Here is a 57671-nt window from a genome sequence, read left to right on the forward strand (position 1 = left end):
TCGTCGTGCCGCTTCAGATCGGCGACGCCGAGATTCACGTCGACGCGTTGCGCGAGGGCGTCTCCGTGACGACGCTCCGAGCCACCATCCAGCAGGGAGGCCGCGCGGTGGCGCACGGCATCGGCGTCTTCGGCGCGCCGAGGCCTGTGTCCGCGCCGCCCACGAGCCCGCCGGCACCGCCGCTGGGGCCGTGGACCGAAGTGACCCCAATGCCGCTCCTCGGACCCCCAGCCCCGCGCTTCACGCAACACTTCGAATATCGGCCTACGGGGTATCTCCCCTATGCCGGGGTTTCGGGCGTGTGTGAGACCTCCGGTTGGATAAGACCGCGCGGCGCCTCGCCCTGGACCGACTCGCTCATCGCCGCGGTGGCCGACGCCTGGTGGCCTGCTGCGAGCGTGGCGATTCAGCCGCCCACGAACTTTGTCACGCTCGCGTACACGCTCGAGCTCGTCGCCGGCGCCGAGGGGCTTGACCCGACGGAGCCCTTGTTTCATCGCGGACGCAGCGATGCGAGCGCCAACGGTTACGCCGTCGACTTCCGCGAGTTGTGGGGCAAAGACGGCCGCCTCGTGGCCATGAACCAGCAAACCCTCGCGCGCCTCGACTGAGCCACGCTGGCCTCGTGGCGGCCCGTCGGAACTTGGGTTTCAACTTTGGCGGAACTTCGACGGCGGCACGCTGTCGGGCCTTCGGGTGAGCGATACACGACCTGGCGGCGGGCACCTTCCGGGGCGCGGGCGCGGCCCTTTTGCCCCGGACGCGCGAAGGAGCGCCTTGCGCGCGACCCCTCTGGACCTCCTCCACGACGAACCGCTGCCCCGCGCCGACTTCACCTTCCTCCGCGAGGCCGTGGCCTTCGCCTTCGAGACCGGGACCGGCGGCGACGTCTTCGAACGCCTCGCGACGGAGATGCCGCTCTTGCCGAGCGCCTTCGACGACGAACAGTTCGCCAAGGACGTCTTCCTCGACGAGTTGGTCACGCAGTGCATGCCCGTCGTCGCCGAGGGGCGCCCCGTCGCATCGACAAGCCGCCTGCTCCGGAGGCTCGTGGGCCGACCGCCGCGCGACCACGCGACGGTCCGCTTTCGCCAGGCGATTCTGCGTGAGCTCGCGTCGGCGCCCGAGCTAGCCACGGCCCTCGAGTCCGTCGGAGCGAGACTTCACGAGCTCGCCGACGGCCTGACGACGTCGCCGTCGCTGCGGCTCGACCCCAACCGTCGTCGCCTCGACGCGCTCCGCTCCTTCGTCGACGTAGTGCGCGCGTCTTGCTCGTTTCTGCGGGCGACGAGCGGCCTTCGTCGTCTTGGCACATGGGCTACGCGCGTTCACGGGAGCGAGGCGTTCTCCCGCGTCGTCGAGCTCTTGGCCTACGAAGAGGGCGCTGCCGAGCTCGACCTCCGCGTCCGCGTCGGCTTCGACGGGCGCATCCGCGCCTTGGCCGTCGTTGGCGTTCACGAGCGGACGCAAAGCCCCTTCCATGTGCCCTGGTACAAGCGCTGGGCTGAGCGGCTAGGCCTTGTGGCACGGGGGTACCGCTTCACCGACCAAGAGATCCTGGCGCGCCTCATCGACGAGGTCTACACGGGCATCGAGTCCGAGCTGCTTTGGCTCTTGCTTGTCGTGGGCGATATCGATGTTTACCTGGGGATGCTCGCGCTCAAACGGGGCGCCGAGCGCACGGGACTCTCGGTGTGCCTGGCGGAGCTCGGCGACGGAGGCGAGCGAACGCTCGAGGGCCTCTTCAATCCGTTGCTCGTGGCCGATGGCGTCTCGGTAGTTCCGTGCGATATGCACGCAAATGCACCAGACGCGCTCACCATCGTGACGGGGCCCAACTCGGGTGGAAAGACGCGGCTGCTGCAGTCACTCGTCTTCGCGCAGCTCTTGGGGCAGGCGGGCTTCTTCGTCCCCGCGCGCCGCGCGCGCCTGCCCCGCGCCGACGGGCTCTTCGTCTCGCTCCTCGAGCAATCGCGCGCCGATCAGCGCGAAGGCCGCCTTGGCACCGAGCTTCTGCGCATCCGACGCCTCTTCGAGCGCGTGGGGCCAGGCACGCTCGTCGTCTTGGATGAGCTGTGCGCCGGCACGAATCCGTCGGAGGGCGAAGAGATCTTCCGGCTCGTCGTGCGCCTCCTCGGCGAGCTTCGGCCCGCGGCGTTCATCACCACGCACCTGCTCGCCTTCGCCGCGCGCATGGCCGAAGAAGAGCGCGCGACGTCGCTCTCGTTCCTCCAGGTGGAGCTCGACGTTCGCGAGCGGCCGACGTTCCAGTTCGTCCCCGGCGTGGCGACGACGTCGCTCGCGCACCGCACCGCTGCGCGACTCGGCGTGACCGAGGAGTCGTTGCGGCGCCTGCTTCAGCAACGCACCGACGAGGAGACGCCGGCCCTCCCTTCGTGAGCGCGTCCTCTGCAAGGCTACGGAGTCATGACGTGGGTGGCGACGAGGATGCCCCAGAGCGCGAACCAGCCGAAGAACTGCGCCACCAAGATCAGCGTGAGCGGCGCGAGCTCTCGCGCGGCGTGGGCTCCGCCTTCCAGCGGAGTCTTCCGAACGAGCAGGGCCACAAGCGCGAGCGACGTCCACGTCCACACGTGATTCCAAGGGCAGAAGGGGCACAGCGCCGGCAGTCGTACGAGCAATTGGAAGAAGCGGAAGGTGAAGAGCGTGCCCAGGAAGAGCGCCACCGCGAGCAGCCGCACGAGCAGCCCCTTCGCCGCGGGATAGCGGCGACGCCCCACCGCGAAGAACGCGAGGCACCCGACAAAGAAGCCGAGCCCGAGCAGCGCGTTCGGGACAAAGAAGGCGCGCGCTTCGGGCGTCCGTAGCACCACGTCACAGTCGATGGCTTGGGTCCACGAGCAGAGGCCCGTGTGCGGCGTCACCCAGCCGGCGCGCAGCGCGACGTAGCGCCACGAGAGGTAGGCGCAGTCGAACACGGTGATCGCCAACACCGCCTCGAGCGCGCGGGTCGTACGACACGGTCTTTGGCTCGCGTTTTGGAGCACAAGACCCCGAAGAGTGGAGCCGAGGGGGATCGAACCCCTGACCTCATCCATGCCATGGATGCGCTCTCCCAGCTGAGCTACGGCCCCGGGAAGGGGATTCTCTTACTGCGAGATCGCCCTCGTGTCTCGAAATTTCGGCGCGCGCGACGCTCCTCCGTGATCGGTGCTCCTGGCGGCGGGTCCTGACGGGCGCGCGGCCTCTACTTCTTCTTGGGATCGGCCGGCGGGACGATCTCGATGGGCCAATCGAGGGTCATGTCGGAGCCGGCCCAGGGCGGGTAGGTGAGCCGTGAGAACGCTTGGAGGGCGCACTTTCCCGTGGGCTTGCCTTCGAAAGGAGGGCCGAGCGTTGCTTCCTTGAGGCGTCCGTTGTGGCCGAGCACGAGGTGCATCTGGCCCGAACCCCAAGGGCCCCCGACTTTGCCGTCTTCGTCGGTGGCGGCGCCGCAGTTCTGCTTCACCTGCCGCGCTGCGCGCTTCAGGACGACCTCGGTGCCTTCCTTGTCGTATTCGTCGGAGCGCCGCTGCTTTGGCGGGCCGGAGACGGGCTCTGTCGTCGCCGCCGTCGAGTCGTCTTCTTTCGGGGTCTTCTTGGCGGTGGACGCGAGGTCCTTCGAGCGCCGCGTCGTGTCGGCGGTTTCGGAGGTTGAGTCCCACTTCGGCGTCTCGTCGGCCGTTGTGGTCGCGGCCGGATCTTCAGCCGGCTTCTTGGAGCCCCCGCAACCGACAGCCAACGCGAGGCAGATCGACGTGCAGATCAGCGTTCGCATGGAAACGCATGTACCACAGGTTTGGCGGGGCGGCCTTTGCTGCCGCTCACTTGACGCCCTCCGTCGGGCCTCCTTCGCCGCCGTGACACCGGGCGCAGAGCCACTCCCCGCCGCCATGTTGCTCGAGCCAGGTCGCGATGTGCGGCGGCTCGGTTTTCGGGACCTCATGGCGCCAACCACGCGACTCGAAATGAACCCTCGCTTCGCCCCGCGCTTGGGCCACCCCTTCGGAACAATGAAGGTCGGAGGTGAGGCCGCATCGATCGCAGCGGGCCCGGTGGTGCAGTGCGTGAACGGCGAAAAGCGGCATTCTCAACGACTGGACAAATGTTTCAGTCGTCGGCAAGAGACGAGGCCCAACTCGGACGCGACTTGGCGGCGAACGCTAAGTCGCCGGTTCGGTCTTCTTCGCCGGCTTCGCGATGACGTCGAGCAGGGCGCGATCGCCCTGGAGCGCCGTGCGTTGCATGTAGAACGCAAGTCCGCGGGCGCCGCCGAGCTCTTCGCCGCCGCCGGCACGTCCGGGGCCGCCGTGCACGAGCGTCGCCATGACGGTGCCCGGTGGGATCGCTTGGCCGGCGATCTTGGAGGAGCCGAGGGTGACGCGGCCATGAAACGGCGCGACGCCGAGGACCGCGCCGCGGACGAACTCCTTGTCGTCCGAGTAGACGCTCGAGACGAGGCCACCACCGCCCGCCGCCACGAGGCGCGCGGCGTCGTCGGCGGAGCCGCCGTAGGGCATCAGCGTCACCGACGGCCCGAAGACCTCGTGGTTGTGGATCGCGTCGCCGGCATCGGGCGCGTCGCAGACGAGGAGCGATGGCGCCACGAAGAAGCCCTTGCCGTCAGGGCCGAGGACCGTCCCGCGCTCTCCGCCGCCGAGGGCGAAGCGACCGTGCTTGCCGAGCGCATCGAGCCCCGCGCGCACGTCGCGTAGCTGCGTCGCCGTCGCGACCGGGCCCATGGTCACGTCGTCGCGCGACGGGTCGCCGACCTTCGCCGCCAAGAGGCGCTCCTTCAATTGTTCCACGACCGACGCATGGCGGTCCTTCGGCACATAAACGCGCCGGATGGCTGTGCACTTCTGGCCGGCCTTCTGCGTCACGTCGCGCGCGACGTCGGCGAGAAACAAGTTCATGACGTCGGAGCCGTCTTCGACATCGGGTCCTAGGACGGCCGCGTTCAGGCTGTCGGCCTCGACGTTGATGCGAACCGACTTGGCAACGACAGCGCTGCCGCCGCGGAGCGTCACCGCCGTGGCACTCCCGCCCGTGAAGGCGAGCACGTCTTGCCCCGTGAGGTGGTCCAAGAGGTTTCCGGCGCTGCCGGTCACGAGCTGGAACGCTCCCTCTGGGAGGGCGCCCGTGGCGACGAGGATTTGCGTCAGTCGCCACGCGACGACGGCGGTGCTCGTGGCCGGCTTGGAGACGACGGGCATCCCCGCCAGGAGCGCGACGGCAGCCTTTTCGGCCGTGCCCCACGCGGGGAAGTTGAAGGCGTTGATGTGCACGGCGACGCCGTGGCGCGGAACGAACACATGCCGACCGGCGAGCCGCGCGCTACGACCGAGGAGCACGTCGTCGCCGTCGACCAACGCGGGGCCCTCGCCGAGCGTTGGCGCGAGGTCCGCGTAGGCTGCCAGCGTGAGCGAGGCCCCGTCGATGTCGAACTTGGCGTCGCCTCGCGTGTTGCCGCCGTTTTGAACCGCGAGGCCGATGAGCTCGTCGCGGTGCGCGTGAATGGCGCGTGACATCGCGCGGAGCATCTCGCCGCGGGCCGCGAAGCTCATGGCGCGGAGCTGAGGGCCGCCCACCTTGCGAGCGAAGCCGAGCGCTCCTTCGAAGTCGAGGCCTTCCGTCGACGTCCGTGCGACGGCCTCTTCGGTGGCGGGATTGACGAGCGTCGCGGCCTTGCCGGCGCCGCGAACCCACTTGCCTTGCAGATAGCTCTCAAGCTCGATCATGGCCGCGCTTATAGCGCCATTTTCGGGGCCAAGCCACGCGCGCCGGGCGCCGGCGGTTCGGCGCGCCTTTTCAATACGAGCAGGTCTTCACGGTAAACATCGAGCCCTCGGCGATGCCTCCACCCTCCGTGGTGAGGCACGGCGCCTGCGCGCCCGGGTCGGTGCAGCCGACGGCTTTGAGCGTGCCGGTGCAGGCCGTCACCTCGTACATGCTCGCCTCGTGTTGCTTGAGCGGCACGTCGGCGCGCGGACCTTCGGCGTCGACGGGTCGACCGGGCTTGCCGCAGGCCTCGATGCGACACAGGGGGAAGCGTGACGCATTGGTCACGTGGACCTTGATGATCTTCGGCGCTGTCGCCTTGGGGGGCGGGGGAGGGGCCTCGCCGCAAGCGGCGATAGAGACAACGCACGCCGCCAGCGCGAGCGGGCCTGCCCACTCGATGCCAGCGCGACGCGCACCAGAGGTCAGCGATGCCCGCGGAGACTCGGTCGACATGCGCGTGGATCTACCCGCGCCTCGCGTGCGTGTCCATCCGTTGGTCGCGGAGAACGCATCAGCGCCGTCGTCGCGTCACAGCGGCCGTGATCGCGAGGACGAGGAGCACGAGCGCGCCGGCGTCGCGCGTCGGCGCGCGGCGCGTGATGGCGCATCCGCCGACGTCGTCGGCGAGCGGGGGAACGCCGCCGACGTCGTTAGCGCCGGCACGATTTTGCGTTCCGCCGCTTTTGCCGCTCTCGGTCGCGCCCGCGGCGCCGGTCGAACCGCCGCTTGCCGCAGCGCCGCTGCCGGCGGATTCACCGGTGCCGGGCGCACCGGCGTCAGAGCCCGAGGTCGGCGGCAGTGGTGGTGGCGTTCCTGGCGTCGTTCCCGGGGGTGCCGGCGCCGCACCGCCGAGTTCGTAGGCGCCAATGTCGATGACCCCTACGAGCGTGCGTCCCGTCGTCGTCGCCGGCGGCGCGCCGAGCGGCGGATGAAGGTTCGGCACCGCGAGCGGGCCTGGGAACGGCTTGCCCGAAGGTCCCGCGAGCGATGCGCCGCCGACATCGACCAGCGGGGACCCCGACGCGGGCCGCAGATCGCCGTTTGCCAGGGAGGCGAAGAGGTTGCCGTTCGAGCCCATCACCGTGTTCGCGAGGCCCGCGGGAACTTTGGTTGCGCCCGTCTGCAGCCAGTTGTGGCTCCCGACGACAACGCTCGTGCCGCCGACCCACGCTGCGCTGCTCTCATCGACGAGGGCGACGTTTCCGCTCTTCGCCACGAAGGCGTTGTTGTGGAACTCCAAGCTCTCGATGCCATCCATGAGTCGAAACACCGCGGAGCCGCCGTTGGTCACGACCGTGTTGTTCACGAAGCGGTAGCGCCCGTTGGTTTGGCCGGTGCCGTCGCCACCAAAGCGTGTCACGAAGAACGCGTTCTTCTTCACGAGAACGTTGCCGACGACGTCCGAGTCTTCGCGCACGGCACCCTCCGGCGAGGTCTCCGAGCCGATGAGCTCGACCTCGTGGTAGAGCGCGCCTTCGATCCAGTTTCCGTAGAGCTCGTTCCGGCCGGCGCGCGACTTGACGTTGTTGCCGCCGTTGCCGTCATGCACGTACGAGCTCTGCATCCGAAACACGGCCGCGGGGTAAACGACCTCGTCGCTCGACATGTAGATCTGGTGGTTCTGCGTGCCCGAGCCGCAATGGTGCACCTCGCTTCGTTCGAGGAGAAACGAGCCTGCGTCGGTGTCGGCTCCGAGGATGCCGTGCTGCGCGCAGTCGTGAACGACCGAGTCTCGGAGCGTGATGCCATCGGCGTGCACGAAAAAGCAGCGGAAGGACCCTGCCGTGATGTCGAGGTTCTCGAAGACGTAGTGGTTGGCACGCGCTTCGACGGTGTTGGTTCCTCCGCTCACGACGGGCCGCTTGCCACCGACGGCGATGCCCACGATGGTGATGGGAGAGGCCGGCGTCCCCGCCTTGTCGAAGACGACGCCGCCCTGGTAGGTGGCTCCGCCGTCGACCTCCACGCGGTCCCCCGGCTTCAAGAGCGGAGCCACGGTCATGAGCTGCTTGTGCGCCCGCGCGGGGCCAACCTGGTAAGTGGTTGCGGAAGCGACGGCGGGCGACGACATGACGAAGATCGCGGTGGCAACGAAGGTTCGATGACGCGTCATGACCGCGGTTGGTGCAAGCGCCGAACCGAGCCTGCGTGATGACCTTTCCCGCAGTTAGCCCGCGCTCCCGGGGGGGGCATGTCACCTGACGTTCGTGACACGTCAGTCGGCGTCTGTGGGACAAGGCACTTGCGCCAGGGACCGCCGCGCTCAGGGGCGAGGCTTTCGCACGGCTTCCACGACCGCCTCCACGACCGCGTCGACCGACAACGCCGAGGTGTCGACCACGGCGTCGGCGCGCTCGTAGAGGGGCTTCCGCTTACGGAGCAACTCCTCGAGCTCGACCTTCGCGTTGGCGCGCCCGCGCATGGGGCGCCCGTCGCCTTGTGCGACCACGCGATCCCAGTGATCTTTCGCGCGCGCCTTGAGCCAGACCGTGCGCGTCTTATCCGCGAGCAAGCGGAACGTGCCGACGTCTTCGACGAGCGAGCCGCTCGTGGCGAGGATGGCGGGCCCGCCTCCCTTCACGAACTGCGCCAGCGCCTCCTCCTCGAGCCGTCGGAAATGCGCTTCGCCGTGCAGCTCGAAGATCGTCGCCAAGCTCATGCCCGCCATGTTGGCGACGAGCTGATCGAGCTCCACGAAGGGGACGCCGAGGCGCCGGGCGACGGCTTGGCCGATGGTCGTCTTGCCGGCGCCGCGCAGGCCGAGGAGCGACACGATGCCCAAGCGCTCCCGCGGCGCCGCGTCTTCCGCCTCGCGCAAGAGATCGGCGGCTCGGCATCCGAGCGCGACGGCCACGTCTTCAAGGCGCAAGACCGAGATGTTCCCGTCGCCTGCCTCGAGCTGCGCCAGGAACCGCTCGCTCACGCGGGCGGACTTCGCCAGCTCCCGCCTCGTGAGGCCGCGCTCGCTCCGGACATTCCGGACGATCTCGCCGAGGCGCGCCAGGAGCCCGTCGCGGTGCCGTGTGGACGGTGCAGTATAGTGCATGCTTTTGAGGCCAAACGCACTATACTGCTTGAACCTCGCCTTGTCCTGTCCTAAACCCCACGGATGGCTGAGAACCGCGAAGACACCGCGCCCGTTCGCTTCGAGACGCACCCCGATCGCTACCGTCACTGGCAGCTCGACTTCCCCGCCGAGTTCGGCGGCAAGGTCGCGCGCCTCGCGATGAACGTGAAGGAGGACGGCGGCCTCCGGCCCGGCTACCCGCTCAAGCTCAACTCCTACGATCTCGGCGTCGACGTCGAGCTTGCCGACGCCATTTCACGTGTGCGCTTCGAGCATCCTGACGTGCGCGCCCTCGTGGTGACGAGCGGCAAGGACCGCATCTTCTGCTCCGGCGCCAACATCTACATGCTCGGCAGCTCGACCCACGCCTTCAAGGTGAACTTCTGCAAGTACACCAACGAGACGCGGCTCGGCCTCGAAGAGCTGAGCGAAGAGGGTGGCGTCCCCACGCTCGCGGCGGTGACCGGCCCCGCCTCCGGCGGCGGCTACGAGCTGGCCATCTCGTGCGACGAGATCGTGCTGCAAGACGACGGCAACTCGGCCGTGAGCTACCCCGAGACGCCGCTGCTCGGCGTGCTCCCCGGCACCGGCGGCCTCACGCGCCTCACCGACAAGCGCAAGGTGCGCCGCGATCTGTGCGACGTGTTCTCGTCGCTCGCCGAAGGCGTCCGCGGCAAGCGCGCGGTCGAGTGGGGCCTCGTCGACGAGTCGCCCGGAAAGTCGGCCTTCGACGCGGCCGTGAAGAAGCGCCTCGACGCGATGGTCGCTCGCTCGAAGCGCAAGAGCTTCCCGAAGGTCGCCTTCGGGCCCCTCGAGGCGAAGCGCGAAGCGAACGGCACCGAGTACCGCTACGTCACGCTCGCCATCGACGAGAAGTCGCGCACGGCGACGCTCACCGTCAAGGCGCCCGACAAGGCGCAGCCGACGACGCCCGCGGAGCTCGCCAAGGCCGGCGACAGCGCCTGGTGCATCCGCGCCTTCCGCGAGCTCGACGACGCGCTCCTCGACCTGCGCTTCAACCGGCCCAACATCGGCGTCGTCTCGGTGAAGACGTCGGGCGACGCGAAGCTCGTCCTCGCCGTGGACGCGATGCTCGACGCGCACAAGGACGACGGCCTCGTGGGCGAGGTGCGGCGCCTCATCAAGCGCACCCTGAAGCGCCTCGACCTCACGGCCAAGAGCCTCTTCTCCTTCGTCGAGAAGGACAGCTGCTTCGCCGGCACGCTCCTCGAGCTCGCGCTCGCGTCGGACCGCGTCTACATGCTCGCCGAAGACGGCGTTTGGGTGCAGCCGTCGGTCATGAACGGCGGCGCCTACCGCATGTCCAACGGCCTCTCGCGCCTCGAGTCACGCTTCTTGAAAGATCCCTCACGCGCCTCTCGTGTCCTCGAGCACACGGCGCCGATGGACACGGCCACCGCGAGCGAGATGGGCATCGTGACCTTCGGCCCCGACGAGATCGATTGGGACGACGAGGTGCGCATCGCCATCGAGGAGCGCGCGAGCCTCTCCCCCGACGCCCTCACGGGCATGGAGGCGAACCTCCGCTTCGGCGGCCCCGAGACGATGGAGACGAAGATCTTCGCGCGCCTCTCGGCGTGGCAAAACTGGATCTTCCAGCGCCCCAACGCCGTCGGTGAGCGCGGCGCGCTCACGCTCTACGGGCGCCCCGAGCGGCCCGAGTTCGACTTCCGCCGCACCTGAATCGTCCAGCCGCTAGCCCATCCCGACGCAAGCCCTAGGAACCGAGAACGCCCATGAGCAACGTGCTGAACGACGAGCGCATCCCGAACAACGTCAACCTCGGGAGCGACAAGAAGCTCCAGCGCGCCCTCGAGGCGTGGCAGCCGAACTACATCAAGTGGTGGAAGGAGATGGGGCCGTCGGGCTTTCAGGCCGACGACGTCTTTCTGCGCACCGCCATCAGCGTCGACCACGAGGGCTGGGCCAACTTCGACTACGTGAAAATGCCCGACTACCGCTGGGGCATCTTCCTCGCCGACCCGAAGCCCGATCGCCGCATCGGCTTCGGCGACAACATGGGGCAGCCCGTGTGGCAGCAGGTCCCGGGCGAGCACCGCAACACGCTGCGCCGCCTCATCGTCACGCAGGGCGACACGGAGCCGGCGAGCGTCGAGCAGCAGCGCATGCTCGGCCACTCCTGCCCGAGCGTGTACGACCTTCGGAACCTCTTTCAGGTGAACGTCGAAGAAGGCCGGCACCTCTGGGCCATGGTCTACCTGCTTCAGTCGTATTTCGGTCGCGATGGCCGCGAAGAGGCCGAGGCCCTCTTGGAGCGTCGCAGCGGCGACTCCGACAAGCCGCGCATCTTGGGCGCCTTCAACGAGCCGTGCACCGACTGGCTCTCGTTCTTCATGTTCACGTTCTTCACGGACCGCGACGGCAAGTACCAGCTCTTGGCGCTCGCCGAGAGCGCCTTCGATCCGCTCTCGCGCACGACGCGCTTCATGCTGACGGAAGAGGCGCACCACATGTTCGTCGGCGAGACGGGCGTCCTTCGCGTCGTCGAGCGCACGGCGCAGATGATGAAGGAGAGCGGCATCACCGACGCCGCCAACATCGACGCCGTCCGCAAGCTCGGCCTCATCGACCTGCCGACGATGCAGAAGTACCTGAACCTCTGGTACACGCTCTCGCTCGATCTCTTCGGCGGCGAGGTGTCATCGAACGCCGCGTCGTTCTTCGCGTCGGGCTTGAAGGGCCGCGCGAAGGAAGACAGCCACGAAGATCACGTGTGCCTCGAGGCCACCTACGCGATGGACCTCCCGAAGAACGACGGTGGCACGTTCCGCCTGTCGCGCGAGGAGGTGCCGCTGCGCAACGCCATGAACGAGGTCCTGCGCGACGAATACGTCGAGGATTGCCAGCGCGGCGTCGACAAGTGGAACCGCGCCATCGCGGCCCACGGCATTGACTTCAAGCTCACGCTGCCGAGCCGCCGCTTCCATCGGCACATCGGCCTCTTCGCCGACATCGCCGCGAGCCCCGACGGCGAGCTCATGTCGAAGGACGCCTTCGAGTCAAAGAAGGCGGCGTGGCTCCCCACGGAGGCAGACAAGACCTACGTGAAGAGCTTGATGCAGAAGCCCGTGTGGGAGCCCACCAAGATGGCCAACTGGATCGCGCCGCCGAAGCAGGGCATCAAGGGGCGCCCGGTGGACTTCGAATACGTTCGCCACGAGGCGTGAGCTTCGCTGGGGCGGGGATCCTCCGTTTAGGCACGAGCCGACCCGCCCGCGCCCGCCCCGACTCGCCCCGGGAGTCGCCGTCGGTCGCGAATGAAGCCCAATTCGCGAGATGCATCTGCGATCGCGGCAGCTCGCAGGGTCACTCCTTGGGCGGAACCCGCGGTGACTCCGCGAGGAGCGCGGCGAGCTTTCCCTCCAAGTCCTGACCGCGCGCGAACCCGCGCGCCGTAATGAGCCCAAGGACACGCCGAACCTCTACCAAATCGAGTGTCCCCGACGCGAGCAGCCCTCGAGCATCGATGCGATCTTGAAGGCGCGCGTCGCGCATCGAAAGGACCTTCATGGCGAGCAGGTGCTCAGCGGTCGCTACGGGAACGCCGGCAAACTCGGCCGTGGGCTTTGCGGCGTCGACGATCTCGCGTTCGATCCCGCTGGACGCAGCGAGGAGATCCACGACAACGCCGGAGGGCGAGCGCATTCGAACGATGGCCAACCGGCCGCGCTCCTTGTGTTCGACGACGGCGACAGGACTGAAGCCCTCGGCGGTCATGGCTCGGGCTAGGCGCTCGACTTCCTCATCCGTGTCGAAGGCGACGGCAATGTCCACATCACGCGTGAACCGCACCTCGGCCCGAATCGAGACCGCAAGGCCTCCCACCAGGGCGAACCCCACGCCGTGGTGGCGAAGGCGCGCTGCGATGTCGACCAGCGCCTCGGCAGGCGTCATCGGGGGGCGCTCAGCCACGCGAGCAGGCGCGCGTCGATCTCTGCGTCGCTCGCGGTGGGGGCCGCGCCGCGTAGCTTCCGGTATTGCATCGCGATACCGAGCTCCATGAGCTCGAGCGCTTGCCTCAGCTTCTCCCCGGGCGGAGTGCGTCGGGCCTCTTCTAGGTCGTCCGAGCGGAGGGCGTCCACGGCGACAAATGTATCACGGCAACCGTTACGGTGCCGCCACGGCGCCACGGCGGGCAAGGCGCCCACGCCGCCGATGAGCCTGCGCCGACCCGGTGTACGGCACGGGTCAAACCGACTCTACCCCGCAGCCTTCTCCGCGCGGAGGAGCGCCACTTCGCGCTCGAAGATGCGCCTCACGATGGCGATGGCGCACGCGTAGGTGGCGTCGACGCCGAAATACGAGAGGCTCTTCGAGAGCAGCGACTGACGCCGCGAATACGGCGTATCGGACGCGTAATGCACCACGCCGACGTCGAAGCCGGCGCGTGACGTGAGGTTGACGATCTCGTCTTGCGGAATGCGCGTCGGGTGGACCAGCTCGTAGGCGGCGCTCATGAACGGCCCAGCTTCCATCTCGAGGACCGTGTAGCCCTCACGGTAGAACGCGTTCATGTAGTGCTTGTTCTGCAAGAACGCGCTCCGCACCGTGACGGCCGACTGGTTGTCGAAGACGCTGCCATAGCGAAGGTAGGGGCTCACGTCTTTGGCCGTGAAGCCGTTGCGAAACAAGAACGTGTTTCGCGAGTGCTCGTCGTAGACCACACTGCTGAGCGACACGTCGCCGACGCGCCCGTTGAGCGTCGCCGCTTTGCCCATGACGTACACGCCGCGCAGCTCGCCGACGCCTTGGCCTAGCCGCGAGAGGATGTGGTACGCCGCCATGCCGAGCGGGTAGTCGATGTTGAGGATGACGGCCTCGCTCGCCTTCAAGAGGTCGATGCCATCGAGCTCGAGGCGCGGGTCGAGGAGGGCCGGGTTGAGCTTCGACAGCTCGATGATCTGCGCGTCGATGTCGATGTGGCCCGGCTCCGACAGGTGCGTGAGACCGATGCTCGCCTCGAAGGCGCGGACCTCACGCATTCGTGACGTGTCGGCGGAGTCGTGGATGTAACCGCGGAGCAAGTAGTAGGCGAGGGGGAGCACCTCCTCGAGCTTGCCGCTCTTGAGCGCCTCTTCGACGACGGGGTACAGGCCCTCCGGGTTTCGTCGCTTGGCGTAAGCCTCGATGCCCGTGATGTGCGTCTTCGCGTAGCCGCCCAGGAGGTTCGCGACGGCGTGCGTGTTCGACGAGACGAAATACACGGGCGGTCGACGCGGCTTCTCGACGCGCAGGTAGGTGGGCTCGATGCCGCTCCACCAGCGCTGCGCGGCCCTTTGGTACTGGGAGAACGACGCCGACAGGAGGCGCATCTTGAGATCGATGGGCTCACGGGCGACGGCTCGCATGCCGCGCTCGAAGTCGGCGGCCGTGAAGGCGGCGCGCAAGACATCCACGTTGGGGATCGTGATGCCGAGGATCTCGCCGAGCGTCCGATCGTCCGGGAGCTCCGCGCCATCGACGATGGCCGTCTTGAGGCGCTCGTGGAGCTTGTTCCACTCCATCTGGTAGGCCGTGACGATGGGCACGAGATCGTCGATGTCGCTCTCGCTGGCGATGAACACGGCCAGCGTCTTCGACGCCGCGTCGTGGCGGAGCGGGCGGCGGCGACCGCGCGTGCGGACCGGAGCCCACTCGCGGACGCCGAGTCCGTTCGCTTCGAACAGCTCGTGCGACTGGCCGAGGACGATGAGCTCGGTGGCCAACATCTCGCGCGGAAGGCGCGCCGCCGCGTACGCGAAGGCCGAGGCATCGGGCGACGGCGCGAGGGCGCCGGGATGCAGCGTCGACTCGGAGAACGCGTGGGACTCCTCGAAGGCGCGCACGCGGACATCGCCCGACGAACGCAGGAGCGAGTAGTAGGTCCGAATGTAGAGGTCGATTTCGTCGGACGGGGGAACCGGCGCCTGCCGCTGCATGGGCCTCTACTTTACTTGGTTCTACCCTTTGCCGAGGGCTTCTTCGACGAGCGCCCGGGACTCGCGAATGCGCCGCTCTTCCTCGGCGCTTCTTTGGCGCCTCGGCGCGGCCGCCACGGGAGGCGGTGCTTCGGCGCTCTTCTTGCCGAAGAGCCGGCCCAAGAAGCTCTTGGTGGGCCCCACCGTGAAGAGGCCATGGGCCAACGACTCGGGGCTGGTCTGGAGCGCGGCGACGAGGTCGGTGTTCGAGTCGACCCACGCGAGCGCCGTGTCGAAGGCCTCCTTCGTGGTGACCTCGAGCTGCCCGCGCGCGCGGCCAGGCTTGATGCCGTGGGCGCGGACGAAGAGCGCCAAGAGGACCCCGAGCTCGGCCGGCGCGAGCGTCGTCGATTGGTGGACACGGACGCCGCCGCAGCCCTTGGCGTAGACGTAGCTGCCGCTCAGGAGGAGGACACCGTAGCCGCATGCGACGGCCGCGATCTCGCTCGCCACGTCGGCGTCGTCGGCGTCGCCTTCGCCAGCCTCGAGGAGGACCAACGCCCCGGCCGCGCGGGCGAGCGTCGCTGCGAGCCGAATCGAGTGGCCGACGTCCGGGATGGAGAGATCGACGACGTATCCCTCGCCGGCGTCGTGAACGGCCAGCCCGCGCGGCGTCTCGTCTTTGGACTCGCCGGGCCCGCAGGAGGCCTTCTTGCTCGGGCTGCACGCGCCGGACCCGCAACCGCCGCCGGACTCGCCGTCTTCCGGCTCCACGAAGCGAAGCCCTACCGGTAGCTCGGCCGAGAGCGGCGCGTACGAGAGCATACGCTTCAGGAACGCGGCCACGCCGTCGGCGTCGCCCTTGAACTCGTCAGGGAAAAACTCCCCCGTCGGCAGAAGCAGCGCCGGTTTTCCGATGGCCGCGCCATGGGCGGCCACGAAGGCGCCGTAACGAGAGACCAGGTGCTTGAGCGTGTCGTCGCTCGGAAGATCCATCCCGACAGAATACGCGGAGATCGGAGCGGCGCCAGTCTGGCAACGCGCTTATGCTCGCGCGCCATGGCGACCACGGCGTTCACCGTTGCGACGTACAACGTACTGGACCTGTTCCCGCCGGGGCCCGAGGGCGGGGCCGCGGCGCACCACGAGAAGAAGCTCGAGACGCTCGCGGCGAAGATTGCGTCGCTCGGCGCCGACGTCCTCGGTCTCGAGGAGGTCGGCTCGAACGCCGTCCTCGAAGAGCTCGTGCGGCGTATTCCCGGTCCGCCCTATCGCATCGTCTTCGGCACCCCCGACGCGCGCGGCATCGGCTGCGCGTTGCTCTCCCGCCTTCCCCTTGTCGCGAGCGCGGTGCACACCACCGACGAGTTGCCGTTCCCAGTCTTCGTGGAGGGCGATCCCCACCCGTTCCACGGGCGCATGCCGCTCCGGCGCGGCGTCGTTCAAGGCACCGTCGACGTGCCCGGCGTTGGCCCCGTCGATGTCTTCGTCGTTCACTTCAAGTCAGGAAGACCGGCGCCGAAGAAGACCGCCGCCGGCGAACTCTTGGACTCCAGCGATGCCCAATCGTTCGAGGCGATGGAGAGCGCCGTGCGCAGCGTCGTCATGCGCGCGGCCGAGGCCCTCTTCGTCCGCCGTCTCGTCGACGACGTGTTTCGCAAGAACCCCGGCGCCCGCGTCGCCGTCTTGGGTGACTTCAACGACGTGCCGCACTCGCTCGGTGTCCGCGTCGTGTCGGGTCGAGGCGCAACGGAGCTCTTCGATGCGACGGCATCGATCCCCCACGACCGAAGGCACTCGCACGTTCATTTCGGCCAAAAGCGCGCCATTGATCACGTGCTCGTCAGCGCCCGCCTTCGCGGCATCATCACCGCGGCCCGCGTGTACAACGACGACCTGCGGGATCACGACGCCCTCCGCGCCGCCGGGCACGGGCCCTTTCACGACTCCGATCACGCGCCGGTGACGGTCACCTTGCAGTCTTCCTGAGTCGACCCCATAACGCGACTCCATGGAAAGCGAACGCGCCCTGCTCGACCCGACTCACGTTCACCCGGCCATTCGCGAAAAAGTCGCGACGCACCAGCGAGCGATTGTGCAGGAAGTGAAAGACGCGGCCGCGAAGCACGACGTGCTCGTCGTCGGCATGTCGCAAAATCCGCACCCTCGCCGCGCGAAGAGGCTCCTCGCCGAGAAGAACGTTCCCTTCCACTACCTCGAATACGGCAGCTACCTGAGCGACTGGCGGAGGCGCACGGCGCTCAAGATGTGGAGCGGCTGGCCCACATTCCCGATGATCTTCGTCAAAGGGACGTTGATCGGCGGCGCCGACGATCTGGCGAGGCTCATCGAATCGGGCGAGCTGTCGAAGCTCCTCGCGTAGCCGCCAAAGGCCGCGCTGTCACGAGACGAGAGCCCGACGGCTCGGTGGCGTTTCGAGTACGCTGCCCCCATGCCCGCAACGATCCTCAAGGGAGACATCTTTGGAGCGGCGGACCTTCGCGCCTATGCGCACGGTTGCAACTGCGCCGGCACGATGGACGCCGGCATTGCCGTGGCCTTCAAGAAGAAGTGGCCCCGCATGTTCGAGGACTACGCCAAGCGGTGCGCCGACGGCCGCTTCAACCTCGGCGACGTCTTGGTTTGGACCGAAGGCGACGAGACCGTCTACAACCTGGCGATTCAGGAGCACTGGAAGAAGAAGGCCACCATGGCCGCGCTCTCGCGGGCCGTTCGAAAAATGCTCGAGCTCGCGGAAGCGGCCGGCGTGAAGCGCATCGGCCTGCCCCGCATCGGCGCCGGGCTCGGCGGCCTCGACTGGCCCCGTGTGAAGAGCGTCCTTTCGCAGATCGGAAGCGAGACCGCCATCGAGTTGGTCGTCTTTGAGCAGTTCATCCGAGACGCAAAAATCCCCGCAGAGGGCTGAGTCTGAAGCTCGCCCCCTCGCGGCTCTCCGGTCCGAGTATCGCAGCGCGCCGCGTTGACGCGTATCCACGGCTCTCGCGATTGCCATAGAATGGTCGGCCCATGGCAAGCTCTCGCTCCACGAGGCCGCCGCCGCCGCTGCTCGAGCCGGTGTTGGCCGCTGCCACCTTCCACCGCGATCGCGGCGAGCTAGCGGAGGCTCTCGACGCCTACAAGAAGGCGCTGATGGTCGCCCCGAGCGACGTCGACCCCACGACCCTCGCGTCCATTTACGCGAGCATCGGGGTCATCAAGAAGGCCGAAGGCAAGCGCGTCGAGGCCGAGCTCAACTACCAGAAGGCGCTCCGCAAGGCGCCGCTCCATCGGCGCGCCCTCGAAGGCCTCGTGGAGCTCGCGAAGGAAGACGGCGATGTTCCCCGCATGGCGTCCCTGCGACGCAAGCTCGCGTCGGGGATCGCGGAGCCAGCGGAGCGCGCCGACGAGCTCTCGCGCTTGGCCACGCTGCTCGCCGACGAGCTCGGCGACGCGAGGTCCGCCGCCGCGGCCCTCGAAGAGGCGCGCGAGCTGCGGCCCGGCGACGCGGTGCTCTTGACGCGGCTCCGGGAGCTCTACGCCGCGTGCGACGACGGCGAGGGGCTCGCCCGCGTCTATGGGGCCATGTGCCTCGAAGAAGACCGCAAGCCCGTCCGCTCGATGCTCCGCTTCGAGCACGCGAAGGTCGTTGAAGAGAAGCTGGGTGATGCTTCGCGGGCGGTGCTCTTGCTCGAAGGAGCGCTCGACGAAGATCCGACCAACGACGCGGCCCTCGAGCGCCTCGTGGCTTTGCGAACGACGCGGCGCGAGTGGTTGCCGCTTGAGCGCCTCTACGCCCGCCTCATCGACTCAGCGGCGGAGGCGCAGCTGCCGCTCCGGGCGGCCGAGCTGTGCCGCCGCTTGGGTCGGCTACGCAAGGAAACGCTCGGCGACCTCGCCGGCGCCATCGAGGCCTATTCGGGCGCCGTCCGTTGCGATGGCGGCGATGTGCAGACGCGTGCCGAGCTCGCCGACGCGTTCCTCGAGGATGGCGATCGCCTCGCGGCGCTCTTCGAGTTGGAGCGCGCCGCCGCCTTGGGGCCACGTCGCGTCGAGACCTTCGCGCGCCTCTTCGACATTCACAAGGCCGACGGGCGCACCGACCGCGCCTACCTCGCAGCCATGGCGCTTGAAGAGCTCGGCGCCACGGAGGTCGATCACGAGCTCATGGCGACGCAGTACCGGCCGGAGGGCCTCTTGAGGCCTGCGAGCTCGCTCGACGACGCCGCGTGGGATCAACTGCTTCGCGCGCCCGGCTGGGATCCGGTCGTGGGCGAGATCCTGCGCGTCGTTCGGCCCGCGGCCGTTGCGGCGGCGGTCAAGACGCAGTCGGCCGGGGCCCTCGACGCGGCGCGCCGCATTGACCCCGAGAGCACGGTCACTGTGGCGCGCGCCTTCCGGTGGGCCGCGTCCTTGCTCGGGGTACCGGAGCCGGTGCTCTACGCGGCCGACGACGTGCCGCGCGGCCTCGCCGCCGTGCCTCTCTTGGAGGCGACCACGCTGGTCGGACCTCGCGTCTCGAGTGGCCGCACGATGCAAGAGGTCGTCTTCTTGGCGGCCCGTCACCTTACGTACTACCGGCCCGAGCACGAGCTCGTCCTCTACTACCCAACGCTGCCGGCCATCACCGGACTGTTCCTCGCGGCGGTGCGCGTGATCCTGAAAGACTTGCCCGTCCCCAAGGGAGCGCTTGAGGCCGTGACGCTGCAGCAGAAGAACATTGAAGCGAACCTCGACGAGGAGGCGCGCGCCGATCTGAAGGACGCTGTGCACAGGTTCGAGACCGCCGGCGGCCGCGTTGACCTGACGTCGCTGCTCTTCTCCATCGAACGGTCGGCGTGTCGCGCCGGGCTCGTGCTCGCGGGCGATCTCGCCGTCGCGGGACGTGTTCTCAAGGCCGAGCGCGGCGAGGGCGACAGCGATCCGGCCGGATGCCTCGACGATCTCCTCGCGTTTTCGGCGTCGCAAGAGCTCGCGGTCATGCGCGAGTGGCTCGGCGTGGCGGCGAAGCCGTCGCTTAGGCCGCCGCCGATGCCGTGAATCGACGTCCGCGGTTTCTTCAAATCGGAGCGGTCTACGCGAGCGTGGCCCGCGGCGAACCCATGAGCTTCTGCACGAGGACCTCTGCTGGGACCGGCGTTCGCAAGCGCTCGGCCAGTCCTTGGAAGATCGGGCAAGCAAGCTGCCTCTCCTCGGCCCAAGCGGCGACTTTGGGAATGAGCGCCTCGGCTTCGATGAAGGCCTTGGCGTCGCCGCGCGCCGCGTCCACGGAGCGGCCCTCCGCGAGGGACCGGCCGAAGACGACCTCGGGCCGCTCCTCTTGGCCGATGGAGGCGAGCAGATCGCCCGTGCCCGCGAGACCGAGGAGCGTGCGCTCGCGGGCGCCGGCCGCGGCGGCGATGCGTGCCGCCTCTTCGACGCCGCGCGTGATGAGCGTGGCCATGATGCCCGCGCTCAAGCCGAGCTGTTGCGCGTAGCCGACGCCCACTGCGAGGCAACCCATAAGCGCGCTCGCCAGCTCCACGCCGGTGAGGTCGTTCGTCGCGTAGACGCGAACGACGGGGCCGCCGAAGGCGGACGACACCGCCTCCGTCACCTCCGGATAGAGGGACCCGGCGACCATGACGCTCGGCCGGCCGAGGCGCAGCTCGGCCTCAAGCACCGGACCGCCGAGGGCTCCGATGCGCCTCGTGGGGGTCTCCTGCCGAAGCACGTGTGACAAGGGCGCGAGCGTTGTGGGCTCGAGCCCGCGGACCGCGTGGACGAGGAGGTGCCGGCCGTCGAGATCACCGCCCAGCTCGCGGGCTACGGCGCGAATGACCCGCGATGGAACGGCGAGCACGACGAGACGCGCTGCGCGTCCGACCTCGCTCATCGAATCGACGCCAACGACCCCGGCCGGCAGCGGCGCGTTGGCGGCGCTCTGTGAACGTCGCGAAAAGAGGACCGTGGCGGTGCCGGTACGGGCGGCCGCCGCCGCCAGCGCGAGGCCCCACGCGCCGCCTCCCACGATGCCTACCGGTCGACTGTACACAGAGGCAATATCGGCTGATCGGCTGCGAAACAGAAGCCTGAACCGCGCCTTTCCCGGCGAATGCGCGCCCTTCACGGGCACGTCCCAGGCCTGGGCGCCAGCGCGCGGCCATCACAAAGGCCTCCGTCTGCTGGCGATCCGCGGCGCGATCGACCACATTGGGGCCCGGGTCATGTCGTTCGTCCAACTGCGCAATCCTCGTCGTCAGGGGCCGCCGCCCGCCGCATCGGCGAAGGCGCGCCGCTTCTTGCCCACCACGCGCGCCGAGATGAAAGAGCGCGGCTGGGACGAGCTCGACATCCTCATCGTCACCGGCGACGCGTACGTGGACCACCCGGCCTTCGGCCCCGTGCTCATCGCGCGCTTCCTCGAAGGTCGTGGCTACAAGGTTGGCGTCATCGCGCAACCGGCGTGGACGTCGCCCGACGACATCGCGCGCATGGGCAAGCCGCGGCTCTTCGTCGGCATCGCCGCCGGCAACCTCGACTCGATGCTCAACAAGCTGACGGCGCAAAAGAAGATCCGAAGCGAAGATCAATATTCGCCTGGCGGACGCACCGGCCTACGGCCCAATCGCGCCAGCCTCGTCTACGCGAACCTGTGTCGGCAAGCCTTCCCGGGAACGCCGGTGGTCCTTGGCGGCATCGAAGCGTCGCTTCGGCGCATCGCGCACTACGACTATTGGGCTGACGAAGTGCGTCGCTCCATCTTGCTCGACGCGAAGGCCGATCTCTTGGTCTTCGGCATGGGCGAGCGGGCTGCCTGGGAGATCGCCCAGAGGCTCGACGCCGGCGAGCCCGTGAGCGCCCTTACCGACGTTCGCGGCACAGCCCACGTGAAGAAGAATCGCCGCGAATGGGAGCCGCTCCTCGCGGAGGCGAGCCGCTACGTGACCGACGGCAAGCTCTTAGTGCTTCCCTCGTACGAAGAAGTGAAGGCAAGCAAAGAAGCCTTCGCGAAGATGACGCGCGCCTTCCAATACGAAACCAACGCGCACAACGGCCGACCGCTCCTGCAAGTGCACGGCGGCGAGGCCGTGTATTTCAACCCGCCGGCCTTGCCGCTCGCCGAAGCCGAGATGGATGGCCTCTACGATCTACCGTTTTTGCGGGTGCCGCATCCCAGCTACAAGGAGCCGATTCCGGCCTACGAGACCGTCAAGCACTCCATCGTCACGATGCGCGGATGTTTCGGCGGCTGCACCTTCTGCAGCATCACCGAACACGAGGGCCGCATCATCCAGAGCCGTTCCGAGGCGAGCGTCCTCTCCGAGGTTCGCGCGCTCACGCGCATGGATGGCTTCCGCGGCACCATCACCGATGTCGGCGGCCCCACGGCGAACATGTACAAGATGTCCTGCAAGGACGACGAGACCGAGAGTCGCTGCCGCCGCCTCTCGTGCGTTCATCCCGGGATCTGCGAGAACCTGAAGACCGATCACGACCCGCTCGTGAAGCTTCTGCAGGCCGTTCGCGAGGAGCCGGGCATCAAGCGCGTCTACGTTGCCTCCGGCGTTCGCTACGACCTCGCCGAGCGGAGCCCCGAGTTCATTCGCGAGCTGGCGGCGCACCACACCGGCGGGCAGCTCTCGGTCGCTCCCGAGCACTGCTCCGACGACGTGCTCGACAAGATGAAGAAGCCCAGCGTGAAGAGCTACGAGCGCTTCGCGCAGGCGTTCTGCCAAGCGAGTGAGGACGCGGGCAAGGAGCAATACCTCGTTCCGTATTTCATCACGGGGCACCCGGGCTCGACGCTTGAGGACACCGTCGAGCTGGCCTTGTGGCTAAGGGCCCGCGGCATGCGTCCCCGGCAAGTGCAGGACTTCATCCCGACGCCCATGGCCGTGGCCACGTGCATGTACTTTACCGGCATCGATCCGCTCAGCATGTCGCCGGTCTACTCGGCGCGCGATCTGCGGGAGAAGCGCATGATGAAGGCGCTCATCTTCTACTGGGACAAGGAGCACTGGCCCTTGGCCCGCGAGGCGCTCAAAAAGGCCGGCCGGAAGGATCTCATTGGCCGAGGCCCGAGCGCGCTTGTGCCGCCGGAGTACGGAGCCAAGGTCGCCGGGGCGAACCGGCGGCGGATATCGCGGTGTGAAGCCCGGGGCGCGGAAGCCCAAACTACCGGGCGCGCGATAGCCGAAGAGCACCGCGCCAATCACGGGGGGTGGGGGGTCTTCCTCCCCCCCCGCACCCCCCCCCGCCCCCCCGGGGGGGGGGCCCCCCCCCGGGGGGGGGGGGGGGGGGGGGGGGGGGGGAAAGGTGGGGGGGGCTGGGGGGGGGGGGGGGGGGTGGGGGTGGGGGGGCCTCCTGCTGAGCGGGGGGTGCCGCCGAAGGGCACCTATGCCGGGGTGCCGCGGTGCCTGCGGGGGGGGGGGGGGGGGGGGGGGGGGGGGCGCCGACCAGCCTGGGGTCTACGCCCCGTGCATCCACTTCTTGAGCAGGGGAGTCATCGCGATCAGGATGACAGCGGGACCGATGGAGGCGACCACAAGGAAGCCATAGATTGGCGTGTGGCTCTTCTCGAGGAACGACTCGAGCATGCCCGCTAGGTAGTTGGCGACCGCCGACGAGACGAACCAGAGGCCCATGGCCAAGGAGACGACGCGGCTCGGCGCGAGCTTGGTGACCATCGAGAGGCCGATGGGCGAGAGGCACAGCTCGCCGATGGTGTGGATGGCGTAGACGGCGGCGAGCCACGCGGGGCTCACGGGGCCTCGCTCGGAGAGCTTCTGTCCGACGTACATAACCACGAAGCCGAGGCCCAAGATGATCATGCCAACGGCCATCTTCGTCGGCGTGGAGCTCTTGAGGCGCCCCGAGTCGAGCTTCTCCCACATGCGCGAGAAGGTTGGCGCGAGGACGACGATGATGAGCGGGTTGATGCTCTGGAACTGCGACGCCGCGATCTCCGAGGTCTTGCCGCCGAGCATGAGGGAAACACCCCAGCCGCCCATGGCCAGCGCCGCGAAGCCGAAGAGGCCCGTCAGGCCAATCCAAAGCGAGCGCCCGCTCTTCTCGTCCTTCGTGTCGCGCCAAATGTTGAACGCCCCGAGGGCGACGAAGACGGCGATGACGAAGACGGTCGCCGGACCCACGACGCGGTCCGTCTGCTTGTCGGCGAAGAGCGTCATGGTGCCGCCCGCCTGCTCGAAGCCCATCCAGAAGAAGATGTTGAAGATGCAAAGGATGATGATGACCGTGATGCGCTCGGCTTCGTCTCGCGTCGCGCCGACGTAGAGCTGCGAGATGGCGCCTGCGGCGCCGAGCACGGCGAGCCCGATCTTGAGCATGCTCGGAAGTCGCTCCCACGTGGGCCCCACGAACTTCCATCCGTGGACGACGCCGAAGACCAGCGCCGCCGAGGCGGCGACCCAAACAAGGACCTCCGAATAGTCGCGCTTCTCGAGCTTCGTCGCCGTGGAGCCCGGCGGCAGTCCGATGTTGGCCAGGTACTTCTGGCCTAGGAGGAACTGACCGAGCCCGAAGAGCATGCCTACGGCGGCGGCTGAAAAGCCGTAGTCCCAGCCGAGCTTCTCGCCGAGGTTGCCGCAGACGAGCGGGGAGAAGAAGGCTCCCAGGTTGATCCCCATGTAGAAGATCGTGAAGCCGCCGTCGCGGCGCGGATCGCCGTCTCGGTAGAGACCTCCGACGATGGTCGAGATGTTCGGCTTGAAGAAGCCGTTGCCCACGATGAGCAGACCGAGCGCCGGGTAGAGCAGCGGCTCGAAGGCCATGGCCAAGTGGCCGAGCGCCATGACGAGTCCGCCGATGAGCACCGCCTTGCGACGACCGAGGACCTTGTCGGCCAAGTAGCCGCCGAGAATGGGCGTGAGATAGACGAGGCCCGTGTAGAGTGCATAAACCTCGAGCGCGTCCTTTCGGGTGAACTTGAGGTGGTTCACCATGTAAAGGACGAGCAGCGCCCGCATGCCGTAGTACGAGAAGCGCTCCCACGCCTCGGCGCCGAACAGCGTGTAAAGGCCTCGCGGGTGCCCCTCGTGGGGGGTGCTTTCCGTGGTGTTGTGCGTGCTCACGGCGCCGCTCTAGCACGACCGGGGCGCGGACTCTCCGGTCGTCGAACGGCCGTTTCACCCAGGGCCAGACCGCTATAACCTTGCCCTCATGGCTCGCCGACTCGTCTGGCTCGGGGTGTTGCTCGCCGCGGGCGCCTTTGGCGCCTGCTCGCTGAACCCGCAGCCGATCCCGCCCGGCGCCGACAACGGCGGCGAACCGACGCTCGCGACCGGCGATGCAAGCGCGCCCCGCGATGGCTCCGCCGGCAACGCTTCGGAGGCGAACGCCGGCACGGGAGGCAACTCGGACGCGGGCGCGGCGCCGACGATACCCCCGGCCGACGCGGGCACCCTGATCGACGGGACCGTCGACAACTTCTCCGACGCCGCCGCCGATGGCGGCGCGGACGCGCCGAACGACGCGCCCGATGGCGGCTGAGCTGCGGGCCGCCGGCCGGCCGTTTACGTAGCCCCGGGGGCGCAGTACGAACGAGGTATGCGTACGCCCCTCGTGGTCGCCGTCACGGCGCTCGCCGCCCTCACCGTTCACTGCAAGTCCGACGAGCCTTCGCCGAATGGCGCCGCCGACGCCGGAGGACCGTCGTTCAGTGACGTTCCGCTGATGGAGACGCTCGACGCTCCGGGTCTCTCGGCGCCCGTCGAGGTCGTTCGCGACGACTACGGCGTGCCGCACATCAAAGGAGAAACCGACGCCGACGTTGTCTACGCGCAGGCGTACATGATGGCGAGCGATCGGTTCATCCAGATGGAGCTCGGCCGCCGCCAAGCGGCCGGCACGCTCTCGGAGGTCCTCGGTAACTCGGTCCCGACCATCGTCGACACCGACGTGTCGTACCGAATGCATCACCTCAAGCAAAACGGCGAGCGCATTTGGGCAGCCTTGCAAGCGTCCTCGGACCCCGTCGACAAGAAGTGCGCGCTCTTGCTCGCGAGCTTCACCCGCGGCGTTAACGCGTGGCTGGCCGATCTGCGCGCCGGCAAACGTGCGCTGCCGAGTCAGGTCGCCGACACGTTCAAGGCGGAGGCCATCGAGGCCTGGACGGAGGCTGACTCGCTCGCGCTGGGTGATCTCCAAGCCTTCAACCTCGCCTTTGACGGCGATAGCGAGGTGTACCTCAGCACCCTCGAGGCCGGCGAGGCGAAGGCCTTCGTCGGCTCCGCCGACCCCGTGAAGGCCGCGCGCGTGGGCTTCGTGGCCGACTTCTATCGCTTCGCGCCGTTCGACGCGACGTTCACCGTCGACGGTTGGCCCAACGCGAAGCTCGCCACCAACGCCGCCCCAAACAAGGGCCGCGGCGGCAGCAGAAGAGACTCAAAGGCGTACCTCGCGCTCCTCGAAAGGGCGGGGCGCTCGCTCCGCGGCGTCGGTCTCGATCGCATGCGCGATCCGTCGCGCGGCTCCAACAACTGGGTCGTGAGCGGTAAGCATACGGCGAGCGGCCTGCCCATCGTGGCCAACGACACGCACCTCTCGATTGGGCAGCCGGCGATCTTCTACCTGTCGCACCTCCAGTCGAAGGAGGGCCTCGATCTCATGGGTGTGCAGTTTCCAGGCATCCCGCTGGTGATCCTCGGCATGAATCGCCACGTCGCGTGGGGCGGCACCGTCAACTACATCGACGTGACGGACGTCTACCGGGAGACCGTGAAGGACTGCAACGGCACCAAGTGTGTCGTCTTCAAAGGACAAGACGTGCCGCTCACGCCGCGCATCGAGACCTTCAAGATCGGCTCGCCCGGCCTTGTGTCCGCGACCAAGCAAGTGACCATCTGGGACGTCCCGCACCACGGTCCGATCCTCGTGCGTAGCCTCGGCGGCAACGCCGAGCCGCTCGGCGCCGAGGAGCTCTCCATTCGGTACACGGGCCATGAGCCGGCGCCGCTCTTCAAGGCCGTCTACGGGCTCGCCACGGCGAAGAACGTCGACGACGCGAAGTCGGCGCTCGACCTTAACTTCAAGTACGGCGGCCAGAACTGGGTCATGGGCGACGACTCCGGAAACGTTCTTTGGACGCAGGCCGTGCGGGTGCCGCGTCGACCGAAGGGAACGAGGCCCTGGACCGTCATGCCGGGCGACGGCAGCGCCGAGTGGAGCGGCGATCACGACGTGAAGCTCGTGCCGGCCTCGCGCAACCCCGAGAAGGGGTTCCTCGTCACGGCCAACGCCGATCCGCTCGGGGTCACCGCCGACAACGACCCGATGAACGAGCCCGAGGTCGACGGCTTCCCGCTCTACCTCGCTGCCGACTACGACATGGGCACGCGCGTGGGACGCATCACCAAGCGCATCGCCGCGGCCGTCGCCGAGGGAAAGAAGTTGTCGCGCGACGACATGGCGAACATTCAGGCCGATGCCTACAGCGAGGTCGGTGAGGCGCTCGCGCCGGCATTCCTCGAAGGGGCGCGCGCCCTCGCCGACGAAATTGCCGCGCCGGGAAGGTTCCCCGAGCTCAGCCCCATCGTTAAAGCCATGAGCGCGTCGGCGAAGGCGGGGCTCGCGCCGGCGACGGACGCCGTCGCTCGCTGGTCCTTCGACACGCCGGCGGGCAATGACGGGGAGTCCGCGGAGGCGCTCAGGGACTCGCGCGCGACGCTGCTCGTCGCCGTGTTTACGACGCGTCTCGCGAAGAACGCGCTCGCCGACGAGCTGTCCGCGGTGGGCGCCTCACTTGGCGGGAGCCGACCGACGCGAATGCTCGCGACGCTCATGAAGACACCCGACGTGCTCAAGACGAAGGCCACCGTTTGGGACGATCTCGCCACGCCGGAGGTGGAGACACGCGTGATGATGACGGCGCGCTCCGTCGCGCAAGCGCTGGACTTCATCACCGGCAAACCCGAGCTCGGGCCGTCGCCGGAGGGATGGCGTTGGGGGAAGGTCCACCGCCTCGTCTCCGAGTTCCCCCTGACCGACGCGTTGAGCCAGCCTCCGGTGCCGCGTCACGGAGGCGACGGTACGGTCGATGTTGCGTTTCACGGCAGTAGCGACGACGGGTACGACTTCTCGAGCGGCCCCGCGATTCGCTTCGTCGCGGAGATGGATCCCGCGGCGGGGCCGAAGGCCCGCAACGTCACGCCGGGCGGCCAGATCTTCTACAAGGAGTCGCCGCACTTCGGAGACTTCTTCGCGCGGTGGGTGAAGAACGAGGCCGTGGACCTCGCGTTTACGACGAGCGACATCGTGCCGCGGGCACTCAAGGAGCAAGCGGCGACAGGGCTCGGTCGCGTGGTCTTCAAGCCCTGAGTCTCGCCTCGCGGGCGGTCACGGTATCGCGCGGGGAGACGAGTCCCTCGCGCCGGCGTCCGGCGAGGGCGGTGTGGACGCCTCGCCGACAGCGGTCGCCACGTGCTTCACCGGTACCCAGTCGCTCTCGCTCCACGCGTAGAGCCAAACGCGATCGAGGCCCGTATGGTCGCCGGGGCCGAACGTGATGGCCGCTCCATCGCCGAGTCCGACGTCGAAGCTGCGGAGGGACTCGGCCGCGTCCTTGAATCGCGCGCGCGTTGGCTTCGGGCCCATGCGCCGCAAGATCTCGACGAGCACCTTCGCGTTCACGAAACCTTCGACCTGGTGAAACGAGACCGGCGCTTGGCGGAACGCGGCTTCCGTGAGGTCGCCTGGCGGCTTCGGGTTGTGGCGCTCCACGAGCTCGAGGTATTGCGCGACCAACGGTAGCTGCCTCTCTCCTGGCGACGGCACGACCTTCGTCCCGAAGAGGTCGGTCGCGACCTTGGCGTTGGTCTTCTTCTCGTAGGCGAGCAAGGTGCGAACGAAGGTGTCGTGGACCCCCGACGTCTGCACGATCGGGACGTGCCATTGGCTTTGGCGCGCGTCGCGCACGAGGGCGGCGGCCGCTTGCGCGTTGCCGATGTCGAAGATCACCTCCGCGCCGGCGGCTCGGAGTTCCTCGACCTCCGCCCTCAGCGGCTCGTCGAACCTCTGAAAGGCGCTGTGCTTGAGCGCACTGACAGGCTTCGTTTGACGCGCCGCGAGCTCCGCGTTGACGGCGTCGAGCCCCGAACGACCGTAGAGGTCGTCCTGATAGAAAACGCCGAACTTGGTCTTGCCGGCCGCGAAGAACGCGTCGACGGCGATCTTCACTTCCATCGTGATGGGCGCGCGTACGACGAACGCGCGATCCATGTCCGGACCGGAACGAAACCCGGAGCTGCTGGCCACGCTGCCGAACTGGAAGACGTCTTTGGCGCGATGCCGACCGAGCTCGGCCACCGCGCCCACCATGACGTTCGAGCCGACGAAATTGTAGAAGACGAAGAAGTCGTTCTTCTCGACCAAGCGCGCCACGTTCTCGAGGGCCCGCTTCGTCTCGTACCCGTCGTCCACCGCCGTGACTTCGATCTTTCGACCGTGCACGCCGCCTTTGGCGTTGATCTCGGCCAAGTAGGCCGCCGAGCCCCGCCAGGTGTCGGCGCCCCAGCTCGCGTTCGGCCCTGTGAACACCGCCGTGCTAGAGAGCACCAAGCGGTCGGCGAAGACACCCGGCTCGTCGCGCGGACCGGACTGCTCCGTTGGCGGCGGCGGCGGCGCGGCGCCATGGCAAGCCGGCAACGTCGCGAGGAGCGCGCGCCACGCGCCCGCCGCGAGGGCACTCGAGGAGGGCCTTCGCACGGCGCTCAGACCTACTTCGCGAGGTCCCGCGCGCTTCGGCCGAGGGCGTGCTCGAGGCGAACGCGGCCGGTGCGCGACTGCGCCTTGGCGTTGAGCGACTCGAGGCGCGCGCGCGTAAAGCCCGTCTCGGCCTCGCGCACCTGCGTCGCCGTCGCGCGCCCGTGCGTGAAGAGCTCGCGAGCGACGCGGTAGGCCTCCGCCGACGCCTCGAGCTGACGCTTCGTCGTCGCCGTCGCCGCTTCCGCCTCCCGGACCGCCTGAAAGGCTTGGGTCACCTCAAGCTCGATGCCGTCTCGCGTGAGACCCTTCTGGGCCACGAGCTGCGCCGCGCGGGCGTCAGCTTCGTTCATGCCCGCGCTGCTCGTCATGAGGTCGTTCGGCGACCAGGTGACCTGCGCGCCGAGGGCCCACGTGCCGAACCACTCGTCCGTTTGGGGGAACTTGCGAGAGTTGGGGTTGGCGTAGACGCCGTCGGCGAAGGCCGAGAGGCTCGGGTATCGACCGCCCCCCACGGCGCGCGCTTGCGCGACGGCCGCGTCGGCGTTGGCGTCGATGCTCTTGATCTCGTAGCGCGACGTGTGAGCCTCGCGAACCAGCTCGTTGAGGTTGCCTTCGAATTGCGGGAGGTCGCGGTCGAAGTCTTCACCGGGGGAAAACCGTTCGTCGTCACCGGCGTGCATGGCGACTTTGACTTGGCGTTCGGTGAGCGACACCAAGTTCTTCGCTCGCTCGACCATGAGGTCGGCTGCTGCGACCGCTGACTCGGCCTGAAGCACGTCGGCCTTCGACGCGTTGCCCACAGCGAACTGGTTCTTGGCGTCTTGCACGAGCGTCTTCTGGAGATCGTGGGTCGCCGTCGCGACGACGAGCGCGGCCTGGGCCGTCAGCCAGCCGTAGTAGGCGACCTTGCCATCGGCGGCAGACTTTGCCCGTGCGGCGACGACGTCGTGTTTCGCCGCGACCGCGGCGTGCGTGGCGGCCGTGTGCGCCTCGTTGATGCGGAGGAAGTAGTCACTGATGGGGACCGCGACGGACGCCTGTAGCAGGTACTGATCGAGGATCAGCGCAAAGCCCGGGAAGCCCGGCGCGAGCGGCGCCACGGTGTAGTTGCTGAGGCGGGTGTAGCGCGCCGCCGTCGTGACGCGCGGCAGGTAGTTGGCCCAGGCGGCGTCGACCCGAGCGGCGGCGGCGCGGATGTTTTCTTCCGAGGCCTTCGCCGAGTAGCTGGTCTTCGCCGCGCGCACCGCGACCTGATCGGCGGTGAGGCCGCCGGGCGCGGCGCGGACCAGATCGGGTGTTTGGGCCGCCGAGGTGCGCGGCTCCTCGGGAGCGGGCGCTGCGCTTGGAGGGGCAACCGCCGGCGGTGGTGTCGCCGTGCCGGGCTTCGCGCCTTGTGCGAACGCGCTAGCGGGGCCTAGCAGTGCGGCCAGCGCCGCCGCCGCAAGCCAAAGTCGCGGCGTGGCGCTCGTCGGGGAGTGCTCAATCGATCGAAAGCTCATTCATCGTCTCCGTTGCGACGCGGGTGCGGCAGTCTACTTCGCTTGGCCTTTCGGCGGTTCGGAAGAAGCGCCGGAACCGGCAGAAGGACCAGGCGGCGAAGCGGTAGAAGAACCAGGAGCGCGGCGGGGCGCGAGCTCAAGCTCGACGCGCTGCCCAAGGCGGAGCGTTGCAGGCTCGAGCAACTTAACCTTCACCGCGAGAACCCGCGTGTCGGTCGGTCGCCCCGGATCTTGCGGCTTGATGCGGCGCGAGATGACCTGATCGGGGATCTCTTCAACCTCGCCCCTCACGCGGCCGGGGTAGCCCTCGGCCCAGACGCTCACGGCCTGGCCCAACGAGACGCGAGCTCCATCGAACTCGTCGATCTCGGCCTCGACGCGGAGCGCCGTGATGTCTGCGACCGTCACGAGGCGCGAGCCTTGCGCGACGAGCTCGCCTTGTTCGGCATGCTTCTCGAGGACGACGCCGTCGATGGGGGAGCGCACCACGGCCTTGTTCAATACGGTGTCGAGGCGCGCGGCGCTGGCGCGGGCGACATCGCGGCGAGCGATGGCAGCGTCTCGTTCGCGCGTCGCCTTGTCGAGCGACGCCTTGGGCAGCGCGCTCTCGTTGTGCAAGGCGGCGGCGCGAGCGAGCTCGGTGCCGGCAAAACCGACGTCGACGGCGGCCTCGCCGACGCGGGCCCAAGTCTCGCGGAGCGCGGCGCGTTGCTCGTCGACGCCGACTTCGGCGATGACGTCGCCCTTCTTGACGACGCTCTTCTCGGTCACCGTCAGCCGGCGCAACGGGCCCGCCACCTCGGTGCCGATGGTCACCTGTCGCCCGGGATAGGTGACCATGCGCCCTTCCGCGAGGATGGGGCGCTCGGCGGCGGCAGCTTTCGCGTTGGTCGCCGGCGCGGCAGGCCCCGCGTTCGCGAGGCCACCACGGAACACGGCCACGCCGCCGAGGGAGAGGGCCGTCAGCAGCGTAAGAGAGAGGGTCGTTGTTCGCGTCATGGTCGATCCTTGTCGAGAGAGCTTCGTCGGAGCTGTGGAGAGAGAGACTGTCGCGCCTCGTCGGGGCGCTACGAGTGGAGGAGCCCGTCGCGAATGCCGACCACGCGATCGGCCACGCTGCGCACCTTAGGGTCGTGGGTCACGATGAGAAGGCCGCGGTTCTCCTTCTTTGCGAGGTTCTTGAAGAGCTCCAGCACCTGCGCGCCAACGACCGAGTCGAGGTTCGCCGTTGGCTCGTCGGCGAGGACGACGTCGGGCCGACCCGAGAGAGCGCGCGCGATGGCGATGCGTTGCTTCTGCCCACCGGAGAGGTCGCGGGGGAGAAACTTCTTTCGATCCGTCAGGCCAACGAGATCGAGAAGCTCGTCGGCTTCGCGGTGCGCGTCGCTGCCGACCCGACCCTTGATGTTGAGGGCGTACTCGACGTTCTCGAGGGCCGTGAGGGAGGGGAAGAGGTTGTACTGCTGGAAGACGAAGCCGATGCTCTTCTTTCTCACGTCGGGCAATCGGCCCGGCTTCTTCTGATCGATCTCCGTGCCGTTGACGACGACGCGCCCGCTCGTGGCCGTCAGGATGCATCCGAGGATCGAGAGGAGCGTGGTCTTGCCGGAGCCGCTCGGGCCTTCGAGGGCGACGATCTCACCGGCCTCCACGGCGAGCGACACGCCGCGCAAGACATCGACGGTCTCGCGACCTTCGCTAAACGACTTGGTCACGTCTTCGGCGGAGAGAACGACCATGGGGGCCTCGCGAGGAAACGATGTTTGCGAACGTTGGGGACGGGCGGTGACGAGTGGGACAGGAAGGCTCAGGCGCGGAAGACGAGCGCGGGGTCGATGCTCGCGACTTTCCGGAACGAGATGGCCGACGCGGCGAGGCAGAGCAGAACGGTGCCGACGAAGACCTCTGCGACGAACGCTGGCGGCAAGAGGAGTCGAAGGTCGACCTTGGCCAGCACCGGGCCGAGCAGCATGGGCGGGACGACGCCGAGCAAGAAGCCTAGGACCGCGCTGACGACGGCCTGCCGCGCGAGGATTCGGTAGATGTCGAAGTTCGAGCCGCCGATGGCCTTGACGGTGCCGAACTCTTTGATGTGCTCCATCGTCGAGGTGTAGAGCGTCTGCGCGACGACGACGATCCCGACGAGGCAACCCAAGAAGACCGTGAGGTACATGTTGAGGCCGATGCCCGTGTTGTCGACCCAGTAGCTACGCGACCGGTTGGCCCACTCGACCTTCTCGTAGACGTCGTTGAAGGGGAGAAGCTCCGCGAGCTGGCGCTTGACGGCAGCGGCGTCGGCGCCAGGGCTGAGCTTGACGAGGACGTAGGTGGTGTTGCCTCGCAAGGTCGGCTGAAGCGACTGCGCCAGCGGATAGCTCATGAACGTGATCGGCGTCGTCGTGAAGCTCTTGGCCTCCTTCGTTCGCCCGAGGATGCGAAAGCGTTGCCCCAAGACCTCGCGGTGCTCACCGACCTCGAAGGCGCCGTAGCGCTTCACGCTCGACTCATCGAAGAAGACGTAGCGGCCGCGCCTCAGGTCCTCCGCATGGCCCTCGGAGACGTTCCACGGAATGCCCCACTTGGTGAAGTCCTCCAGCGCGTAGACGAGCGAACCCTCCTCGGCGCCTGACGGAAGCTGCACGTTCATGAAGGCGACGATGAGGTTGTCGGCGCGCTCCACGCCCGGAACGGACCGAACGCGGTGAATGCGCGACTCGGGAAAGGCGTGTGCGAAGTCCACGTTGGGCGTGTTCCGCGACGTGATCCAGAGATCCGCGTCGACGTGCTCGATGGTCACGGTGGCGTTGGCGAGGAGGCCCTTGAAGAGGCCCACCTGCACGAGCACGAGCGTCACGGCGAAGGCGACGCCGCTCACCGTGATGGCGAAGCGAACCTTGTCGTGCAGGAGCGAACGCAGAGCGAGGTCGACCATCAGCGTTGCTCCTTCGCGTCACTCTTCTTGGACTTCTTGGGTGCGGCCTTCGAAGGCGGACGTGACGCTGGCTCGCTCGACGTCGGCCCCGCGAGCGCCGGGAGCGCGTCGGGCTTCACCATGCCCGTCACGAGCGAGCGCACGATGCCCTCGATGCGCGCCTCCACGGGCCGCCAGTCGATCCACGTGTCTTGCCCGTGCGTGATTTGAAGCGACACGACGCCGTGGATGGCGGCCCAGGCGACCTGCGACGCGAGCTCCGCGTCGGCGAACTCGGGGCGGAAGCGGCCGGTGTCGATGGCCTCTTGCACGGTCCACTTCAAGAACGCGTAGGCATCTCGCGCCGGATCCCCGTGCCACTCGGCCGCGTCTTCCTTTCGTGAGCGGTTCGGCATCATGAACATGACGCGGTAGTGCTGGGGATGCGACACCGCGAAGCGGGCGTAGGCGCGCCCCACCTCGCCGAGGCGCTCGACGGGATCGGCGTGGGCCGCCAAGGTCGACATCTTCTCGCCGAGCACGAGGAAGTCGTGCATGCACAGCTCTCGGACGAGCGCTTCCTTGTCGGGGAAGTGAAAGTAGAGCGCCGTCGCCGTGTACTCGATGCGCTCGGCGATCTTGCGCATCGTGACGGCCTCGAAGCCGTGCTCGGCGAACAGCTCGCGGGCGGCGTCGAGGATGCGCCCCCGCAGCTCCTGTTTCTCACGCTCTCGACGCTGAGAGGAACTCATCGCTTGCCCTCGTTGACCCGCGGTTCAAATTCTAACGACGTTAACATTAGGAACAAACCTCAAGCCGTCAAGGGCCGAGTGCCTCACGGGCGGCCCGTGTAGCCTCGGGGCGCGACAAGCCCCATGCGGCGTGGGGCCGGGCCTTCGGAGCCAGAGGGGCAAGGCAGATGATTGATATCGCCTCGAAAAGACTCGTAGAGAAACTCGATTCACGGGTCGCCGACGGGCCCCCGGTGCTGGCCTTCGACGCCGACGGAACGCTCTGGCAAGGCGACGTTGGAGACGATTTTTTCGACGCGCTCATCGCTGGCGGCCTGGTGCTCCCCTCGGCGCAGGCGGCGATGGCCCGCGAGCTCGGGATTGCTGCCGGTGAAGGCGACCGCCCCGAGCAGGCGCTCTTCGACGCGTATCACTCGGGAAAATTCGACGAAGAGCGCTTCTACGAGTGCGTCGCCTGGGCGGCCGCTGGCCGCGATCGGGGGGCGGTCTTGGAGATCGCGCGGCGCGTTCAGGCGGAGCGAAAGCTCCCGGAGCGACTCCACGCGGAGATTCGCCCCGTTCTCGCGTGGGCCCGGGCTCGCGGCGCGGAGGTCTACGTTGTCAGCGCTTCCCCGCGCTTGGTGGTTCAAGAAGGGGCGCGGCTCCTCGGCCTCGAGCCGGCCCGCGTCTTGGGCGCCGAAGCCGTTTTTGAAGGGGAACAGATGATGCCCGCCGCGCTCCGGCCGATTCCCTACGGTGCCGGGAAGGTTGTGGCCCTGCGGAAGCACATCGGCGCCCGGCCCCTCCTGGCGGCCTTTGGCGACAACGTCTTCGACGTCCCGATGATGAAGGAGGCGCAGCTCGCCGTCGCCGTCCGGCCGAAGCCGCGATTGTTGGCGGTAAAATCGGAAGTGCCCGGTCTATTTGGCCTCGAGCCTACAATGTAGGTGCGCGCGATCGGCCCGATGCTACGTCCATCCGCAGTTCGGAGCCGATCATGAGCAGCAAAGCCTTGCGTCAAGTCTGGGGTTGGATGGATGTCTACGAGCTCGACGCGCTCGCGTTTGCGGATCTGGTGGCCGGCGTGGGCGGCTGCACCCGAGAAGGCGTGCTGGCGGTCGTGTCCGGACGGCGACCCGCCTTCTGCGTGGCCCGCGCCATCGAGACCGTGACCCGCGTCGACGCCCACGATTGGTTCGTGGAAGAGCCGCAGCGCCGCGCCAGCGCCAATCGACCGACGGAAAGCGTGGCGCCGCCGCCGAGCGGCCGCAACCTCGCCGCCGTAGCCTGATGCTGGCCTGAAGCCGGCGTGACGCGGCTGGCTGACGGTCGCCGCGGCCCGCCGTCGTTCTCCACTTTCCGACGCCGCGAATCTATGAACAATGCCTCCTCCGACGAGCGTCTCGCGCGCTCGCCGCAGAGGGAGCCAGCATGGATTTCGAGCTCACCGAAGAGCAAACGCTGATTCGAGACACGGCGCGCGACTTTGCCGCGCGCGAGGTGGCGCCCAAGGCCGCGGAGCTCGACAAGAACGGCCGCTGGCCTTCCGAGATTCTCGAGAAGATGGCCGAGCTCGGCTTCCTCGGCATGGCGGTCCCCACCGAGTGGGGCGGCGCCGGCCTCTCGGCGCTCAGCTACGCCATCGCGATGGAGGAGATCAGCGCGGCTTGCGCGTCCACGGGCGTCATCATGAGCGTCAACAACTCGCTCTTCTGCGATCCGCTCGTGAAGTTCGGCACGCCGGAGCAGAAGAAGAACGTGCTCACGCCGTGCGCGCAGGGGAAAAAGCTCGGCTGCTTCGGCCTCACCGAGCCGATGAGCGGCTCCGACGCGCAGACGATGCTCACGTCGGCCGAAAAGAAGGGCGACAAGTGGGTGCTGAATGGCGCCAAGAACTGGATCACCAACGGTCCCCACGCCGACTTCATCATCGTCTTCGCGGTGACCGACCGCTCCGGACCGAAGGTCAAACACACGGCGTTCTTGGTGGAGCGCGGCACGCCCGGGTTCACCCAGAACGCGCGCGATCACAAGCTCGGCATCCACGCCGCGCATTCGTGCACCGTGTTCTTTGAGAACGTGGAGCTCCCCGACAGCGCCATCGTCGGCAAGGCCGGCGACGGCTTCCGCGTGGCGATGGCCACGCTCGATGGCGGGCGCATCGGGATCGCGGGCCAGGCCCTCGGCATCGCCAAGGCGGCGCTCTCACGGTCCGTCGAGTACTCCAAAGAGCGCAAGAGCTTCGGCGTGCCCATCTCGGAGCACCAGGCCATTCAGTTCATGCTGAGCGACATGGCGACGGAGCTCGACGCGGCGCGCCTGCTCACCTGGCGCGCCGCCACCATGAAGGACGCCGGCGTGCGGCATTCGGCCGAGAGCGCCATGGCGAAGCTCTTCGCGAGCGAGATGGCCACGCGCGTGGCCCACAAGGCCATCCAGATTCATGGCGGCTACGGCTACTCCACCGAGTTCCCCGTGGAGCGCCACTACCGCGACGCGCGCATCACCGAGATCTACGAAGGTACGAGCGAAATCCAGCGCATCGTCATCGCCGCCAGCCTCATGAGCGCCTGAGCATGCGACACCACCGAACCCCCGTTGGCTGCCTTTACGTCGCCCTCTGTGCGATCGCCCTCTCGGCCTGTGGCGGCGCGCCGCCCCCGCCGGCCGAGCCCACGCCTGAGCCTGCGCTGCGCAAGTCTCGTGGCCCCAAGATGCAGATGCAGAGCGAGCTTGGCTCCATCGATCAAGCGGAGGTCGAGAAGGTGCTGCAGAAGGCGCAGGGCAAGCTCCAGGAGTGCCACAAGCGCGGCCTCAAGCACACCGACTACCTCGCCGGCGACGTGAAGATCTTCCTTCGCATCAGCGAGCAGGGGCGCGTCAAGTACGCGTACCTTGAGGAGAGCACGCTCGGCGACCGCGACACCGAGCGCTGCATGCTCGCCGCGCTCGAGGCCCAAGCGTGGCCCGCGCCGGAGGGTGGTGAGGCCGAGGTTCGGAAGGGCCTGGGCTTCGATGCGCCGGGCGACGTGCGCGCACCGACCTCCTGGCCGTCCGACAAGATCGTGCAGGCTCTCGGCAAAGCGGAAGACGAGCTCCACAAGTGTCGCCACGGCGTGTCGGGAACCTTCAAGGCCACCGTCTACGTCGAACCCGACGGCAAGCACGGCAAGGTGCACGCCGTGGGCGTGACGCCACCGAACAAGGACGGCAGCGACAAGGTCGATTGCATGGTGCGTGCCCTCAAGTCGATGAAGGTCCCGAGCCCCGGGAGCTACGCGGCAAAGGTGACCTTCTCTCTCTGACCGCGGCGCGCCAGTTGACGAAGCAGCAGGACGAAGACGCCCATGGACCTCGAACTTTCGCCCACGCAGCTCGCCGTCCAGTCGACGGCGCGCGAGTTTGCCGCGCGCGTGATCGCGCCGCAGGCCGCCGACATCGACAAGCACGAGCGCTTTCCGAAGGAGCCGCTCCAAGGGCTGGCTGAGCTCGGCCTCCTGTCGGTCAACGTCCCGGAGGAGCTCGGCGGCGCTGGCGCCGGTGCCGTCGCCTACGCGCTCGCGATGCAAGAGGTGGCGGGCGCCTGCGCGTCCACGGCGGTCACCATGGCGGTGACCAACATGGTCGGCGAGGTGGTGGCGCGCTTCGGAACCGACGCGCAAAAGAAGCACGTCTGCCCGAAGCTGGCGTCGGCCGAGTGGCTCGCGGGCGCCTTCGCCCTCTCGGAGCCGGAGGCGGGGAGTGATCCCGGTGGCATGCGCACCACGGCGCGCGACGACGGCGACCATTGGGTCATCGACGGCGCCAAGCAGTGGATCACGAGCGGCGCGCACGCCGGCGTGTTCGTCGTTTGGGCGCGCACCGGCGCTCCGGAGACGCACAAGGGTACGCGCGGCATCTCTTGTTTTCTCGTCGAGGGCGGTACACCGGGCCTTCGCATCGGGCGCGCGGAAGACAAGATGGGCCTTCGCGGCTCCAACACCGTGGGGCTGGAGTTCGACGGGTGCCGCGTGCCGAAGAGCGCGCTTCTGGGCGACCTCCACGGCGGCTTCAAGATCGCCATGATGGCCCTGGACGGCGGCCGCATCGGCATCAGCGCCCAAGCCATCGGCATCGCCCGCGCGGCCCTCAGCGAGAGCGTTCTCTACGCGAAGGAGCGCAAGCAGTTCGACAAGCCCATCGGCGACTTTCAGGCCATCAAGTGGAAGCTCGCCGACATGAAGACGCGCATCGATGCGGCGCACCTCTTGTGCATGCGTGCGGCGTGGATGAAGGAAGCGGGCGTGCCGTTCTCACGGGAAGCCTCCATGGCGAAGCTCTTCGCGAGCGAGACCGGAATCAAGGTCGCCAACGAGGCGGTCCAGATCCACGGCGGCTACGGCTACACGCGCGAGTTCGCCGCCGAGCGCCACCTCCGCGACGTCCGCGTCACGACCATCTACGAAGGCACGAGCGAAGTTCAGCGCATCGTGATCGCGCGGCACGTGCTGGGCGGCTAGTGCTACTGACCCTCCGTCGAGTCGTGGGCGGGCTGGTGTGTCAGCTGTTGTTGCCGCATTGTGCAGCGCCGGACACGGTGAACGCTGCGGATGCCGCGCCGGAGGACGCTCGCACAAGCGAAGCCGCGGTGAACGCGACAGACGCGGTGCCACCTCCGAGCGCCCACATGTACTGGAATTCACCGCCCATCGCGCCATGCCCGGCAGGCTGCTTCGCGCAGGTGATGGACGTGCTCGACCGAAAAGCCAGCTGCCTGCGAAGGGCATCGCCGTGGTGTGGACCTTCGACGCAGCTCCAGAGTCTCGACGCACCGTGTAGCGTCCGCGAAGCCGATGGCGCGTTGGTGCTGTTCCGCAGGAGTGATATTCGCCCGCCTCCCCTCGAGACAGGCAAGTGGCGGGGCTGCTCGGTCGCCGAGGACGCCGAGATCAGGACCGTTGGCCTCTGCCCATAGCGTCTCGCGCGAGCGCGTCGCGTCGGTTCAACGGACACGGTGCGCCTGCGCCCGCCGCGGACGGAAACCAGTCGCAAGCCGCGAAGCGACTCGGCGTCCACCGGAACACCGTCGGCCGCTGGCTTCGAAGTCCAGGGCGAGGCGTGAGCTCGAAGCTGCGAGAGCGATTTGGGCGTTGACCGCCTACGCCCTCACTTGGACCGGCCGGAGGCGCGCGTGCAAGAGCGCGGTCACTTCGGAGCGCGTCGGTTTTGGTCCGCTGCCGACGTGCACGTGGTGCGCGGCGATGCGATTGTGTTGCTTGGTCATGAGCATCGCCCAGACCATGAAGAAGTCCGTGCCCGACAGGACCAGCGAGCCGTTCGCCGCGTAGTCATCGCGATTTTTGGCGAGCTCACCGGGCAGTTCGCTCCAGTGCATCGTGGCCTTGAGGTGGTGGCCGATGTGGTAGCCGTCGTTGAAGCAGCGCCAGTTGTAGCGACTGTCGATGCACGTGAGGCTGTTCTTGTAAGAGTTGCCCGGATCGACCGGGTCGACGAACGCGTGTTGGCCCCAGTTGCCCGCCATCATCAAGAACCGGACGATGAGGAGGGGCGCGACGAAGACCACGAGCGTGGCCTGCCAGCTATACGCGGCGAGGGCGGCGACGACCGCGTAGTAGGAGAGCTCGCCCACGAGGAGCTTCCGCAAGAGCGCGCGCCGGCCCCGCTTGTGAAGGTAGGCCGCGAGCTCGAAGATTCCGAAGAAGAGGAAGCGAAAGAAGTAGTGCAGGAACGCGAAGACGCTGTCGCGCTGGTAGCGGATCGTGGAGCTGAGATCCGCCTCCATGTTGTTCTCCGGGTGGTGCATGCCCACGTGGTGAACGAAATAGCTCTGCGGGCTCTCGCCGTAGAAGGGGCCCAAGATCCAAGGGATGAAGTGGTTGAGCGCGCGGAAGCGACGACTGCACGGCGGCCGATGGCTCGTGTTGTGGAGCATCAGGATGAACCGGTCTGCGAGGCCGAGCACGAGCGCCAAGTGGACCGCGGCCATCCACCACGGAAAGCTCCGCAGGGCGAAGAGCGCGATGGCCGTGGCGATCACGACGCTTCGCGAGAGCGAAACCCAGAGAAAGGGCCAGTCGCGGGCGTCGTTCAGGATGGCCGCGGTCAGTCGGGCGTAGCCTGGCGGCATGGCCCGACGTGAGACGGCCTCGTCGCGCGTGGTCGCCGGCGCGCCAGCGAACGCGTTCGCCGCGGGCGATGCTTGCGCGCCGTCCTCGGCGCTGAGCGCACCAGAACCGGCGCTCACGGCAGCGAGCCCAGGGGCGACGGTGTTTGGTGGACCAACGACTTCAAGGGCCTCAGCGAGCCCGAAGCTCGACGACCCGGACCCTACGCTGCCGCGGCCCCCGGGGCAAGGCTCGGTGCGGCCGCTCGCAGGACCTCGAGCGGTCCGCCGCGGTGAAATTCGGCTGCTTGCAGCTTGCCCCTGTCATGGCGGTGCTATCACGGCGCCCATGGCCGTCGCCGCCCCCTCGAATCGCTGGATCTTAGCCTGCACCGTGGCCCTGCTGCTCGCGGCGTCCGCGCCCGCCTGCGTGCCGAGCGAGAGCCCCCCGGCGGCTCAGCCGGTCGAGGCTGGCCTCGCCCTCCCGGGCGTCTCCGAGGCGGGCGGCGCTTCCGGCGCTGGCATCCTCAGCCTCGTTGAGAAGAGCTTCGACTTCGGCCCCGTCGACTGCGGCGCCGCCGCACCGCCGAAGACCTTCACCGTGAAGAACGTCGGCCAATCCAAGGTCACCTACAACGCAACCGTGAAGAGCGGCCCGTTCTCCCTCGAGGGCGACGTCGCCGGTAGCGCCGACCCCGGCGATGAGCGCACCGTGACCCTCAAGGCCAACACGGTCCCGGCCGGGGCTACGCCGGGGCTCGCGGTCACGGGCGTCGTCGCCGTCACCAGCGATGTGCCCGGCGCACCGGAGCTATCCCTGCCAATCACGCTCACGCCGCGCGGCGCCGTCGTTACCGTTCAGCCGGCGCCGGCCGACTTCGGCCAGGTGAAGGTTGGCGCGACCGCGCCGGTATTGCCCATCGTCCTTGCGAACACCGGGAACGCGCCGGTCACCGTAAGCCTCGCCCCGGGCGCGCTCGGCGACTTCTCCCTCGTCGGCGCTGACGCACCGATCGTCCTTGCCGGTGGCGCGTCGCAGACGCTCGACGGCAACTTCGCGCCGAAGGCGAGCGGCGCCGTGACGAAGGCCGTCGCGCTCTCGGCGCAAGGGGCCATTTGTGGCGCACCGCCCGCGGCCGTCGAGCTCAAAGGGGAGGGGACCTACGCGCCGGTGACCGTCACGGGCACGTTGAATTTGGCACCACCGATTGCGGTACGCAGGCCACGGCCAAGACGGTCACGATTAAGAACGACAACGCTTTCGCGATCACCTTCGCGGCGACGCTACCGGTCGGGAGCATCTACTCGGTTACGCCAAAGAACGGGTCCGTTGCGGCGAACGGTGAGGTCGCGCTCACTGTGTCGTCGCCCACCATGACGGCGCCTCGCTCCGTCGCGCCCAACGCTTACGGGAGCTCGCTCACGGTGACCACGAACGCGCCGAACGATCCGAACCCGCATGTGCTCTCGATCTCGCAGTCGGCTCGCGGCGCCATCATCGGCGCGTCGATGGTGGTCAAAGATTTCGGCTCGTCCACGCGCGGCGTCGCCAAGTCGCTTGCGCTGAACCTCACGAACACCGGCAACGTCGCCGCGAGCGTTGGGCTTTCGACCAGCGCGCCCTTCTCGACGAGCCTCGGCGCCGGGACTGCGTCTCTTGTCGCGACGACGGGGACGGCCAGCCCCAACGTGATCTTTACGCCAACGGCGGGCGTCGTCTCCAACGGCACCGTCACCCTTTCGTCCACCGGCGTGCCCCTGTGTGCGGCGCTGCCGTCGGCCATCGCCATCAAGGGCACCGGACTCCTTCCGAAATACGTCTACGGTGGCAACGGCCTCGGAGCTCTCGGCGTGACGTGCGGCGTGCTTGGCGCGCCCACGGCAACGGTCGTCATCGCCAACGACGTGACGGCGACGGGCGCCCTCGTGCTCTCGAACATCGCCGTCACGGGGCCCGCGACGGTGTCGCCAACGAGCGCCACGCCCATCGCGCCGGGCAGCAGCGTGACGTTCACCGTCACCGGCAAAAACGCCGTCGTGGGGACCGATCTCGGCGGCTCCGCCCCGACCGTTACGCTGTCGTTCAACACCAACGACCCTCTAAAGGCCACCGCCTCCATCGCGGGAACAAGGCCTGTCACCGGTGCCAACCTCAGCTACGTGCGTTTCGATCAGGTCGGCGTCGTGCCCATCACATCGCTCGACATCAACGGGTGCCCCTTCGTGACGAACCCGCAGGACTACTTTGCCCTATCCAACAACGGCAACGCCGACGGCTTCGTGAACATCCCGACGATCACCGACGCGTACAGCTTCTACGTCGACGCCACCAACCCGATCTCCGTCTTCGCAGAAGGCACCTCGCAATCGGTCCAGGTGATGTACACGGGCCCCGTTGGCGCGACGACGGCGGCCGTGCCGACGACCGTGGCCACCGTTCCCGTGGGGAGGAAACATTTGCAAGATGGTGGCGCCGCTCCCGCTTCGGTACGTCGCCCTTCCGGCCAGCGCGCCGCAGTGCATGTAGAGCGGTCAGCCCCGGCTTTGCGGAGGCCGTACCGGGCCGCCTACTTGCAGCAGCGAAAGCCGGTCGAGTAGTCGTGGTACGAGACGTCGTGGGCCACGGTGCGGTAGCCGCACCCGTCGCCGTTCTTGTGCGTGTCCATGTAGTAGCCGCCGCGAAACTGTCCCTTGGGGTCGTTCGTCCACTCGTGGAGGTTGCCCACCATGTCGAAGACGCCGTAGCTCGACTTGCACGAAGCATGGGCGCCGGTCTTGCTCAAGGTCTTGGGCAGCTGGTTGATGCGCGGATCGTTCATCTTGGTGAAGTCGTGGAACGGATCGTCGGCGGCTTGGAACAGCTCCACCACCGGGTGCGCCTTGCGCCGCTCGGCGTTGCAGCGGCCCGGGATCTCGGTTTCGCCGTAGGGGTAGGTCGTCTTCGTGCGGCCGCGGCACGCCGCGTCCCATTCCTCGGGGGCGCAGAGACGCTTGCCCGCGTTTTCGCAGGCGGCCTTCGCTTCGAGGCCCGAGATGTACCCCTGCGGCACGAGGCCCGGCGCGGAGACGGCCTTCACCTTCTTGCCGGTGACGGGCTCGTAGGGCGAGTGCGCGGCGAGCTTGCCCTTCTCGGTGATCTCCACCACCGCCGCCTCGTAGCGATCGATGCAGAATGCACGCCCATCGGAAACCACCATGGCCATGTGCCGGGGGCAGCGCGTCGGCGGTGAGGCCGCGGCGGCCTCCAGCGACGCCATGCGCTGGCCTCGCCCGGTGGGCGAAGCCTGAAGACCCGCCGCGAGCAGCACAACGCTGCTCGCGAAGGCGAGGGCTAGGGCCTTTCCGGCGAAGGGCGTCATGGCCCGCGGGCTTAGCACGAGGTCTGGGTCGGGGCGACCTGCCGCTTGCGGTACGCGAGCGCGTAGGCCGCGGGCAAGAGGAGGAGCGTCAGCAGGGTCGAGCTCACGATGCCGCCGATGACCACCGTGGCGAGCGGCCTTTGAACTTCGGCGCCGGCGCCCGTGGCCAGCGCCATCGGCAAGAACCCTACGGAGGCGACGAGCGCCGTCGTCAGGACGGCCCGGAGCCGGCTCTCGGCTCCGTGCACGATGGCATCGACCAGAGTCGCCTCACCGAAGCGAAGCCGCTCGATGCTGGAGACGAGGACCAGTCCGTTTAGCACCGCGACGCCGAAGAGGGCGATGAACCCTACGCCGGCGGAGATGCTGAAGGGCATGTCGCGGAGCGCGAGCGCCACGACGCCACCGGTGACGGCCATGGGGACGCTCGCGAAGATCAACATCGCCGGTCTCAGCGAACCGAAGGTCGCCGTGAGGAGGACGAGGATGAGCGCGAGGGCGACGGGCACGACGACGATGAGTCGCGCCATCGCGTGCTGGAGGCGCTCGTATTCGCCGGCCCAGGCCACGCCGTAGCCCGACGGCAAGCGGAGCTCCTTGTCGAGCCGCGCGCGGGCCTCCTCCGCGAACGACGCCAAGTCACGACCGCGCACGTTGATTTGGACCGTCACGCGACGTTGGAGCCGTTCGCGGTTCACCTCGGACGGTCCCGGCGCGAGGTCGACGCGCGTCAACTGCCCGAGCGGGAGGAGCTCGCCCGTGGGGAGGCGCACCGGAACACGCGAGATGGCGTCGGGCGATTCGCGCGCCGAAGGCGCGAGGCGCACCTGAATCGCGTAGCGCTGCGGGCCGTCGACCACAGTGCCGACCTCGATGCCGCCAATGGCCGCGACCGTCGCCAAGACCGCGTCGACCGACAGGCCGTGCCGCGCGATGGCCGCGCGGTCGACCTCCACCGTCAAGACGTTGAGGCCCGCGACCTGGTCCGCGCGAACGTCCTTGGCGCCGGGCACGTCCTTGAGGATGCGCACCGAGTCGTCGGCCGCGAGCTTGAGCGCCGCCAGGTCGTTGCCGTAGATGTGCACGGCGAGATCCGAGGAAATGCCCGCGAGCAAATCGTTCGTGTTCATCTCGATGGGCTGCGAGTACGAGAGCCCGATGGCCGGCACCTGTTCGCGAAGCGCTTTGTCGACGACCTGGATGAACTCCTCGCGCGTGGCGGCGCTCTTCCACTGGCTGCGGGGCTTCAGGAGCACGTAGACGTCGGTCATGTTGATGCCCATCGGGTCGATGGCAATCTCGGCGCGTCCGGTGCGGCAGACGACGCCGGTGACCTCGGGGATCTTGAGGAGCGCCGTCTCGACCTGCTTGGTCTGCACGAGCGACTGTTCGAGGGAGACCGACGGCAAACGAATCGACGGAATGACGAGCGTGCCTTCGTCGAGCTTCGGCAGAAACTCTCGCCCCAAGGTCGTCGCCAGCCCCACGGCGGCGATGAACGACGCGGCCGCCAGCGCGCTCGTCACGCGGGGCCACGAGAGGACGCCGCGGAGCACCGGCGCGTAGACCTTCTCGGCGCCACGGATGAGCGGGCTGTGCCGGTCCCGCGCGTTCCGGTCCAGCACCAACGACGCGAGCGCGGGTACGAGCGTCACCGAGAGCACGAAGGCAGCGCCGAGCGCGAAGAGGACCGTGAGCGCCATGGGACGGAACATGCGTCCCTCGACGCTCGCGAGCGCCAAGATGGGAACGTAGACGAGCGCGATGATGGCTTCGCCGAAGAGCGTCGCGCTCCGCACCTCGCGGGCCGCGCCGACGACGACGTCCTGCCGCTCCATGTCGGTGAGCTTGCGACCCAGGAGCGTCCGTCGCTCTGCGAGGCGACGCTGCGCGTTTTCGACGATGATGATGGCGCCGTCGACCACGAGTCCGAAGTCGATGGCGCCGAGCGACAAGAGGTTGCCGGAGACGCCGAAGGCCCACATGCCGACGAAGACGCCGAGCAGCGCGAAGGGGATGGCGATGGCCACGACGGCGCCGGCACGGAAGCTCGCGAGGGTGACGAGCAAGATCACGATGACGAGCGCGATGGCTTCGGCGAGGTTCGTACCTACCGTGTGGATGGTCCGCTCCACGAGCTCGGTGCGGTCGTAGTAGACGTCGATGGAGACGCCCTCCGGCAGCGTCTTTCGCAGCTCATCCAAGGCCGCCTTCGTGCGAACGACGACGTCGTGTGAGTTTGCTCCGCGGCGCATGAGCACCACGCCCACGACCGTCTCGCCGCGTCCGTCCCGCGTCGCGGCGCCGTAGCGAACCTTGGCCGCGTAGTGCGCTCTGCCGACGTCGCGGACGAAGAGAGGCGCCCGGTCGGGACGCGTCTCGATGACGACGTTCTCCAGGTCTTCGGGCGTCCTGAGGCGCCCCTCGCCGCGCACCGTGACGTTCTCGCGGCCTTGCACGATGTAAGCGCCGCCGACGGCCGAGTGGTTTCGATCGATGGCCTCGGCCACCTCGCGGACTCCAACCTTGGCGGCGGTAAGCCGCGCGGCGTCGACCTCCAGCTCGAGCGTCTTGCCCTCGCCGCCGAAGGCGTTGACCTCCACGACGCCGTCGACCATGCGCAAGCGCGGAGAGATGGACCAATCGAGCAGCGTGCGTCGGTCCATGAGCGAGACCTTGTCGCTCTTGACCTCGAAGTGGAGCACTTCGCCGAGACCGCTCGAGAGGGGACCCAGTTGAGGCTCACCGAAGGCCTCGGGGATTGCCGCTCTCGCTTGCGGGAGACGTTCGGCGACGAGCTGCCGCGCAAAGTAGATGTCGACGTCGTCGTCGAAGACCATCGTCACGACGGAGATGCCGGGGCGGGAGATGCTCCGGAGCTCGGCGAGGCCCGGCGTTCCCGCCATGACGGTCTCGATGGGGAACGAGACGTTGGTCTCTACATCGACGGGGCCGAGCGCCTCGGCGCGCGTGATGACCTGGACCTGCGTGTTGGTGACGTCGGGGACCGCGTCGATGGGCACACGCGACGCCGCGAAGGCGGCGACCAAGACGAAGAGCGCCGACATCAGGAAGACGAGACCGCGGGCTCGCACCGACAGCGCGAGCAGCCGGTCGAGGGGCGACTCCTTCGCGGACTCCTTGGCGGGGGCCCGCGCCGCCTCAGGCTCGCGCCCGGGTCCTTCCGGCGGCACGGACGCGTCCGGCTCCGTCAATCGTTTTCCCCCATTTGCGAGCGCAAGGCTTCGCTCTTGAGCACGAAGGTCCCTTCGATGGCGATGCTCTCGTCGGCAGCGAGGCCCCTCTTGATTTCGACGTCGCCGTCGACCTCGCCGCCGCGGACCACAGGGCGCAGGTCGAACTTGCCGCCGCCCTTGTCGAGGAACACAAACGGCTGACCGTCGATGGTCTGCACGGCCTCCTTCGGGACGACGATCATCATCGGCGCCGCGCCTCCGTCGCCGCCTTGGATCGTGCCGCTGCCGAAGACGTGAGCCGTCGCGCTCATGCCGGGCCGGAGGAGGCCATCAGGGTTGTCGAGCACAACGCGTGCGGAGACGGCGCGCCGCACGGGGTCGACGGTGCCTGCGACGTAGTCGACGGTGCCGCGGAACTCACGCTCCGGGTACGCGACGACGCGCGCCCGCGCTTCGTCGCCCACGTGCACGCGTGAGAGGTCGCGCTCGTAGACGTCGACGACGAGCCAAACCTTGTCGATCTCGCCGACGACGAAGAGCGTGTCGGCCGCGCTCACGGCTTGGCCGATGCGCGCGTTGACGTCGAGGACGAGCCCGCCGAGCGGCGTCTTCAGCGCCGTCCCCGTCGACGGCCGACTCGCTCGGCCTTCGGTCGCCGCGTTGAGATCTTCTGCTCGAACGCCGACGGCGGAGAGTCGCTCCGCGGCGGCTCGCTTCTCGAGCAGCGCGAGATCCGTCTGCGTCTCGGCGGCCAAGACCGATTGGCCCGTCGTGAGACCCCCGTCGGCGAGGCGCCTTTGTCGCTCGCGCTCGCGAGCGGCGAACTCGACCTTCACCTGCGACGTCAGGTAGTCGGCGCGCGCGCGGCGAACCTCCACGCTGTCGACGGTCGCGAGAATCGCCCCCGGCGTCACGCGCTGCCCAGGATCGACGCGGATCTGCACGATGCGGCCCTCGATGATGGGGCCCACCTTCGCGACGCGGTTGGGCACGAACTCGAGCATGCCCGTCACCGTGACGTGCGTGCGGAAGGCGACGCTGCGTGGCTTGCCGGTGCGAATGGCGGCGGCGTCGAGGATCCCGGCCCCGAGCACGATGTCGGCCTCCGCCTTGGTCTTCGTCTCGGCCGCCGGCGCTTCCTTCTTGCGGCAAGTCGCGGTGCCCGAAACCAGGGCGCCAAGGACCACCGCGGCAGCAAGCGGATTGCGGAGCCGGCCCATGGCCGAAACTATAGCGTCTGCGACCGAGAGAGCGGTACCTTGCGGCACCCCATGCCGAGAACGCCGCGAAAGGATCGGGACCGACCGGTGCGCCGGCTTCCACTTATGCAAGTGCTGTCGGTCGCGATTGCGCTTGTGCTGGGGGTCGTCATTGTCGCCGGCAAGGTGTCGGCGCAATCGGGACGCGGCAAGGGCGTCACGCTCGCTCAGGGCCCGCAGGAGAGCAGCGTGAACGCCAAGGGCGAGGACAAGGCGGGCGCCAAGCCTGACGCGCCCAAAGCCGAGGCGCCCGCGAAAGCCGAAAAGAGCGCGAAAGACGGCGCGAAGAAGGGCGCGGCGGATCCGAAGGAGAAGGCCGGCGCGGTCAAGGAGCCGCCGGCGCCCAAGGACGACGGCGCGAAGAGCGACGCGAAAGCCAGTGGAGGGGCGGAGCCGCCGCCTTCCGACAAGCCCTCCGACAAGCCCTCCGACAAGCCCGAGGAGGGCATCGACTACGCCACCGTTCAAACCGACGACGACTTCCCGAAGGACATCTCGGAAGAGGAGAAGGCGGCCATCGGCACGGGCAACGTGCCGATCCACAGGGAGGGCCCGTTTCGTTCCCCGTTCGCGCACCCCAAGTTTGGCGGGCCCGCGACTGCGAAGGTGGGTCTCGTCCTCGCCACAGTTCGCGAATACGACATTCAGCACGGCTCGTTCCAGGCTGACTTCTTCGTCTCCCTTACGAGCGACAAGCCCATGGGGGTCGTGACGCTCACGTTTCCGAACGCCACGGAGATCAATCAAACGGTGCTCGCCGACACGCCGACCTTTAGGCTCCTCCGTTGCGGCGCGAAGTTCGAGAGCCCGGTGGACCTTCGCAGGTACCCCTTCGACACGCAGGACCTCGTCATCGAGATGGAAGACCAGCGCGCCGGCGTCGACCAGCTCATCTTCGAGCCGCACAAGGAGCGCACCAGCCTCGACGAAGGCTTCGAGCTGCCCGGCTGGTCCGTCGCGGGCATCGGCGCACGCGCCTACAAGCATCGCTACCCGCCGCGCTTCGATCGCGACGACCTCTACGTGTCGCGCTACAAGTTCACGCTCTCGATCGATCGCTTCGTCACGTCGGCGGCCTTCAGCGTCTTCGTGCCCGCGTACATCATCGTGCTCATCTCGCTCTTCGGCTTGTGGGTCCCGCCGCAAGAGCTGGAGGTTCGCAGCAACGCCGGAGCGCCCATGCTCGCGGCCGCCGTCTTCTTCCACTACTCGCTCACGCAGGCGTTACCGGCCACCGGCTATCTGACCCGCGCCGACAAGCTCATGCTGGGCGTGTACGTGGCGCTCCTGCTGAACATGGCGACGACGTGGTTCTTCATGATCGTGAAGGAAGACGACGTCGACCGTTGGTTCCGAATCTTCCGCGCGTGGGTGCCGCCGATCACGGCCGGCCTCATGGCGCTCGTCAGCATTCTCTGAAGTGGAGGCGTCGTGATTCGAAAAGTCATCCTGGGCGCGTTGGGGCTCACGCTCGTGATCGGCGCGTTTTTCGCCGGCTACGTGCTGGGTCAGGCGAAGCTCGAGCGCGAGTGGCGCCTGCCGCCCATGGTGCTCACCGAGGCGCAGGTCTCGAAGCTCAGGGCCGACGACGCCAACCCGGTGCCGCCGCCCGGCACGAAAGTCTTGGTGGCCATGCCTCTCGAACGCGCGCGCCGTGCCGTAGCCGAGTTCACCGCAAAAGATCCCGTTCGCGTTACGCTCGGGTCTGTCGGCCGCGGTGACGAGGGCGCGGAGATGTCGCTCGTCGTGAAGAGCGATGTGCCGTGCGCCATCACCTCGCTCGAGGGAACGGCCTACGGCTTTGATAGCTGGGGCCGTTCGGCGCGGCTCAACAGGGGCGGCGAGCATTTCGTGGGCTTCGGCAAGAAGCTCGAAGGCAAAGACGAGATCGCCGCCAAGGCGCCGAAGGCGATCTTGAGTTGGCCGATGCGGCACGTCGAGGCTGCGTCGATCGCGCTCGCGCAGGTCGACCGGTACAGCTGCGCCGACGGAACCAAGTGGCAGCGGAACTAAGCGACGAGAATCACCGCACGGGAGCGACACCATCATGATGCACGGTGCCATCGAGAACATTCTTCAGGGGGTCGGCAACACGCCGATCGTTCGCCTCAACCGCGTGACGCAAGGGCTCGCGGCGGAGATCTACGTCAAGCTCGAGTACCTGAACCCCGGCGGCAGCCACAAAGATCGCCTCGCGTGGAACCTCGTGCGCCGCGCCGAAGAAAACGGCCTCAAACCCGGCGGCACGATCATCGAGGCCACGAGCGGCAACACCGGCGCGTCGCTCGCCCTCATCGCGACGGTGCGCGGCTACAAGTGCATCTTCGTCATGCCCGACAAGATGAGCCAGGAGAAGATCTCGTACCTGCGTGCCTTCGGCGCCAAGGTCGTGGTCTGCCCCACGGCCGTCGAGGCGGAAGATCCGCGCAGCTACTATCAAGTCGCCAAGCGTCTCGCCAACGAGACGCCCAACAGCTTCTACGCGAACCAGTACCACAACCCGGCCAACCCGGAGGCGCACTACCTGTCGACGGGCCCGGAGATCTGGCGCCAGACCAACGGTGACTTTGACATCTTCATGGCGGGCATGGGCACCGGAGGCACGCTGAGCGGCGCCGGCAAGTTTCTTCGCGAGAAGATGCCCAACCTCCGCATCGTCGGCGTCGATCCCGTGGGCTCGCTCTACTACGACTTCGTCAAGACGGGCCGCGTCACCAAGCCCTTCTCGTACAAGGTCGAAGGCATCGGCGAAGACTTCTTCCCCACGACCATGGACCTCAAGATCTTGGACGACATCGTCCGCGTCGACGACCGAGAGTGTTTCCTCATGACGCGCGACCTCACGCGCCTCGAGGGGCTCTTCGCCGGCGGCTCCGGCGGCGCCGCCGTGGCCGGCGCCATCAAGTACGCCCGTGAGCGCAACAAGAAGGAGAAGATCCTCGTCTTCCTCGCCGACGGAGGCATCAAATACCTGTCGAAGATCTTCAACGATGACTGGATGCGTGAGAACGGCTTCCTCGAGGAGTCGCCGGGCCTCGGCACCGTGCGCGACGTCATGGCGACGCACAAGCGCAAGCTCGTCACGGCGGCGCCGAAGTCGACCGTGCGCGAAGTCATCGACACGCTCAAGAGGGAAGGGATCAGCCAGCTCCCGCTCATCGAGGGCGGCCGGCTCGCTGGCATCGTGGCCGAGGTCGACCTCCTTCGGCACCTCGTGACAGGTCTAAAGACCCTCGACTCACCGGTCGGCGAGCTCGCCGAAGACGACTACGCCACGGTGACCCCCGACACCAAGATCGAGCTCCTGCAAGGCGTCCTCGCCGACGCGAAGAGTGCCATCGTGATGGAGAAGGACGACGTCGTGGGCATCGTGACCAAGATCGACCTCATCGACTTCCTGGCGCGGGGCGGCGAAGCGCCTCGCTCGAGCGCGCGCCCCAACGTCTAAAACCTCGCGGCGCAGTGCCCTAGGCTTCGGTGCCGCGTTCGGTGCCGTTACAGCTCGGTGATCGAGTCGCCGCCGGCGACGGTCGCGTCGCCGCGGGCCAGCCACGCGTAGAGCGCTGGCAAGATGACGAGCGTCAACGCGGTAGCCGTGACGAGGCCACCGATGACCACCGTGGCGAGGGGCCTCTGCACCTCCGCACCGGTACCGGTGGCGATGGCCATCGGTAGGAAGCCAATGGAGGCGACCACGGCGGTCGTGAGGACCGGCCGGAAGCGCTCCTCGCAAGCGGCGCGGACCGCGGAGAGCGGCGCGAGACCCTCCGCCGCGTTGCGCCGCGCGGCCGTCATGAGGACGACGCCGTTCAATGTGACGATGCCGAAGAGCGCGATGAACCCGACGGCCGCCGAGATGGAAAGGGGCAAGCCGCGGCTCGCCAGCGCGAGCACGCCGCCGCTCGCTGCGATGGGCACGTTCAAGAAGATCAGCGCCGCCGGCCGCACGCTCGCGAAGGCCAGGTAGAGGAGGGCGAAGATCACCGCGAGCGTCGCGGGGATAATGATGGCGAAGCGCGTGGCCGCGTGAATGAGGTTCTCGTATTGGCCGGTGACGGTGAAATACGTGCGTGGCGGCAGGTCCACCTTGGCGAGCCGGCGCCCGAGCTCGCGAACGAACGAGCCCAAGTCGCGGCCGCGGATGTTCGCTTCGACGAGCACGCGGCGCCGCGCGTGTTCGCGGCTGATTTGTGCCGGTCCCTCGTCGAGGCGGATGTCGCAGACGTCGCCGAGCGGCAAGACGCGCCCCTCCGAGAGCGATAGCGGCATGGCCTCGAGTGACGCGACGTCGGGCGGAGGCGGCGCGTCGAGGCGAATCGTCACCGCGAAGCGTCGCTCGCCCTCAACCAGCGTGCCCACGACGCGCCCGGCGCGAATGGCTTCGACGGCAGCGCGCACTTCTTCCGTCGACACGCCGAGGCGCCCCATCTTCTGCGGGTTCGGCAAAATCGTGAGCAGCGGCAGGCCCGACGTGGGCTCGACGCGAACGTCCTCGGCGCCAGGAATCTCGGAGAGCATGCGAGCGACGTCGCCGGCGATGTGCGTCAAGACGGGCAAGTCGTCGCCGAAGACCTTCACGCCCACGTCGCTCTTGAGGCCTCCAAGCAACTCCTGCACGCGCATCTCGATGGGCTGGGTGAAGCTGAACCCGGTGCCCGGAAGCTTCTTGCGGAGGGCCTCGTCGAAGACCGCCACGAGGCTTTCGCGATCGTGGGCTGTCGTCCACTCGCTCTGGGGCTTCAGGATCACGAAGACGTCGCTCTGCTCGATGCCCATGACGTCGGTGGCGACGTCGGGGCTGCCGGTGCGTGAGACGACGCGCGTCACCTCCGGGAACGCGCGCAGCGTCTTTTCGATGGTGAGCGTCCCTCGCACCGCTTCCGAGAGCGAGACACTCGGCGGCCTCGTGACCTGAATCGCGAGGTCGCCCTCTTCGAGGCGCGGAACGAACTCCGCGCCGCGCGTGGCCGCCGCGAAGGCGCCCAAGGCGATCAAGACGACGCTCGCCGCGGCGGCGAGCAGCGGCCGCGCGAGAAAGAGCTCGAGGACTGGCTGATAGACCCGGCGGAGCGCGCGCACGAGCATCGGGTCGCCGCTGCGGACGTTCTTTAGGAGCACGCTGGCGGCGACCGGGATCCACGTGAAGGAGAGGACGAGCGCGGTGCCGAGGGCGAAGAGCACCACGAAGGCCATGGGGCGGAACATCTTGCCTTCCACGCCCTCGAGGAAGAGCACCGGCACGTACACGAGCGCGACGATGAAGACGCCGAAGGCCAAGGGGCGACCGACGGCGTGGGCCTCCTGCGACAGCGCGGCCTGCGCCGAGAGCTTCTTCGCAGCCATGCGCGCCATCGCGCCTTCTACGATGACCACGGCACCATCGACGACCAAACCGAAGTCGATGGCGCCGAGGCTCATGAGATTGCCGCTGATCTTGAGCGCGTTCATGAGCAGGAACGCGCCGAGCATGGCGAAAGGGATCGCCGTGGCGACGACGAGCCCTGCGCGAATGTCACCGAGGAGCAAAAAGAGCACGACGATGACGATGACGCCGCCCTCCAAGAGCGAGCGCTTCACGGTGCCGAGGACTCGGTCGACGAGCGCGGCGCGATCGTAGAAGGGCTCGAGTACGACGCCCTTCGGGAGACGCTTCTTCACTTCATCGAGGCGCTCCTTGACCCGCGCGACGACCTCGCTCGCGTTTCCGCCGGCGACCATCTGCACCATCACGTAGATGGTCTCGCCCTCGCCGTCGGCGGTCGCCGCGGACGTGCGATACGCCTCGCCGTCGGTGACCGTCGCGACGTCTTTGACGAAGATCGGCACGCCGCCCTGACGCGTGCCCACGACCTGCCGCTCGACGTCTTGAATCGTGCGGTATTGCCCGTCGAAGCGCACGAGGATCTGCTCCTCGCGTCGCTCCAGCGCGCCGGCGCCGGCGCTCTGGCCTCCGCCGAGGAGGGCCGCTTCGACCTGCTTCTGACTGACGGCGAGGGCGCGCATGTCGGTGCCGCGCAGGCGCACCTCGACCTGCCGCGCGCCGCTCCCCCAGGGGTTGACCTCCACGACGCCCGGGATCGTGAGCAGCGCCGGCGCGAGGTCCCACTCGACGAGCGTTCGGAGCTCTCGTGCCGCGTGATCGGGCCACTTCAGGCTGAAGTGATAGACCTCGCCGAGCGCCGTCGTGAGGGGCCCGAGCTCGGGCCGTTCGGCCGACGCGGGAATGGCTTCGCGCGCCGATGCGAGGCGTTGAGAGACGAGTGAGCGCGCCTCGAGGAGGTTCGCGTCGTCGTTGAAGACGATGGTGACCGCCGAGACGCCGCTTCGCGAGACGCTCCGAATGGTCGTTGCGCCGGGCAAGCCGGCCATGGCGAGCTCGACGGGCCGGCTGACGAGGGCTTCGACCTCGAGCGGCGACAGGCCCGGCGCGTTGGTGAGCACCTGAACCTGAACGCTCGTGACATCGGGAACGGCGTCCACGGGCAGCTCGCGGTAGGCCTTCACCCCGAAGGCCGAGAGGAGCACGGCGAGGAGAACGATCACGAGGCGGCGCGCTAGGCACCACTCGACGATGGCCGCGATCACGGGTCCTACTTTCCCTCGAGCTCGGCGCGGAGCAGCTCACCCTTGAGGAGCAGCGCGCCGCTGATCACGATGCGCTCGCCCTCGGCGACGCCCGATTCGATGACGCTGTCGGCGCCGAAGGTCGAAGTGACGCGAACCGTGCGACGCTCGAAGTCGCCTTCGCGGCCCGCCACGGGAACGAAGAGTGAGGGCACTCCTTGGACGTCGACGACGGCGTCCGACGGCACGATGAGGGCCGGCGGACCGGCGTCTTCGCTCTCCATCGGAAAGGCGACGTCGACGTAGCCGCCCGGCGCGAGCCAGGTGCACGGGCCGTCGGGGGCCAGGCGAAGCGGCAGGGTGCGGGTCCCTTCCTCGATGGCGCCGAGCTCGCCGACGGCATGGGCGGCGCACTCCCGCGGACCGCCGGAAGGTGAACCGCCTCGTGAGCGAACGACCGCCCTGGCACCGGTCGATGGCTTAAGCGCGCCCTCCGGGACCTTCGCGATGATCGCAACCTCGCGGTCGGCGATGATCTTGAAGAGGGTTCGCTCAGGACTCACCGGGGCGCCGAGGATCGCGTCGTGCCGCGACACAACGCCCGGGATCGGCGCGCGGACGGGGACGCGCACCGAGATGGGGCCGTTCTCGCCGGCGCCTTCCGCTGGCTCTTGCCCGCCGAGGTTGAAGAGCAGGGTGCGTGCGGCGGCGAGGTCGGCGCGACCAATCTCCGCCTCTGCCTTGGCTTCATCGACGGCGTTCTTGCTCGTAGCGCCTTCACCTTGGAGCTCGAGCTGCCTCTTTAGCTTCTGCTGCGCGACGCGCGAGCGCGCCCGTGAGCGCAAGAGCTCGGCCGTTGCGCGGCCGACCTCGGGAGCGTCGACCCACGCGAGCACCTGGCCTCGCTTCACGCGAGCGCCTTCGCCTACCTCGAGCGACGTGACACGTCCCGCGACCAAGGCGCCCACGTCGGCTTCGCCGACCTCGCTGGAGCGGATCTCGCCGGCCACGCGCAGCTCGCGGCGAAAATGGCGACGCTCGACGCTCCCGAGCTTGACGCGGCCGCTCGTCAACAAGGCGCCGTCGATGTGGAGCGGAGCCTTGGCGGCGCCGGCCGGTTCGGAGCTCGCCTTTTGCGGCGGCGGCTCCTTCTTGCATGCGCTCACAAAGAGCGCCAGCGATGCCGTGACGATGGCCGCCGCTCGGCGCGCCCGCGGGGTCTTGTGCGTCGTCATGGGCTCCTCCCGATCTCTGCCGCGAGGGCCCCGGTCAAATACGCGAGCTGCGCGTCGGAGCGAACCACGGCGCCGGCGGCGCGAGCCATCTGCTCTTCGGCGCCGACGACCTTTTGTCGCGCGAGCAGCACCATGGCCACGTCTTGCGTGCCGACTTCGTACTCCTTCTTCGCGAGGCGGAGCGCCTCGCGGAGAGGCTCGATGGCTCGCGAGCGGAGCGCTTCTTTGACCTCGCGCCAATGTTCGCGATCGTGCAGCGCGAGGTTAACGTCACGCCGGAGCTCGGCGAGCGTTCGCGCTTCATGGGCGCGGAGCCCGTCTTCGCTTGCACGAAGGCGAGCCTGCTCGAAGCGCGACGGGTCGACGATGGCCAGCGGGAACCCGACGATGGCGCCGACGATCTGTTCGCCGGTGGCTTCGCGCGCGTAGCTGCCTCCGACCATCGCCGTTGGGCCGTGTTGCGCACGCGTGAGGAGGCCCTCGCGGGCCACGAGCTCGGTGCGAGCGCGCGCGGTCCGCATCGCCGGGTGTTCGCTGACGCTGGCGAGCGCGCTCTTGGCGTCGACGGCTCTGTCGTCGCTCGCGTAGAGATCGCCGCTCACGTCGACGGCGTCGCTCTCCGCCATGCCCAAGGCGTGTCGGAGGTCGACGAGCCTCTCGAAGAGCGTACCTTCCGCTTCAAGGACCAGCGCGTGGGCCGTGCCCACCTCGCCCGAGGCCAGGGCGAGCTCGCGCGGCTGGCCGACGCCAGACGCGACGCGTGCTTTCGTGCTCGCGGCGACGGCCTCCGCTTGCGCCAGCGCTAGCGTGCGAAGGCGAAGCACGTCTTTGGCTTCGAGCGCAGACGCCCATGCGAGGACACCGCGTAGCGCGGCCCCGAGGCGAGCTTGTTGCACGTCTGCGTGAACCGCTTCGCGGAGCTGCGCCGCCGCTTGCCTGCGCGCATCGCCCAAGCCGCGAAGTGCCACGTCCTGCGTGAGGTTGACAGACAACTCGGGGCCGACGACGGGCGCCCTGGCGCGGTATCCAGCGAAGACCGTCAGGGCGGGGGCCCTCAAGAACGGGCCAGCCATCTCCTCGGCTTGCGCTGCCGACGCGCGTGGCGCCAAGGCGGTGGCCACGCCGGGGCCCGCGGCGGCGCCTCGCGTGAGCGCCACGCGACGATCAATCAACGCCGCGGCCGGCGGATCATGGGCCGTGTGGGGAGGCGCCTGCGCTGAGGACGCCTTCGGCCACGCAGCAGCCGTCAACGTGAAGCAGGAAAGGGCGATGGTCGACGCCTTCATGAGGACTCGCTCGGCCCCCCCGGCGCGCCTGATGACG

Annotated in this window: 47 protein-coding genes, 1 tRNA gene and 1 pseudogene (1 of these 49 cut by a window edge); 22 read left to right on the top strand and 27 right to left on the bottom strand. The window is 68.2% G+C overall.

Features of this window, described 5'->3' with window-relative positions:
• A protein-coding gene (locus IPG50_32905; GenBank protein MBK6696949.1) for a thioesterase family protein crosses the window boundary here: on the top strand, positions 1–611 show its 3' portion. It extends 196 nt beyond the left edge of the window; only the last 611 of its 807 coding nucleotides appear in the window; its start codon lies off the left edge, out of view; its stop codon occupies positions 609–611.
• A 166-nt stretch (positions 612–777) separates the two neighbouring features.
• A complete protein-coding gene (locus IPG50_32910) occupies positions 778–2400 on the top strand; it encodes a DNA mismatch repair protein (protein ID MBK6696950.1) in 1623 nt (540 codons plus the stop codon).
• A gap of 17 nt (positions 2401–2417) precedes the next feature.
• Here the strand turns inward: IPG50_32910 and IPG50_32915 are convergent, their stop codons facing one another.
• The 7 genes from IPG50_32915 to IPG50_32945 form a co-directional block, all read right to left on the bottom strand.
• Entirely contained in the window at positions 2418–2954 is a 537-nt protein-coding gene (locus IPG50_32915; protein MBK6696951.1) for a vitamin K epoxide reductase family protein, read from the bottom strand.
• 68 nt (positions 2955–3022) lie between these two features.
• A tRNA-Ala gene (locus IPG50_32920) sits at positions 3023–3095 on the bottom strand.
• 113 nt (positions 3096–3208) lie between these two features.
• Positions 3209–3778 carry a hypothetical protein gene (locus tag IPG50_32925; protein ID MBK6696952.1) on the bottom strand — a complete coding sequence of 190 codons (570 nt, stop codon included), beginning with the start codon at positions 3776–3778 and terminating at the stop codon, positions 3209–3211.
• A gap of 385 nt (positions 3779–4163) precedes the next feature.
• Positions 4164–5741: a 3,4-dehydroadipyl-CoA semialdehyde dehydrogenase gene (locus IPG50_32930; GenBank protein ID MBK6696953.1), complete on the bottom strand. Its 1578-nt coding sequence runs from the start codon at positions 5739–5741 to the stop codon at positions 4164–4166.
• A gap of 70 nt (positions 5742–5811) precedes the next feature.
• The gene (locus IPG50_32935) at positions 5812–6237 is read right to left on the bottom strand and encodes a hypothetical protein (GenBank protein ID MBK6696954.1); all 426 of its coding nucleotides are present in this window, start codon (positions 6235–6237) and stop codon (positions 5812–5814) included.
• A gap of 58 nt (positions 6238–6295) precedes the next feature.
• Positions 6296–7897, bottom strand: coding sequence for a hypothetical protein (locus IPG50_32940; GenBank protein MBK6696955.1), 1602 nt, complete (start codon positions 7895–7897; stop codon positions 6296–6298).
• Positions 7898–8047: 150 nt separating this feature from the next.
• Positions 8048–8830 carry a helix-turn-helix domain-containing protein gene (locus tag IPG50_32945; GenBank protein ID MBK6696956.1) on the bottom strand — a complete coding sequence of 261 codons (783 nt, stop codon included), beginning with the start codon at positions 8828–8830 and terminating at the stop codon, positions 8048–8050.
• A 63-nt stretch (positions 8831–8893) separates the two neighbouring features.
• Between IPG50_32945 and IPG50_32950 the strand changes: the two genes are divergently transcribed.
• Positions 8894–10555, top strand: a complete 1662-nt coding sequence (locus tag IPG50_32950; protein MBK6696957.1) for a benzoyl-CoA-dihydrodiol lyase — start codon at positions 8894–8896, stop codon at positions 10553–10555.
• 53 nt (positions 10556–10608) lie between these two features.
• Entirely contained in the window at positions 10609–12060 is a 1452-nt protein-coding gene (boxB, locus tag IPG50_32955; protein ID MBK6696958.1) for a benzoyl-CoA 2,3-epoxidase subunit BoxB, read from the top strand.
• A gap of 139 nt (positions 12061–12199) precedes the next feature.
• On the opposite strand, the gene IPG50_32960 is transcribed toward boxB, so the two are convergent.
• The 4 genes from IPG50_32960 to IPG50_32975 all read right to left on the bottom strand — a co-directional run bounded on the left by IPG50_32960 (position 12200) and on the right by IPG50_32975 (position 15786).
• Positions 12200–12787: a nucleotidyl transferase AbiEii/AbiGii toxin family protein gene (locus tag IPG50_32960; protein ID MBK6696959.1), complete on the bottom strand. Its 588-nt coding sequence runs from the start codon at positions 12785–12787 to the stop codon at positions 12200–12202.
• Complete coding sequence (locus IPG50_32965) at positions 12784–12975, bottom strand: hypothetical protein (GenBank protein MBK6696960.1); 192 nt, start codon at positions 12973–12975, stop codon at positions 12784–12786. The genes IPG50_32960 and IPG50_32965 overlap by 4 nt, the downstream gene beginning before the upstream one ends.
• 117 nt (positions 12976–13092) lie before the next feature.
• Positions 13093–14811, bottom strand: a complete 1719-nt coding sequence (locus tag IPG50_32970; protein ID MBK6696961.1) for a hypothetical protein — start codon at positions 14809–14811, stop codon at positions 13093–13095.
• Between the two features lie 21 nt (positions 14812–14832).
• Entirely contained in the window at positions 14833–15786 is a 954-nt protein-coding gene (locus IPG50_32975) for a hypothetical protein (GenBank protein MBK6696962.1), read from the bottom strand.
• 63 nt (positions 15787–15849) lie between these two features.
• On the opposite strand from IPG50_32975, the gene IPG50_32980 reads away from it, so the two are divergent.
• The 4 genes from IPG50_32980 (at position 15850) to IPG50_32995 (ending at position 19827) form a co-directional block, all read left to right on the top strand.
• Positions 15850–16779 (top strand): endonuclease/exonuclease/phosphatase family protein, encoded by a 930-nt coding sequence (locus IPG50_32980; GenBank protein ID MBK6696963.1) that lies wholly within the window; start codon positions 15850–15852, stop codon positions 16777–16779.
• Between the two features lie 22 nt (positions 16780–16801).
• The gene (locus tag IPG50_32985) at positions 16802–17173 is read left to right on the top strand and encodes a glutaredoxin (GenBank protein MBK6696964.1); all 372 of its coding nucleotides are present in this window, start codon (positions 16802–16804) and stop codon (positions 17171–17173) included.
• 69 nt (positions 17174–17242) lie between these two features.
• Complete coding sequence (locus tag IPG50_32990) at positions 17243–17716, top strand: macro domain-containing protein (GenBank protein MBK6696965.1); 474 nt, start codon at positions 17243–17245, stop codon at positions 17714–17716.
• Positions 17717–17817: 101 nt separating this feature from the next.
• The gene (locus IPG50_32995) at positions 17818–19827 is read left to right on the top strand and encodes a hypothetical protein (GenBank protein ID MBK6696966.1); all 2010 of its coding nucleotides are present in this window, start codon (positions 17818–17820) and stop codon (positions 19825–19827) included.
• A gap of 34 nt (positions 19828–19861) precedes the next feature.
• Here IPG50_32995 and IPG50_33000 read toward each other — a convergent pair whose 3' ends face one another.
• The gene (locus tag IPG50_33000) at positions 19862–20821 is read right to left on the bottom strand and encodes an NAD(P)-binding domain-containing protein (GenBank protein ID MBK6696967.1); all 960 of its coding nucleotides are present in this window, start codon (positions 20819–20821) and stop codon (positions 19862–19864) included.
• Positions 20822–20993: 172 nt separating this feature from the next.
• Between IPG50_33000 and IPG50_33005 the strand changes: the two genes are divergently transcribed.
• Positions 20994–23375, top strand: coding sequence for a YgiQ family radical SAM protein (locus IPG50_33005; GenBank protein ID MBK6696968.1), 2382 nt, complete (start codon positions 20994–20996; stop codon positions 23373–23375).
• A gap of 885 nt (positions 23376–24260) precedes the next feature.
• Here IPG50_33005 and IPG50_33010 read toward each other — a convergent pair.
• Positions 24261–24860 (bottom strand): annotated as a pseudogene (locus tag IPG50_33010) (peptide MFS transporter).
• A gap of 88 nt (positions 24861–24948) precedes the next feature.
• Here IPG50_33010 and IPG50_33015 point away from each other — a divergent pair.
• The gene (locus IPG50_33015; GenBank protein MBK6696969.1) at positions 24949–25278 is read left to right on the top strand and encodes a hypothetical protein; all 330 of its coding nucleotides are present in this window, start codon (positions 24949–24951) and stop codon (positions 25276–25278) included.
• Positions 25279–25335: 57 nt separating this feature from the next.
• Positions 25336–28104, top strand: coding sequence for a penicillin acylase family protein (locus IPG50_33020; GenBank protein ID MBK6696970.1), 2769 nt, complete (start codon positions 25336–25338; stop codon positions 28102–28104).
• Between the two features lie 18 nt (positions 28105–28122).
• Here the strand turns inward: IPG50_33020 and IPG50_33025 are convergent, their stop codons facing one another.
• The 6 genes from IPG50_33025 to IPG50_33050 form a co-directional block, all read right to left on the bottom strand.
• Entirely contained in the window at positions 28123–29490 is a 1368-nt protein-coding gene (locus IPG50_33025; GenBank protein MBK6696971.1) for an ABC transporter substrate-binding protein, read from the bottom strand.
• An 11-nt stretch (positions 29491–29501) separates the two neighbouring features.
• On the bottom strand, positions 29502–30989 hold the full coding sequence (locus IPG50_33030) for a TolC family protein (protein MBK6696972.1): 1488 nt from the start codon (positions 30987–30989) through the stop codon (positions 29502–29504).
• 33 nt (positions 30990–31022) lie between these two features.
• Positions 31023–31988, bottom strand: a complete 966-nt coding sequence (locus IPG50_33035; protein MBK6696973.1) for an efflux RND transporter periplasmic adaptor subunit — start codon at positions 31986–31988, stop codon at positions 31023–31025.
• 68 nt (positions 31989–32056) lie between these two features.
• Positions 32057–32728: an ABC transporter ATP-binding protein gene (locus IPG50_33040; protein MBK6696974.1), complete on the bottom strand. Its 672-nt coding sequence runs from the start codon at positions 32726–32728 to the stop codon at positions 32057–32059.
• Positions 32729–32796: 68 nt separating this feature from the next.
• Positions 32797–33921, bottom strand: coding sequence for an ABC transporter permease (locus IPG50_33045; protein MBK6696975.1), 1125 nt, complete (start codon positions 33919–33921; stop codon positions 32797–32799).
• Positions 33921–34652: a TetR/AcrR family transcriptional regulator gene (locus IPG50_33050; protein ID MBK6696976.1), complete on the bottom strand. Its 732-nt coding sequence runs from the start codon at positions 34650–34652 to the stop codon at positions 33921–33923. Before IPG50_33050 ends, IPG50_33045 begins: the two co-directional genes overlap by 1 nt.
• A gap of 167 nt (positions 34653–34819) precedes the next feature.
• Here IPG50_33050 and IPG50_33055 point away from each other — a divergent pair, with 167 nt between their 5' ends.
• The 5 genes from IPG50_33055 (at position 34820) to IPG50_33075 (ending at position 39130) form a co-directional block, all read left to right on the top strand.
• Entirely contained in the window at positions 34820–35578 is a 759-nt protein-coding gene (locus IPG50_33055; GenBank protein MBK6696977.1) for an HAD-IB family phosphatase, read from the top strand.
• Positions 35579–35628: 50 nt separating this feature from the next.
• Entirely contained in the window at positions 35629–35922 is a 294-nt protein-coding gene (locus IPG50_33060; protein MBK6696978.1) for a hypothetical protein, read from the top strand.
• Positions 35923–36062: 140 nt separating this feature from the next.
• Complete coding sequence (locus tag IPG50_33065; GenBank protein ID MBK6696979.1) at positions 36063–37205, top strand: acyl-CoA dehydrogenase; 1143 nt, start codon at positions 36063–36065, stop codon at positions 37203–37205.
• A 2-nt stretch (positions 37206–37207) separates the two neighbouring features.
• Positions 37208–37936, top strand: a complete 729-nt coding sequence (locus IPG50_33070; GenBank protein MBK6696980.1) for an AgmX/PglI C-terminal domain-containing protein — start codon at positions 37208–37210, stop codon at positions 37934–37936.
• Between the two features lie 42 nt (positions 37937–37978).
• On the top strand, positions 37979–39130 hold the full coding sequence (locus IPG50_33075; protein MBK6696981.1) for an acyl-CoA dehydrogenase family protein: 1152 nt from the start codon (positions 37979–37981) through the stop codon (positions 39128–39130).
• A gap of 40 nt (positions 39131–39170) precedes the next feature.
• On the opposite strand, the gene IPG50_33080 is transcribed toward IPG50_33075, so the two are convergent.
• Positions 39171–39320, bottom strand: a complete 150-nt coding sequence (locus tag IPG50_33080) for a hypothetical protein (GenBank protein ID MBK6696982.1) — start codon at positions 39318–39320, stop codon at positions 39171–39173.
• A 204-nt stretch (positions 39321–39524) separates the two neighbouring features.
• Here IPG50_33080 and IPG50_33085 point away from each other — a divergent pair, with 204 nt between their 5' ends.
• Positions 39525–39764, top strand: coding sequence for a hypothetical protein (locus IPG50_33085; protein MBK6696983.1), 240 nt, complete (start codon positions 39525–39527; stop codon positions 39762–39764).
• Positions 39765–39768: 4 nt separating this feature from the next.
• Here IPG50_33085 and IPG50_33090 read toward each other — a convergent pair whose 3' ends face one another.
• Positions 39769–40875, bottom strand: a complete 1107-nt coding sequence (locus IPG50_33090; GenBank protein ID MBK6696984.1) for a fatty acid desaturase — start codon at positions 40873–40875, stop codon at positions 39769–39771.
• Positions 40876–41083: 208 nt separating this feature from the next.
• On the opposite strand from IPG50_33090, the gene IPG50_33095 reads away from it, so the two are divergent.
• On the top strand, positions 41084–42112 hold the full coding sequence (locus IPG50_33095; GenBank protein MBK6696985.1) for a choice-of-anchor D domain-containing protein: 1029 nt from the start codon (positions 41084–41086) through the stop codon (positions 42110–42112).
• Positions 42109–43332 (top strand): hypothetical protein, encoded by a 1224-nt coding sequence (locus tag IPG50_33100; GenBank protein MBK6696986.1) that lies wholly within the window; start codon positions 42109–42111, stop codon positions 43330–43332. Before IPG50_33095 ends, IPG50_33100 begins: the two co-directional genes overlap by 4 nt.
• Here IPG50_33100 and IPG50_33105 read toward each other — a convergent pair.
• The 3 genes from IPG50_33105 to IPG50_33115 are packed head-to-tail and all read right to left on the bottom strand — an operon-like array spanning position 43302 to position 48510.
• Positions 43302–44093 (bottom strand): SUMF1/EgtB/PvdO family nonheme iron enzyme, encoded by a 792-nt coding sequence (locus tag IPG50_33105; protein MBK6696987.1) that lies wholly within the window; start codon positions 44091–44093, stop codon positions 43302–43304. The two genes, IPG50_33100 and IPG50_33105, sit on opposite strands and share 31 nt — an antisense overlap.
• A gap of 11 nt (positions 44094–44104) precedes the next feature.
• Positions 44105–47287, bottom strand: coding sequence for an efflux RND transporter permease subunit (locus tag IPG50_33110; GenBank protein ID MBK6696988.1), 3183 nt, complete (start codon positions 47285–47287; stop codon positions 44105–44107).
• A gap of 17 nt (positions 47288–47304) precedes the next feature.
• Positions 47305–48510: an efflux RND transporter periplasmic adaptor subunit gene (locus tag IPG50_33115; protein ID MBK6696989.1), complete on the bottom strand. Its 1206-nt coding sequence runs from the start codon at positions 48508–48510 to the stop codon at positions 47305–47307.
• Positions 48511–48615: 105 nt separating this feature from the next.
• Between IPG50_33115 and IPG50_33120 the strand changes: the two genes are divergently transcribed.
• Genes IPG50_33120 through IPG50_33130 form a run of 3 tightly spaced genes read left to right on the top strand, consistent with a single transcriptional unit; the run spans position 48616 to position 51997 of the window.
• A complete protein-coding gene (locus IPG50_33120) occupies positions 48616–49968 on the top strand; it encodes a hypothetical protein (protein ID MBK6696990.1) in 1353 nt (450 codons plus the stop codon).
• A 12-nt stretch (positions 49969–49980) separates the two neighbouring features.
• Positions 49981–50562, top strand: coding sequence for a hypothetical protein (locus IPG50_33125; GenBank protein MBK6696991.1), 582 nt, complete (start codon positions 49981–49983; stop codon positions 50560–50562).
• 34 nt (positions 50563–50596) lie between these two features.
• Positions 50597–51997, top strand: coding sequence for a pyridoxal-phosphate dependent enzyme (locus IPG50_33130; GenBank protein ID MBK6696992.1), 1401 nt, complete (start codon positions 50597–50599; stop codon positions 51995–51997).
• A gap of 47 nt (positions 51998–52044) precedes the next feature.
• On the opposite strand, the gene IPG50_33135 is transcribed toward IPG50_33130, so the two are convergent.
• The 3 genes from IPG50_33135 to IPG50_33145 are packed head-to-tail and all read right to left on the bottom strand — an operon-like array spanning position 52045 to position 57634.
• A complete protein-coding gene (locus tag IPG50_33135) occupies positions 52045–55131 on the bottom strand; it encodes an efflux RND transporter permease subunit (GenBank protein MBK6696993.1) in 3087 nt (1028 codons plus the stop codon).
• A gap of 8 nt (positions 55132–55139) precedes the next feature.
• Positions 55140–56348, bottom strand: coding sequence for an efflux RND transporter periplasmic adaptor subunit (locus tag IPG50_33140; protein ID MBK6696994.1), 1209 nt, complete (start codon positions 56346–56348; stop codon positions 55140–55142).
• Entirely contained in the window at positions 56345–57634 is a 1290-nt protein-coding gene (locus tag IPG50_33145; protein ID MBK6696995.1) for a TolC family protein, read from the bottom strand. The genes IPG50_33140 and IPG50_33145 overlap by 4 nt, the downstream gene beginning before the upstream one ends.
• Between the last annotated feature and the right edge of the window lie 37 nt (positions 57635–57671).

It is taken from the genome of Myxococcales bacterium (genome assembly GCA_016703425.1).
Classification (GTDB): Bacteria; Myxococcota_A; Polyangia; order Polyangiales; family Polyangiaceae; genus JADJCA01.

Excerpts from the sequence above, each read along its gene's own strand:
- IPG50_32960 (MBK6696959.1), bottom strand. The coding sequence starts at position 12,787 with ATGACGCCTGCCGAGGCGCTGGTCGACATCGCAGCGCGCCTTCGCCAC.
- IPG50_33045 (MBK6696975.1), bottom strand. The coding sequence starts at position 33,921 with ATGGTCGACCTCGCTCTGCGTTCGCTCCTGCACGACAAGGTTCGCTTC.
- IPG50_33075 (MBK6696981.1), top strand. The coding sequence starts at position 37,979 with ATGGACCTCGAACTTTCGCCCACGCAGCTCGCCGTCCAGTCGACGGCG.
- IPG50_32970 (MBK6696961.1), bottom strand. The coding sequence starts at position 14,811 with ATGCAGCGGCAGGCGCCGGTTCCCCCGTCCGACGAAATCGACCTCTAC.
- IPG50_33115 (MBK6696989.1), bottom strand. The coding sequence starts at position 48,510 with ATGGGCCGGCTCCGCAATCCGCTTGCTGCCGCGGTGGTCCTTGGCGCC.
- IPG50_33100 (MBK6696986.1), top strand. The coding sequence starts at position 42,109 with ATGACGGCGCCTCGCTCCGTCGCGCCCAACGCTTACGGGAGCTCGCTC.
- IPG50_32935 (MBK6696954.1), bottom strand. The coding sequence starts at position 6,237 with ATGTCGACCGAGTCTCCGCGGGCATCGCTGACCTCTGGTGCGCGTCGC.
- IPG50_33130 (MBK6696992.1), top strand. The coding sequence starts at position 50,597 with ATGATGCACGGTGCCATCGAGAACATTCTTCAGGGGGTCGGCAACACG.
- IPG50_33040 (MBK6696974.1), bottom strand. The coding sequence starts at position 32,728 with ATGGTCGTTCTCTCCGCCGAAGACGTGACCAAGTCGTTTAGCGAAGGT.
- IPG50_33095 (MBK6696985.1), top strand. The coding sequence starts at position 41,084 with ATGGCCGTCGCCGCCCCCTCGAATCGCTGGATCTTAGCCTGCACCGTG.
- IPG50_32995 (MBK6696966.1), top strand. The coding sequence starts at position 17,818 with ATGGCAAGCTCTCGCTCCACGAGGCCGCCGCCGCCGCTGCTCGAGCCG.
- boxB (MBK6696958.1), top strand. The coding sequence starts at position 10,609 with ATGAGCAACGTGCTGAACGACGAGCGCATCCCGAACAACGTCAACCTC.
- IPG50_33020 (MBK6696970.1), top strand. The coding sequence starts at position 25,336 with ATGCGTACGCCCCTCGTGGTCGCCGTCACGGCGCTCGCCGCCCTCACC.
- IPG50_33105 (MBK6696987.1), bottom strand. The coding sequence starts at position 44,093 with ATGACGCCCTTCGCCGGAAAGGCCCTAGCCCTCGCCTTCGCGAGCAGC.
- IPG50_33035 (MBK6696973.1), bottom strand. The coding sequence starts at position 31,988 with ATGACGCGAACAACGACCCTCTCTCTTACGCTGCTGACGGCCCTCTCC.
- IPG50_32975 (MBK6696962.1), bottom strand. The coding sequence starts at position 15,786 with ATGGATCTTCCGAGCGACGACACGCTCAAGCACCTGGTCTCTCGTTAC.
- IPG50_33070 (MBK6696980.1), top strand. The coding sequence starts at position 37,208 with ATGCGACACCACCGAACCCCCGTTGGCTGCCTTTACGTCGCCCTCTGT.
- IPG50_33050 (MBK6696976.1), bottom strand. The coding sequence starts at position 34,652 with ATGAGTTCCTCTCAGCGTCGAGAGCGTGAGAAACAGGAGCTGCGGGGG.
- IPG50_33080 (MBK6696982.1), bottom strand. The coding sequence starts at position 39,320 with ATGGGCGGTGAATTCCAGTACATGTGGGCGCTCGGAGGTGGCACCGCG.
- IPG50_32980 (MBK6696963.1), top strand. The coding sequence starts at position 15,850 with ATGGCGACCACGGCGTTCACCGTTGCGACGTACAACGTACTGGACCTG.
- IPG50_33065 (MBK6696979.1), top strand. The coding sequence starts at position 36,063 with ATGGATTTCGAGCTCACCGAAGAGCAAACGCTGATTCGAGACACGGCG.
- IPG50_33145 (MBK6696995.1), bottom strand. The coding sequence starts at position 57,634 with ATGAAGGCGTCGACCATCGCCCTTTCCTGCTTCACGTTGACGGCTGCT.
- IPG50_33030 (MBK6696972.1), bottom strand. The coding sequence starts at position 30,989 with ATGAGCTTTCGATCGATTGAGCACTCCCCGACGAGCGCCACGCCGCGA.
- IPG50_33060 (MBK6696978.1), top strand. The coding sequence starts at position 35,629 with ATGAGCAGCAAAGCCTTGCGTCAAGTCTGGGGTTGGATGGATGTCTAC.
- IPG50_33140 (MBK6696994.1), bottom strand. The coding sequence starts at position 56,348 with ATGACGACGCACAAGACCCCGCGGGCGCGCCGAGCGGCGGCCATCGTC.
- IPG50_33005 (MBK6696968.1), top strand. The coding sequence starts at position 20,994 with ATGTCGTTCGTCCAACTGCGCAATCCTCGTCGTCAGGGGCCGCCGCCC.
- IPG50_32940 (MBK6696955.1), bottom strand. The coding sequence starts at position 7,897 with ATGACGCGTCATCGAACCTTCGTTGCCACCGCGATCTTCGTCATGTCG.
- IPG50_32945 (MBK6696956.1), bottom strand. The coding sequence starts at position 8,830 with ATGCACTATACTGCACCGTCCACACGGCACCGCGACGGGCTCCTGGCG.
- IPG50_33120 (MBK6696990.1), top strand. The coding sequence starts at position 48,616 with ATGCAAGTGCTGTCGGTCGCGATTGCGCTTGTGCTGGGGGTCGTCATT.
- IPG50_32950 (MBK6696957.1), top strand. The coding sequence starts at position 8,894 with ATGGCTGAGAACCGCGAAGACACCGCGCCCGTTCGCTTCGAGACGCAC.
- IPG50_32925 (MBK6696952.1), bottom strand. The coding sequence starts at position 3,778 with ATGCGAACGCTGATCTGCACGTCGATCTGCCTCGCGTTGGCTGTCGGT.
- IPG50_32985 (MBK6696964.1), top strand. The coding sequence starts at position 16,802 with ATGGAAAGCGAACGCGCCCTGCTCGACCCGACTCACGTTCACCCGGCC.
- IPG50_33055 (MBK6696977.1), top strand. The coding sequence starts at position 34,820 with ATGATTGATATCGCCTCGAAAAGACTCGTAGAGAAACTCGATTCACGG.
- IPG50_33015 (MBK6696969.1), top strand. The coding sequence starts at position 24,949 with ATGGCTCGCCGACTCGTCTGGCTCGGGGTGTTGCTCGCCGCGGGCGCC.
- IPG50_32930 (MBK6696953.1), bottom strand. The coding sequence starts at position 5,741 with ATGATCGAGCTTGAGAGCTATCTGCAAGGCAAGTGGGTTCGCGGCGCC.
- IPG50_32990 (MBK6696965.1), top strand. The coding sequence starts at position 17,243 with ATGCCCGCAACGATCCTCAAGGGAGACATCTTTGGAGCGGCGGACCTT.